The organism is Sinorhizobium psoraleae (assembly GCF_013283645.1).
Taxonomy (GTDB): domain Bacteria; phylum Pseudomonadota; class Alphaproteobacteria; order Rhizobiales; family Rhizobiaceae; genus Sinorhizobium; species Sinorhizobium psoraleae.
Window position 1 is genome coordinate 36,841 of record NZ_JABEKV010000011.1, and the last position, 55,599, is coordinate 92,439.

A 55,599-nucleotide genomic window follows, 5' to 3' on the forward strand; every position below is an offset into this window, starting at 1 on the left:
TGTCGACGACGTAGGTGTCGTTGCCGCCGAGGCCGCGCATGTTGTCGGCGCCGGCGCCGCCGTTCAGCACGTTGGCGCCGCCCGCGTTGCCCGTCAGGACATTGGCTCCGGTGTTTCCGGTGCCGCTGATGTTTCCGCTACCGAGCAGCGTCAGATTTTCGACCGCCCCCAGCACGCGCGCGGTGTTGGCCAGGCTGAAACTGATCAGGGACTGCACCGTGTCGGTGCCAGAGGAGCCGGTCAGGCTCTCGTTGACGATGTCACTGGCATTGTCGACGACGTAGGTGTCGTTGCCGCCGAGGCCGCGCATGTTGTCGGCGCCGGCCCCGCCATTCAGTACGTTGGCGCCGGCATTGCCCGTCAGGACATTGTTTCCGGTGCTTCCGGTGCCGTTGATGTTTCCGCTACCGAGCAGCGCCAGATTCTCGACCGTGCCCAGCACACGCGCGGTGTTGGCCAGGCTGAAGCTGATCAGGGACTGCACTGTGTCGGTGCCGGAGGAGCCGGTCAGGCTCTCGTTGACGATGTCACTGGCATTGTCGACGACGTAGGTGTCGTTGCCGCCGAGGCCGCCCATGTTGTCGGCGCCGGCTCCGCCGTTGAGGTTGTTCGCGGCGCCATTTCCAAAGAGGTAATCGGCCCCGGAGCCGCCTTGCGCGTTCTCAATCACGACGCCATTCGCGATCGTGAAGCCGCCGAATATACCTTCGGCGGCAGAAATGAATCCACCACCTCCGATCTCGTAACGAAGCGTTGCTGCGCGCAGGTCGATCTGAACGCGGTCCGTGCCGGTATACTGGATCTTGTCGGTACCGCCTGTATCCCAGATTGCCTGAAAATAGGTGCCCGGCCCATTAGCCGAGGGAAGAAAATACGTGGTGTCGCCCGAGTTGGTCGATGTATTCGCCCCACACATCTGCTGCAGCACGGCGATATCAAGCGCCATAGGCCCGCCGACACTCCCGTAGTCCAGCGGGGGATTCCCGTATGCGGCATCAAACCCAGGATTATATGACATCATTGTGTAGATGCCTTGGTTGAGAAGGAAATCCCCATAGGCATCAAACGGCGAAGTTACGCCGGCCATAATCGCCGACCCGCCGCCGGCGTCATGCGGGTGCGCCAAACCCATGCCATGGCCAATCTCGTGGATGAGCGTGTGAAATCCGTCGCCGCCGGCAGCAAGCGATGCATCGTTCCACACTTCCCAGTTGAATACTCCGGCCCCGTCGACGGCGTAGTTCACGCCGTCGATCGTTACGATGCCGCCCCCGACGTTCCAATATCCAGCCGCGTTGACCTCAGTGGTGTCGCCTTGCACCATCATGAAGTCGGCCTGGCTTGGGTCATCGACATAGTTGAACTGGACGTTCGTCACGGCTGAGAACGTCGCAAACGCAGCCACAGCAGCATCGATCTCGCTCTGGAACCAGATTTCCGGATCAAACGTGAAGCCGTCTGCGTCGGTGAAGGAGGTGACATCCGTCTGGCCGCCAACGAAATAGACGTTGATCGTGCTTGGCGATGCTTCGTTCCATTCGATCGCGTCCGTTGGCGACGCGACGTCGACCTGCAAGGTGTACTGGCCGGAACTCGTGTTGTATTCGGCGCCGGCGGAGAGGAAGTAGCTCGTGTCTGTCGCCTGGAAAGTATACTGGATGACGCCATCGCTGGAGCCGGCAAAAGCCCAATCGATCAAACCGCCGGCGCTGTCTCTCAGCTCAATCACGAGGTCCGTCAATGGTGTAGCGCCGCTGCCGGACAAGGTGACGGTGTAATACTGGTCGGCAACGGTGTTGACCTGGTACCAGTCGTCATCCCAGTTCGTGTCTGCGACCGTGGTACCCGTGACTTGGCCGCCGATGGCAATCGAGGCCGGCGTAGCAATCGATTCCGGGATGTCATCCTGATACACCGATAACCGATAGTTACCGGTAAGGTTTTCAAAGCCGTCAACGGCCAGGTAGTAGGTTCCCGAATAGCTGGCCGTGAAGGTGATGAACGACGAAAGTGCGGCGTTCGCGTCGCCAATGGCCGAGTTCTCGATCGTTAAAGGGGAGGTATTGTCGCTGTCGCCGACAAATGTCCCTGAGGAATCGTAGACGGCGAGCACAGAGTCGAAAAGCTCCGACGCTATGGTCGAGTCCCCAGTTAGATTGATGCTGTAGGTGACGCCGGCAATCAGTTCGATCGCGAACCAATCAGAATCTTGCGCTGTCTCGATCGTATTTAGAACTTCATCGCCAACCACCATCAAGCCCGCGGTTGCGATGGTCTGCCCCGTAGTGTCCACCATAACGTCCCCATAATGGCGCCAGACGATCAAAAGCCAGGGCCACTACGTGGCGGTTGTACGATCCGAGCGATCGGCTACATTGCTACGCTATGCCCATACGCAACTGTCCGGTAGCATGATTGCTAAACGAATACCAATAGTACTCTCGGTTGTGACGTTTTTTGCCGCGCCGGTCGCTTCAGAGGCTATGGCGGCGTCCCGCCGTCCGCCTGTCCGATGCGACGAAGCTGCACCCGTCGCGGCGTTGCCTCTTGCCGGCAAGCGCACGTTTGAAACACTGGACGAGTATCTGGACTATCGCGAACGGCTTGGGCACACGGACAGGCCATACTATCGGCGGATCGCGCAAGACCGTTTTCAGTACATTGCCGGTCGCGCCGGCCCAGGCAGGGTTTACACACGCGAGCAACTACTGAGAGAGTTCGGGTTTGCCTGTTAAGTCCTCTATGATGAATGTCGTTTAGCGTCACTGGCTCCTTCAACAAAGGCCGGGCCAGCTCTCGCCACTACCGCTATTGCTGTGTGCCCTCCCGCATTTCCGCTCCACCAGCGAGAATTTTACCTTCAAGATGTGGCCGTCTATCCAGCCAACGTTCGACCGCTTACCCGGCAACGGCCGCTTTAAAAGCGTGTCGAAGAAGGTTCCCATTCCGCCTCGTGAGATAAACGAAGAATCTCATGTACCCGAATCGCGGGCAGGATGCGACGATCTCGCCGAGATCGGCGGTGTTGGCGAGCGCGAAGGTCAGGCTGCTGGTGCACAACCGGCATCAAGGATCTTTTCGCAATCCGCGTGGCACCGATCTGAGTGGCAGATATTTATTCTTTAACACGGAGCAGATACGAGAGAGAGCGAGGTTACCCGAATGAACTACGAAAAACTTGCTCTTCTTTTGAAGTCGATCCTGCCCTTGGCAATCGCATTAAGCCTGGTCAGCGGTGTGTACTTGGCACTTCTTTGGTCGGCACAGCAGTCCGACGCGGTGGCTATCGCACGACAGAAACAGCTGATCGAGCTTGTCGTTTCGAAAATGCAAAGCAGCATTGCCCATGATCAGGAGAGTTCAACGGTCTGGGATGATGCCGTCAGAAGAGTAACGAAAGATTGGGATCGTACGTGGGTCGATTCGAACCTCGGCAGCTGGATGCACAGCTATTTCCGGCATGACGGCGCTTTCGTGATCAGCGCAGATCTTAAGCTGATGTACGCGTATCTCGCCGGGGAGGCGGAAGAGGAAAAGGCCTTCAGCCGGGTCGAGCCGCAAGCAATGCCGCTTATACTCAGGCTGCAGAAGAGGCTTTCAGAAGGAGATCAGGAAGGAACAAGCGATCAGGTTCTCTCGATCGGCGAAAGTGATCTTGTTCGCGTTGAGGGCCGCCCCGCCATTGTCAGCGTAAAGCCGATCGTGTCGGATACAGGAGATATAGAACAGGAGCCCGGCAGGGAATTCCTGCACCTAGCGATCCGGTTCCTGGATGGCGATTTCCTGACCGAGATTAGCGACGAGTACCTCTTTGAAGACATGCGGTTTTCCGTCGTGACGGATCTGGGGGAAACGCGTTCGTACGTGCCGTTGGCCTCCGCTTCCGGTGAAGTCATAGGATACTTCTCCTGGCTTCCGTTCAGGCCGGGTTCCAACGTCATGGCGGCGGCAACGCCGGTGCTTCTTGTTTCCGGATTGTGCCTTCTTGTACTCACGACCGTGCTGAGCGCTGTTCTCAGGAGGCGATCAAGACGCCTCCAGGCGAGCCAGGCGGAACTCACCCATCTGGCGCTGCACGATCCTTTGACAGGGCTGGCAAACCGTGCGTCCTTCAATAGTCAGCTGTCGCGGGTGGTCGACACTGCTGCCGCAGATCAGGCGATTGCGCTTCTGTATCTGGACCTCGATCGTTTCAAGCAGGTGAATGACACTCTCGGCCATCCGGTGGGCGACAGGCTCATGGTCGAGGTCGCCCGCAGATTAAAGGATACCGCCGCTCACGCAGCTGTTATCGCGCGGCTTGGTGGCGACGAGTTTACGATCGTACTTCAGCAGATCCCGCAGGACGAAGTGGAGCGACTCTGCGGCGCGCTGATCACGGCGGTGCGGAGACCTTTCGAAATAGATGGGCAGCCCGTCCTCATCGGCCTCACAATCGGCGTGGCACTGGCCACCGGGGATGCCGCCGATCCGGTCGAAATCACGCGTAAGGCTGATATCGCCCTTTATCACGCCAAGTCCGCGGGAAAAAACCGTTACGCGATCTTTGGTCCCCACATGGATGAGCTTGTGCAGATGAGGCGCGATCTCGAACGCGACTTGCGTTCTGCACTGGATGGCGGCCGTCAGCTCGAAGTCTTTTATCAGCCCGTCTACTCCGCGGTGTCGCGCGCGATCGTCTCGCTCGAAGCTTTGCTTCGGTGGCGGCATCCGACGAAGGGTATGATAACTCCAGATGCATTTATTCCTCTTGCAGAGGAAGCCGGGTTGATAGATCGCCTGGGCGCCTTTGTTCTGAGAGAGGCCTGTTCCACGGCCCGCGACTTCCCGGGCTTGAGCGTCGCCGTGAACGTTTCTGCAATTGAATTGAAACAGGAAAGCTACGCCCGGCAAGTGCTCTCGATACTCCGGCAGTACGATATCCAGCCAACGGTATTGGAGCTTGAGATCACAGAGACGACGCTCATGGACGACGCCGGCATTTGTGAGAGGAATATCGCCCAGTTACGGCAAGCCGGTGTTCGCTTCGCGCTCGATGATTTCGGCACGGGGTTTTCTTCCTTCAGCCGATTGCAAAGCCTGGATGTGGATCGCATCAAGATCGATCGCTGTTTCATTGAAGGGTTCGGCAGTGTAGCCGGAAGCGAAGCGATCGTAAGATCGATCATCAGTTTGGCCCATGCGAAGGGACTGCGCACCACTGCTGAAGGTGTTGAAACTGGCGAGCAAAGCCAAACGCTGCAGGAGTTCGGCTGTGATGAGCTGCAAGGCTACCTGCTTTCCAAACCGATGCCCAAGACGTCGCTTATCGAACTGCTCGGTGCTGTAAGGGGGCAAACAAGCACAGGTTGATCCGCAACCAAGCCCAACCGCCATTCAGGCGCCGACGGGTCGCGTTTCACTTCGAATAGCCAGCCATTGGTCGACGCAGAGAATTTAGTTCTTTAAGACGGTGGATCGCGTCGTCCGCGCCGAAGGTCTTCAACATTCCCCGGATCTGATTCCTCACTTCAACTCGCATGGCGACGAGTTCCCCTGTGCACGTCGCAGTCGGGGGGCTTCCTAGTCTCCGTTTCGTTCGTGTCCTTGCTGGCGCTCGAGGTGCGTATTTTTCTCCAGCGGAGTGGAAAGCGGATCTGAAGATGTAGCGCCGTGGAGCATATATAAAGTTCGTTATATCGTGGTCTCCCGACAGACTCTGTCTTGCCCGTCAGCTTCCTCTTCGAGCCGCTCCACTGCCGCCGCAATGTGCTCTGGCTGTTCGTGCTCGAGCCCAACTACCTCGTTCCGGGTCTCACGCATTGACACAATGATCTCGTCGAGCTTGGCATGGATTGCCGCCGTATCGCGATAGTTTTGGATCAACACCACGCTGGTAATGATTATTGCCACTACTGACAGTGCATAGGTGATGACGTTCGTGAAGCCGAAAGGTACCAGGGCGGTGCTGCCAATCATCGCCACGATCACAAAATAGAAGCCGGGAGGGCGAGAAAGAAAATCAGCCATTCGAAAAAGAAAGAGGTTCACTGTCAGTTCTCCGCAAATCGGCGCTCTCATTAACGCGCCAATTCAGATCTTGTTCGAATTAGGTAGCTTTGTTAAATCGCCGACGAAGTTGTTTTCTGACGCAACCGCAATCTGGCCGCTTTGATCGAAAGCTGCGAGAGAAAGGCCGGTCCGGGCGCGTACAGTCAGACGCCGAGCTTCTCCCGCTCCGCCATCCGCCAGGTCCGCGGCGTTGTCCCGACGTGACGGACGAAGAAGCGTGAGAAATATGCCGCGTCTGAAAAGCCTAGGCGGAAGCTAATCTCCTGGACGCTCGCGCGGGTGAAGACAAGCTCACGACGCGCGGCATTCAGGAGCCTTTGTGCGATGACCTCGTGAACGCTCTGCCCGGTTATCGCCCGGACCACGCGGTTTAGATGAGTCGGCGACAGCCCGAGTTCACGCGCATAGAACGCAGCCGGCTGGTGCGTTAGGCAATGCTGCCTCAGCAGGGCGTTGAAGCGCTCCATCCGCCGCTCGTTCTCGCTTTCCACCGCAGACTCGTCGGTTTGCGGCGCTTCCGCCTGCCGTGCCGTGAGTGTCAGCACCGTCGAGAGGTAAGCATCGAGAAGGCCCGTGCGGTGGCTGCGCCGCGCCGCCCATTCGCCTGCCAAGCGCTGCAATGTCTCGGCGATGTAGCGTCCGTCCTCGCTTTCCGCCAGTGGCGTCAGGCAAGCCGTAGACAACCAGGTACCCAGTCTGCTGCGGTCTCCCGGCGCAACCGGCAGGTGGGATGCGAGAACTGTGAAGACAAAACCGTCGATGTCGCGGGAAAAGCGGAAGCCGTGACTGACCGTGGGCGGGATGGTGATGACGACCGGGGGCGAAATCGCCTGCAGCGTCTCGCCGAATATGGCATCGCCCGCGCCCTCGGCGATGTACAGGATCTGAAAGAAGCTCTCATGGCGATGAAGGCCGATTTCCCAATGGTGCAGACGGCTACGCGAAGCGATCGTCTCGCAATGCAGCCAGAAATCCGGGCGTTCCCCGGACTCCTCGCCGTAAAGCTCATATGTCGGGACTGTTCGCCTCATCTTACCCACTCAGCGCCAATGTTCCATAAGTGCAATTTCTTGGCTGAAATGTCCATTGAGACAAGCGCGAGCGGCGCGCAAACTTCCTGACAAAAGACAGTTTTGGTGTGCGCGACGGCCGTCGAAGCGCATTGCCGCGTTGTCCAAGTTGCATCGATCGAGGCGGTCGATGGGAGGAGGTGCATGCGAACCCAGGTCGTTATTATCGGCTCGGGCCCGTCGGGTCTGTTGCTCGGGCAACTGCTAACACACGCGGGCATCGACAATGTTATCCTCGATCGTGCCAGCAAGGATCACATCCTCGCCCGGGTGCGGGCCGGTGTACTGGAAGAAGGGACCACGCGGCTGATGGACCAGGCGCGGTCCGGCACCCGCATGCATGCCGAAGGGCTGCCGCATGATGGGTTCTCGCTTGCCTTCGACGGTCGCGACCATCGCATCGATCTTTTCGGGCTGACGGGCGGCAAGCGTGTGATGATCTACGGCCAGACGGAGCTCACCCGCGATCTGATAGATCGCCGCCAAGGGGGGGGGGCGCTGTCGATCTATCAGGCTGCCAACGTTCTGCCCCATGATTTCGAGCGTGGCGGGCCCTACGTTACCTATGAGGGGAATGGCGTCACGCATCGGATCGACTGTGATTTCATCGCTGGATGCGACGGGTTTCATGGGGTAACCCGAAGGTTCGTGCCCGAAAAGGCCGTCCGCACTTTCGAGAAGATCTACCCTTTTGGCTGGCTCGGCATCCTCGCCGACGTGCCGCCGGTCAGTCATGAACTGGTTTACGCTAACCATCCGCGCGGCTTCGCGCTCTGTTCGATGCGGTCCCTGAGCCGCAGCCGTTATTACATCCAATGCTCGCTCGATCAGCGGCCTGAGGAATGGAGCGACCAGCGCTTCTGGGACGAATTACGCCGTCGCCTGCCGGCCCACCACGCTGAACGAGTGGTGACAGGGCCGTCCTTCGAGAAATCGATCGCACCGCTTCGATCCTTCGTCGCCGAACCGATGCGATTTCATCGTTTGTTTCTTGTGGGCGATGCCGCCCACATCGTACCGCCGACCGGGGCCAAAGGGCTGAACCTTGCCGCAAGCGATGTGCACTATCTGTTCGAGGGTTTGTTAGAGCATTATCAGGACCGCTCCAATGGCGGCATCGACGCCTATTCGGTGCGTGCGCTTTCACGCGTCTGGAAGGCAGTGCGCTTCTCCTGGTGGATGACGACGATCATGCACCGTTTTCCGGACACCAGCGACTTCGACCAAAAGATCCAAGAGGCCGAGCTCGACTATCTAACCCATTCGCGAGCGGCCGCAATGGCGCTCGCGGAAAACTATGTAGGTCTGCCGTTTTGATCACGACTCGTTACCATTTGAGCGGCCAGGCAAATGACCGGCATCGGGATGGAAACTTGCAGCGACGCCTTACCTTTAGCAGGAGATCTCTGCGCGCAAGCCTTGTCACGGCAACATAACCCACCAGTTATGGGAGGAGCGCTGACATTTCATTTTATATCACTGCTGGACATGACAGACTGACGACGACGGAGTTGGACGCAAATAATTGGGCGGTGCCGGACGGATGCGAGCCGGGTATCGCGGGGAGGAAAAAATGAAACGGATCGTTCTCGCCGTACTGGCGGCACTGGCAGTGAGTGGCGCAGCTGAGGCCGACACGATTAAGATCGGGGTAATCGGGCCATTCTCCGGGCCTTTCGCGCTACAGGGCAAGAATTTCAAGGCAGGCATCGACGCCTACATGGCGCTGAACGGCAGCAAGGTCGGCGACGACGACGTCGAGGTCATCTACCGGGATGTGCCGCAGGCAGATCCGGCCCAGTCGAAAGCATTGGGGCAGGAGCTCGTCGTCAAGGAGGGCGTGCAGTATCTCGCCGGCTTCTATTTCACCCCCGACGCGATGGCGGTGACGCCGCTGCTCGAGCAGGGCAACGTGCCGCTGGTGATCATGAATGCCGCGACCTCGGCGATCGTCACCAAGAGCCCGCTGGTCGTGCGCACCTCGTTCACGCTCTGGCAGACCTCCACGCCGATTGCCAAGGTCGCGAAGGATGTCGGCGTCTCGAAGGTCATTTCGGTCGTCAGCGACTATGGCCCTGGCGTCGATGCCGAGAACGCCTTCAAGAAGGGGTACGAAGCGGTGGGCGGCGAGATCGTCGAGGCGATCCGCTTGCCGCTCGCCACCAATGATTTCTCGCCGATCATGCAGCGCATCAAGGATTCGGGCGCTGAAGGCGTCTTCGCCTTCCTGCCGTCCGGCCCGACGACGCTTGGTTTCGTCAAAGCTTACAACGAAAATAGGCTCAAGGATGCAGGCATCAAGCTCTTTGCGCCGGGCGACCTGACGCAGGAGTCCGACCTTCCGGCGCTGGGTGAAGCTGCGCTCGGCCTTCAGACGACCTTCCACTATGCCGTCTCGCACGACTCGCCCGAAAACAAGGCCTTTGTCGAAGCCGCCGGCAAGGCGATCGGTAATCCCGCCGAACTTTCCTTCCCTGCCGTTGGCGCCTACGACGGCATGCACGTCATTTACAAGATGATCGAGGCGACGGGTGGCGAGCAGGACGCGCAAAAGGCGGTCGACGCGATCAAGGGGCTTTCCTGGACGAGCCCACGCGGGCCGGTCTCGATCGACCCGGAATCGCGCCATATCATCCAGAACATCTATCTGCGCGAGGTCGCAAAAGCCGAGGACGGATCCTATTACAACAAGGAGATTCAGACCTTCGAAAAGCAGGGCGATCCCGGTCTTGCGGCGCTGAAATAGCAACGGCCGGCTATTCCGATGCGGGGTGGCGGATAGACCCCGCATCATCGGGAAACAGGATGGGCACATGCAAACCGTCTTCAGCATAGCGGTCGACGCGCTCGCTTACGGCATGGTGCTGTTCGTGATCTCGATCGGTCTCTCCGTCACCATGGGGCTTATGCGGGTGGTCAATCTCGCTCATGGCGCCTTCGCCATGATCGGCGGCTACATCGCTTCCTATGCGGCCCGTGACATGGGTCTCGGCTATGGGATCGCCCTGATGATTGCTGTCTTCGGCACGATCCTCATCGCCATCCCGATCGAGCGGCTGCTTTATCGCCGCATCTACGGGGCGCCGGAACTGACGCAGGTCTTGATGACGATCGGTATCACGTTCTGTATCATCGGCATCGCTAACTATGCCTTCGGCCCGACGCTGAAGACGATTCCTCTGCCGACGGGGCTCCGGGGGTCCGTCGATCTTGGCTTCCGTTCGATCGCCACCCACCGCATTTTCGCGATCCTTTGCGGTCTCGCCGTCGCCGCCGCGCTCTGGTACGCGATCGAGAAGACCGCTTTCGGCGTGAAGCTGAGGGCGGCCGTCGACAACGCGACCATGGCAGCAGCCCTCGGGGTGCGCACCGAAATCATCTATGCGGTGAGCTTTGCCGTTGCCGTGGGGCTTGCTGCCCTGGGCGGCGTGGTGGGTGCCGAATTGCTCCCGGTCGAACCCTATTACGCCCTGCGGTATATGGTGACCTTCCTCGTCGTCGTTTCTGTCGGCGGCGCGGGCTCGATACCGGGCGCCCTTGTTGCCTGCCTGTTGCTCGGCGGCATCGATACGGCGGGCCGTTACCTGGTGCCGGAATTCGGCGAGTTCTTCTTCTATCTCGCCGTCATTGCAATCGTCTGCGTCTTCCCGCGCGGCCTTGCCGGGAGGACGAGATCGTGACTATGGCGACGATGAATGACGCACTGGCGGCAGCACGAGGCAATCGGCGAAAACCCGGTCGCGACCTCGCCGGCCTTTCCGTGATCCTCGCACTCGCCGTCGTCGGCTACCTTTTGTTTCCAAACAACCTGGCGCTGCTCACGCGCATGACGGCGATCGCGCTCCTGGTGCTGTCTCTCGATCTCGTGACCGGCTATTGCGGAGTGGCGACGCTCGGTCATGCGGCTCTGTTCGGAACCGGCGCCTATGCGGCTGGCATCGCCGCCGTCCACTTCGGTATCACGGATCCGCTGCTCATGCTCGCCAGCGGCATTTTCGGCGGCATTGTTGCAGGGCTTCTCAGCGGCGTGGTCATCCTGAGAGCCCACGGCCTTCCCCAGCTCGTTCTATCGATCGCTCTCATCCATCTGTTTCACGAATTCGCCAACAAGGCCTCTTCCTGGACGGGGGGCAGCGACGGGCTAGCCGGCATCGCGCCCGATCCGCTGATCGGACTCTTCGCGTTCGACCTTTGGGGCCGCACCGCCTATGTGTTCGGCATTGTCCTTCTTGCGGTCGTGTTCACGCTGTTGCGCCTTGTCGTGCGCTCGCCCTTCGGCATGCTCTGCCGCGGCATCAAGGAGGATCCGGTCCGCATTCGTGCGATCGGCGCTTCGCCGAAGGTCACCTTGGTCAAGATGTACATGATTTCCGGTGCTGTGGCCGGGGCTGGCGGAGCGCTCAACGCCATCTCGACGCAGGTCGTCGGTCTCGACAGCCTCTCCTTCACGCTCTCCGCGGAGAGCCTGGTCATGCTGGTGCTCGGCGGCACCGGCTCGCTCTTCGGCGCGCTTACCGGCACGATCGTGTTCATGTTCTTCGAGGATATCGTTTCGGCCGCCAATCCCTTCCATTGGCTGACGATGGTCGGTGCCCTGCTGATCGCCGTCGTGCTGTTTACCCCCAAAGGCCTCTACGGCACTATCGCCGCCGTTGCGGTCCGGTGGCGGGAGGCGCGCCGATGAGTGCCATCTTCGAGGTTCGGAATCTGAAGCGATCCTTCGGCGGCCTCGCCGTCACCAACGATGTCAGCCTTGCCATGGCGCAGGGCGACCGCGTGGCACTGATCGGCCCGAACGGTGCGGGAAAGACGACCTTCGTCAATCTCGTCACCGGCAACCTGAAGCCCGATTCCGGCGAGGTCCGCATCGGCGGCGAAGATATCACCCGAGTCGATGCCATCGGACGCGTTCGGAGGGGTCTCGTGCGATCGTTCCAGGTGACGCGTCTCTTCCAGGACATGACCCCAGCGGAACACGTGGCGCTTGCAGTCCTGCAGCGCGACGGCCGGGCAGGGCGCTTCTTCGGGAACTATCTCGCAATGCCCGAGATCATGGCGGAAGTCGGCGATCTTATCGGCAAGCTGGGGTTGCGAGACCAGATGCACCGGCAAGTCCGCGAGATCGCCTATGGCCAGCAGCGGCTTTTGGAGATCGCCGTGGCACTGGCGCTACGGCCCCGGGTGCTGCTCCTCGACGAACCGGCCGCCGGCGTGCCACAAAGCGACACGGGCCGTATCGAACAGGCGCTGGCCGACCTTCCACCCGACCTTGCCGTGCTAATGATCGAGCATGACATGGACCTTGTGTTCCGCTTCGCCAGGCGGGTAATCGTGCTGGCCGCCGGCACGATCATCTTCGACGGTTCCCCGTCGGATGTAATCAAGGATCCGCGGGTCCGCGAAGCCTATCTCGGGAGTTATGCCAATGCCGGCCACGCCGCTTGAGGTCGAGAACCTGTCCGCGGGCTACGGGCCGACGCGGGTGCTTGAAGGCATTTCTTTTTCGGTGCCGGCCGGCGCGCGTCTCGCGGTGCTCGGGCGCAACGGCATGGGGAAGACGACGCTGCTTGCGACGCTCGCCGGCCAGACGCGCCGATACGAAGGACGCATCCGCATCGGCGAGACCGATGTCACCGCGCTGCCGAGCGCGTCGCGGGCCTTGAGTGGTCTCGGCTTCGTGCCGCAGGCGCGCTGCGTCTTTCCGACCCTTACTGTCGAGGAAAACCTCTTCGTCGGGCTCAAGGGCCGAGCGAAGAGTGCGCTCCAGGAAGCCTATGACATGTTTCCGCGCCTCCATGAGCGGCGCAGGAACCTCGGCTCGCAACTCTCCGGCGGAGAGCAACAGATGCTGTCGACAGCCCGCTCGATCCTCGGACGCCCCTCGGTGCTGCTGCTGGATGAGCCGCTTGAAGGCCTTGCACCGGTCATCTGCGAGGAGCTCATGAAGGTCTTTGCCAAGCTTGCCGGAACAGGGGACATGACGATACTGCTCGTCGAACAGCGGATTCAGAGTGCGCTCGATTTTGCCGACCATGTCATCGTGTTGGAGCGCGGGCGGGTCGCTTGGACCGGAACACCAGACGAGCTCGCGAAGGATCACACGGCGGTCGAGCGGCTGCTAGGAGTCGGTAGCTTGTATTAGCGAGCGGCGCTGTGCCCCTCATTCTATCGCGGAATCGCCTTCATGTGGCGCAAGCTGGGCAAAGAGTATCGCCTTAAGTCCATTTTCATCCACGTGTCGAAAACCGCCGAACTGGGGTCAGGCTCTGGCTGGGCTTATGCCACTTTTCTTGTCTCGGTGATCTTCTGGAACTCCGCCAGGATGTCGGGAAACCGGTGCGCGAGATGGCGCACGACGCATGCGTTGCTCAGCAGTCGTGTAATGTACCCGGCGGTCAGAACGAGATCGAGATGATCGGCGCCATAGTCCTGCTCGATCGCTGGAATTCACGGTCTAGACTGGACGCTTCAGTCTCCATTAATGAGATTTGGTGCTCGCTGAGGCGGCGTATCGGCTTTTTCGGTCGGACCAGCATGAATTCAGGCGTGGCCGCAACCAGCGAGCGGGCGTAGGTAACCGTCTATCTATTCATCGCCGTCATCAACTGAGCCGCCTCGATCTGGCGCATCGGCTTCTTCTTCTTCTTCTTCTTCTTCTTCTTCTTCTTCTTCAGCTGACCGATTGTATTCACGAAAAAGACTGCGGAGCCCAGCTCGAAGCGGTTCGAGACTGTCCGGTTCACCTCCCTGTACAACGCCGTACGACCCGCCTCTCTCCAAGCCTTGGCGACATGGCCCTGAAGCTCAAGGGGATGGACCGAGGCTGCTCAACAGGCGGCGGAGCAGGTGAAGGCGATGGTGAGCGACCGTATCGAGGCGTTTCGATATCCATCAGCGCCATGGATCTGGGTGGGAGCCTGACAATCGTGCATGACCATCATCGTCCGTCCATTGCAACATTGCCACCTATATCATTCGTCGGATCGTCGTTGCGGATGAGGCTTTCGGATCCGCCTTCGAGCTTGTTGTCGCGAACGATGTTGTGCTGTGCGAAATCAAGGTTGCTGGCGCCGCTGCCGAAAGGCGAAGTCGGCTCATCGGAGCAGTAGCTGCGGTTGCCATTACGGGAGTTCAGCCAGACAGCCGGCTTGGCCAGGAAAGCCGATCCATACCGAAATGTGTTGCCCGTGAGCTGGTTGAACTGCGGTTTCTGGTGGCGGATGACGCCACCTTCTCCGCAGTTGCGATAGACGAATATTCCGCCATTCTCGGGGCGTTCGAAGGTGTTGTTGGCAATCGTGTTGTTTGCCGAGCCGTCGATGGCGATCAGTTCACGGCTTTCGGTGGAAATCCCGAAGACATTGTTGCTGATTGTGTTGTTGGCGGATTCGGCGTCGAGATAAACCGCGACGGAGGTCGACTTGCCGTTTATCGTCGAGTCGACGAGCGCTGCTCCGGTTACCCCAGGTCCTATGTAAAGGGGAATACCGCCCGGCGCATTGAAAATTACATTTTCCAGGCGGACGTTCTTCGGTGCGGACGCTTGAGCAAACGCCGTGTGATTGGCGTTCAGCGACGATGCTTTCATGATCGCGCCGTTGGCGTTCTCGCCGAGGCCATAAATGCGGACGAACCCGTCGATCCTGCAGTTGCGGACCGTAACGTTGGACGGTGCGGACCAGGCTCCCGAGTTGGCTTTGGCGGAGCGGACGATTACCGCTGTTTTCTGCTGTCGGGATGTGCCGGCACTGACGTCGAGCGTGCCTCCGCCGCAATCGAGCACCGCCCCGGAAGCCGCTGCACCTTCGAAGACGAGTGGACGCGTGATGATATCTGTCGATGACAGGCGGACGCTGCAATCGAGCGAAACAACGTTCGTCCCGGGTGCCTTCAACTTGGCCTGCACGTCGCCGCCGCAGGCAGGATTTGGTGAGACACTATCGACGGGCTCCGCAGGCGGGGGCGTCGGCTGCTCGGTGTTGGGCTGCTGTTCGATCGGAGGCCTAGGTGGCTTTGTGAAAGCAGCGTCCGTAACCATCACCAGGTCGTTTTGGCAACTCGCCAGGAACAGGCTTGCCAGGCCCAAGCTTGCCAAGACCAGGCTTGCGGACTTCGGATACATCATCAGCTCCAGTCGTGGATCCCTGAAATCGGGAAAAGCATGGCGCCTCACCCGTGCGAATCGCTCGAGCGCGCGTGCTCTTTTCTGCCATTTCCGGAAAACAGATGGCAACGATCTGGCGATGGAAGTCTGTTCGATTTTCGCTCGGCGGGCATGCTGGCTCACGCCGGCATCGCCTATGCGGCTCATGGTTCAAGGCGCCGGCCCTCATTCCGCTACTGATAAACTGCTGGAAGTGCCATAATAGCCCTCAGACCTTGGTCCTAAGTGGATCGGACGAACGTCCGGTCGCGCCGGGGTAAAAGTCCGGGACGCCTGGGGTTGCAGGAGTTGAGAGTTGACGGCGGGAATGAACCATGTGCAAAGATTCCTGGTCTTGCCGAGCGAGCTTTTATGCCACTCGCTGGCATGGCGCGTCGACGGTGGTTCCGGGGCCCGGAAATGAGACCGTCATTGCCGCCCGTGCATGGTTCCAAAGGCCGTGGTTGGGCGAGCGCAAGGTGGACGGTTACTGAATGGCTGAAATGATCACGCGTCGAAAGTTTGTTACCGCCTTATGCACCGCGACGATCGGCTTCGCCGCCGCGGGCCAATCCGCCTTGGCCAGAAACGGCAACAACGGCAATGGCAACGGTGGTGGGAATGGCAACCGAGGCGGAAACGGGAACGGCGGCGGAAATGGCAGTGGCGGTGGAAGGGGAGGGGGCTCGGGCAATAGCCGGTCGAACAACAGTTCGACGGGGTTGAGCGGAAAGAGCACCACGGTTCAAGACAGCGGATCGGCGTTGAGGGTTCGCCATACTGACGGAATAAGTGAGGAAGTCAGGAACGGCCGCTACATCATGAAGGACTCGCGCGGGCGCACGATCGTGAACCGGCGAGCAACCTCGGCAGATGAAAAGCGGCTTCAAGCCCTCGTTGACTAAAGCAATTACGGGAATCGTGTAACGGTTTTCCGTCCCGAATTGCGCAGCTCCAAATGATCAGAGGCGACCGTCGAGCGCGTCGCGCAGCACCATCGCCGCCTCGGTGCGGTTGGCGACGCCAAGTTTCGTCATGATCTGCGTCATGTGGTGCTTGACGGTCTTCTCCTGGAGGTCGAGCTTTCTTGCGACCTGCTTGTTGCTCATGCCGGAGGCCACGAGGCGCAGAACCTCATGCTCCCGAGGGGTCAAGTCAGCGATGAGGTCGGATTTGCTCGCAGGAGCGGGCGAATTGCTCGAGAGCAACTTGGCAGAGAGCGTCGGAGCGACATAGCTCTCCCCGGAAGCCACCATCCGTATGACATCCGCCAGCGCCCTCGATCCGATCCCCTTCAGGACATAGCCCTTGGCGCCACCTTTAAGTGCCGCCGTGACGTCGTCGCCGGCTTCGGAAACGGTGAGCATCACGATCTTCTGCAGCGGTACGAGTTCAAGGATAAGCGGAACCGCGTTCAATCCGCCTCCCGGCATGGAGATGTCCAGCAGCATGACATCCGGAGACAGATTCTTTGCGATCCTGAGCGCGTCGTCGCACGAGCTTCCCTCTGCAACGATCTCAAACCCGTCGATCTCAGAAAGGCTTCTCGTCACGCCCTCTCTGAACAGAGGGTGATCGTCGATTACCGCCACACGTATTGCTGCAGTCATGCCTGTTCAACCTCCCCGATGCCGAGTGACATCCTGACAACCGTGCCGGGGGCGGCACCGTCGATTTCGAATGTGCCGCCCAGGCTCTCTATCCGTTCCCTCAGGCCTGCGAGCCCGAGGCTCGTGGGTCGTATGGCTTTGGGATCAAAACCAGCTCCGCCATCCGCGACCGCGATGCAGACCCGATCGCCTTCCGTAGTCTGCCTTACACGTTGCCTGATGCCGCCACCGTGGCGGTAGGCATTGTTGAGCGTTTCTTGCACGAAGCGGTATATACATATCTTCGCAGACGGAGAAAGGTGCTCGGGCGGATCGGACAGCGACAGGTCCACAGTCGATCCGGTTCGCTGTTCATGGGCGCGTACGACACGCTCGAGGAGCTCTGGCAGGCCGGCCGTTTCGATCTGCGGCAGGACCAGGCCGCTGCATATTGTCCTGATCTCGTTCATCGCTTCGTCGAGGCTTGCCTTGATGGCCGCGATTTCCCGTTCGCGTATTTCCGCCGCAGTCGAAGGGCTGACCAATGCGTTGCTGTCCAGCCGCAACGAGGCGAATGCGACAAGCTGCGCCGGGCCGTCATGCAAGTCGGCGCCGATCCGTCGCAACATGTTCTCGTTCAAGGCTGTTGCGCGTTGCGAAGCGTGCTGCAGGCGTCCACGCAGGGCCTCGTTTTGCGCAAGCAGCGCCGAAAGCTCGTCCACGCGCTGCCGAAGGGCATGGCGCTGCTTTTCGATGGTTCTGCTGCCGCGCATGACGATCGCCGAAAGCATGATGAAGAAGGCAAGCGTGAAGCCGGCGACAGCCAGCCAGGTAAGAAAACGGGCCTGAGTCAGGCTGAGCTCGAAATCATGGGCAAATTCATGGAATTCCGAAACGGCGACGACCTGTCCGGACCACGGTTGAAGCACCGGATTGTAGATTTCGAGCAGCGGCTCGCTCGCCGGTTGATTCGTCTCGTCCACGGACTCGTCGACTGGCTTGAACTGGGCCACCATCTTGCCGTCGAATGCCGTTCTCAACTCGTCGCTCAGCTCGAATCGCCTTCCGACCATGTTCTCTTCGTTCGAGTAGAGAATGGTGCCGTCCGAGCGCCACAGGCGAAATGCCAGCAACCGGTCTCCAAGCGCCCCCTGTCCAAGCGTCTCGTTGAGCGCGCGCGCAACGGTGTCGTCAAGAACCTGCGTCGTCTGCATGTCGGGCAGGAGCGGCGCGATCACGCTATCGACGTAGAGTGCAGTCGTTGCCGCCGAGTTTCGTGTAACGGCATCTTCTATCAGGCTGGTGACGAAAGCGCCGACCACCAGCATGGCAGACGTTGCGACGATGCCGCCGATCAGCAGGAACTGTCTTGCCAGCGGCTGCGCGTTCCATCGTTTGATCAGGTCACTGGCACGCAAGAGAAATCTCGGGATTATCCGCTCAACAAAGTAGCCGCACGTCGGTCGACGTGAGCCGGTAAACTAATGCCTTCAGGCGGCCGGTCAATGGCACGTCATCTTTATCGATGTCCATCCGACTTTTGATGGTGGCCGGATCAGACCTAAGTCCTATCCACCAACGCAATGGTCCGAAGATGGTGGTGCCTTCTCGCGACGCAAGTTAACGTTGCATCAATACCAAAGCGGTTCGATCAGCCCCGCCGATAGCGGAGCCGCGAACCTCGAACGACATGGAGGCCTTCATGACCATTTCCAAAATAATCGGGCGAAGCTTCGTCGCACTGGCGATCGCCGTCGCGCCTCTCGCAGTCGCCGTCGTCGGTACACCGAACGTTGCCTTTGCGAAAGGCGGCAATGGCGGTGGAAACGGCGGCGGGGGAGGCGGAAACGGCGGGGGCCACGGCGGCGGGCATTCGAGCTCGGGCAAGTCGGGCAAGTCACAGACGAGCACGAAAGGCAGCAGTAGCCGGGGCACCTCGACGCAGAAGTCGGTCGTCACGCGCAAGAAATCCGGTGCGACGGTCAAGGCAGCGAAGGCGGTGAAAACGGAAAAGCTGGCCACGGCCAAGCTGAAGAGCACCGTTTCCGATACGGCGGGACTTAGTTCGCTGAACCGGAACTATCATGCCTATTTGAACTCCAGCGACCCTCGCATGGCAGCCATTTCCGCCTATGCGATTGCTTATGCCGAGTTCGAGGCTGAGAGCGGCCCCGACGCCATTCCGACGGATCCGGCCTTGAGCGATGAAGCACTCCGCGAAGCACTCGAGAGCTTCACGAAGGGCGAGGTCGTGACCGACGAGACCCTCGCCGAGGCCAAGGACATACTCGGCGTCGGACCGGCGGTCGGCAAAATCGACCAGATTCGCGAGACACTTCCGGAGCCGGAACTGGAACCGGAACCGACCGACCCCGAAACGGACACCGCTAACTGAACCTTAGTGCAGCTGGCAGCGGCGATGACCGACGCTGCCAGCCTTGAATCCGAATGGGGGCAGCTCAATCCATGAATTTGCAGAAATTCAACAATGTTGTTCGTGGTGTCACACAGGCGATGCAACATGGGCGGATCGGGTTTTCCCTGCAGCAAATAAACGCGGTCGACGATTCGAGCGAAGTTCTCTACTCGGAATGCCTGGGAAGGCTCGTGGAGCCTGACGGCACAATCAGGACCAGTGGTGAATTCATAGCCTTTCTCGAAGCATCGGGGCGCGCTCCGGCTTTTGACCGGCATGTCATTGATCTCGCATTCGACTGGTTGGCTCTTAATCCCGCAGGCGCATTGGGCTGCAACATCTCGGTCGAAAATATTGCCGACAAAGAAAGCTGGGCACTACTGTACGATCTGCTTTCCGAACACCGTGCGATGGCTCCGCGGCTGGTTCTCGAAATAACGGAAAGTCTGCCGGTTGCGACGCTCTCGGCCGCGGCCGACCTGCTTCAGGGCGTCCGCGAACTGGGCTATAAGGTCGCGATAGACGATTTCGGCACCGGCTATTCGACCCCCGAAACGCTTCTGGCCATGCCCGCGGACATCGTGAAGATCGACGGGTTTTTCGTGCAACGCCGCGGCCACGAAATGGAGCGGTTCCTTCGGCACATGGTCGGCTTGGCCTCCTGCGCCGCATCGACCGTCATCGTCGAAGGCATCGAGACATATGCCCAGTTCGAGGCTGCAAAAGCGGCTGGAGCGACACATGTCCAGGGCTTTCTCCTGTCCGAGCCAACCTTGCCGCCCGTCCATTGCGGACAGGTGAATTCCGCACAGCACGCGATCGCGTCCAAATGGATGATGTGAGCGGTAGTGCGGACTGAGCGGTTGTCCCCGCTCCCTGCCTGCGGACACACTCTTTCGCCATTGTCCAGGGCGCCGAACGGCCATTTTTCTGGCGTTCTTCGGCCCTTCTCGATTTCCGAACGTATTCGACCGGTGCGCCGAGCTTCCGCGACTGTCGGTGGCGCACGGATAGTAGAGACAGAAGCCGGCGAACGGAGGACAGAAGGGGCCGCATGCAGCGGCGCGAGTTCGCCGCGCACGATTTAGGGCCGGCACGTCTCCATCATCGCCAAAGGCATGCCTTCCCCGGCTCTTGCAATGCGGATCATCAGTCTCATGTCGTTAACCGGAAGATGGTGATGCCAGCGAGATCATCATCCGACCGACGGCGAGCCCGCACTGAACTTTGGTGCCCGACAATCCGCCCACAAGATCATTCTGGCGCGGTCGCGAGGGCCGCGCCATTTGTGGAATTCCCTGGAGATCAGCGACGATGCGGCGAGACTATAACTTCGCCTCACGGCAGGGTCGTCGGAATGTGAACACTCTGGCGCAGCCGCAAAGTCGCCTGTTATGGGCGCACGCCCGCATTGGCGGCATCGTGGAATGAAACGAGTTTGCGGCGTCTGTCGTCCCAAAGGACAAGCTTGACGCATTTCAAGCTCTCCCAAAGAGTGATGCGGCCGATGCCCGCGAGTTGTGGGTGGTCGCGCAGAACTTCCGGCAATCTGTAGTAAGGGATCCTGCTCGACAGGTGGTGGACGTGATGAATGCCGATATTGCCGGTCAACCAACGCAGCACCAGCGGCAGGTCATAGTGGGATGCGCCGTGAAGGGCTGCCTGGGGAAAGTGCCAATCCTCGCCGGCCGACCAGTGCGTTTCTTCAAACTGATGCTGGACATAGAAGAGCCAGATGCCGGCGGCGCCCGACAAAAGCACGATCGGCAGGTGGATCAAGAGGAAAGGCAGGAGACCGATCGTCCAAGCCATCAAGACGGCGCAGATCCCGATCGCAACGTTCGTCGCCATGGTGGAGATCCAAGGCAGCGCACCTCCGTTCATCATCCCGAACGGCACGCGTTGCTTGAAGAGAAAGAGCCAGGCCGGGCCGATGCCGAACATCACCAGCGGGTGCCGGTACAAGCGATAGCCCAGGCGCTTCATCGGAGAAAGTGCGCGGTATTCTGAGATCGTGAGCGTGGTGATATCGCCGACGCCCCGCTCGTCCAGATTGCCAGCCGAGGCATGATGAGCAGCGTGCGCCCGGCGCCAGTAATCGTACGGCGTCAGCGTAAGCACGCCGATGGCGCGTCCAGTCCAATCGTCGAGCCCGCGACGAGCAAAGAACGAGCCGTGGCCGCAATCGTGCTGGATCATGAAAAGCCGCACGAGGAAGGCTGCGGCAGGAATGATTGCGATCAGCCCGTACCAGAACCCGTGAGCGAGTGAAAAATAGGCGATGGCCCAGAAGCCGGCGAACGGAATGACGGTGACAAGAAGCTCGAAGATGCTGCGCCCGATGCGGGGCTGACGGTATTTAGCAAGAGCCTTCAACCATGCTCCCGCATTCTCTTCAACAAGTGAGGCCGGCGGATAGATATGTGCGTTCATTAAACTGGTCCGTATTCCTGGTCCTGCAAATTATCTGCCAGGCCCGTGGTTACCCCTGAGCCTCAGGGGCTATGGTTGAGCGTGTCAGGTTTGGCGAGCTTCGCATGCTGCGTAATGGCGATCTCGCTCGGCTTCAGCTCCGCCAGCAGTCGCTCGTATTCGGCGTTCGTCAACGCTTCGCCTTCGGTTCGACGGCCCCGCATGCAATCGCGGCCGGCAGGCCGCTCCTGCACGTCCGGAACAGCGAATTTAGCCAGAAGCCGACGCTTGGCATTTGCCGCAGCAGTACGGCGTTCGGCAGGGCCATTGTCGCTGGGCTGTCTCAATAGAATTCTCTCTCGTGGGTCACGAGCTTTCCAGTCGTCCGCGTTCTCGGGAAGGAGACGCGGATGTCGTGCCGGCAAATGGAGCCTCAGAACAGAAAAAGGCCAGACATCCGTCTAGCCTTCTCAAACTTCCTGCCGCCATGCCAGTACATCCGTGGTCATCGGCGGCCAAAAGCCTTAGGCAGCGCGGAGCTGGCCTGCGGACATTTTGCCCGACTTTTTGTCTCGCTCGAGCTCGAAGCCGAGCTTCTGGCCTTCTACGATCGAATTCAGTCCTGCGCGCTCGACAGCCGAGATGTGAACGAACACATCGGCACTGCCGTCGTCAGGCTGGATGAAGCCGAAACCTTTGGTGGAATTGAACCATTTAACTGTGCCAGTGGTCATAACGAACCCTTTCTTAGCAACATTGATCACCGCTGAGCGACGCGCAGCAGGTTTTTTCGACTTTTGAAAGAGGGAAGTTCGTCAAGAGGCGCGAGGCGCAGCAAAAACAAATATCGGCAAACAAAGTATCGATGTTTCCAAGTACAGGACATTGACGGCAGCGTCAACTTTTTGTTCTCGCATTCCTTACCGCTACCTATGGTGGTTCTTGGCGAACGAAGTCGCCCAATCACACTGCCGTTCTGATCGTTCTAATTCTCGGTTTGGCCATTCAAGCCGCGCCGCGTCAAGCTTGAGTCCTCAAAGGCCGGCTTCAGCTTTCGAACAGTCCATTTTTCTCGCCGTGCGCTAGGTGATTGCGTCTGGATCAGAAGCGAGCGCTTCCGCGTGCCCTGAAGACTCTTATCCAACGCTTGGTCCTACGGGCGTCTCTTCGATGTCGGTGCCTTTCCCCTTGCGAGAGGGCGAGCGGCGAGCGATCTTCGGGTGCGGCAACGTGATCGGTCGGGGTATTTCGTCCGACAGAGCTTCCCGAACCGCCTCAACGATCGCAGATACTGCGAAGTCCGCCTGCAACTCGTCGACGAGGACTTTTGCATCGGTTCGCCATTGACCATTCTCTTGCCAAAGCACAATGCCGACCCGGGTCGCAGGGGCGAGGCGTTTTAGACGGCGCACGATGAATTTGGCGTGTCGCAGGGAATCCTGGTCGAGGAAGCTCACGACAATGGCGTTGCGTCCTTCGAAGGCAAGAGTTCTGATCTTGCCCGGCTTGAGGTCTTCGTGGCTCGCGGGAGCGACCTCCGCACCCTGAATCCGGATGATCTGGGACAGCATGGAAGCCGACACATCATCAAGTTCACCGCGCCCTCCAATGCAAAGGACGGATTTCCCGTCGCCCAGCGGCAGATCATATTCGCCGGCCTGATCGTCGTCTTCCGCATTTTGCGCGCTGACATCCTCCTCCTCGCCTTCCTCCTCGCCCGCAATTTCCTCGAGATTGGCAACGAGCGTGCGCGCGCTCTCGGCAAGCTGTGCGACCTGCGCATCCGTCAACGCTCCCCGCGCCCGGTCACGCTCGGCAAGGAGCAGGGCCGGAATCGCGACGGTGTCATAGAACTCGACCAGATATTTCTCCTCGAGCATTTCCTCTGCATTGTCCGTTGCCTCATCCGGATCACCGGCAAGCAGACGCTGGTAGAGGCGCTCCTTCGGGTCTAGAACGGGCTCGTTCCCCAAAAGTATCTCCAGGAACTCGAACTGCGGGACATGGCGCCCGAGAACGACGAGACAAACGGTCAGCGGCGTCGACAACACCAATCCGACCGGACCCCAGAGCCAGGCCCAGAAAATCGCGGCAACGATGATCGCAAGCGGCGACAGGCCAGTGCGCGAACCATAGAGCCAAGGCTCGACAACATTGTTGCTGAGGAGCTCCAGGGCTATGAACAGGGCTGCCGTCCAAGCCAACAGGCTCCAGCCGGGGGTCGCCGCAAAAGCGAGGAACAGTGGCAGAGCGGCTGCAATGACCGGACCGATATAGGGAACGAAACGCAACACGATCGCGAGCATGCCCCACAGGATCGCGTTGGGTATGCCGAGCAACCAGAGACCGACGGCGAGCGGAATGCCGTAGGTAATGTTCACCACGAGCTGCATGAGCAGATATTGGCCGACCCGTGCGCCGGCATCCTGCAGGGCCTCGGTCGTGCGGTGCAGATCGCCGTAGCCGACCAGCCGGATGAAGCGATCGCGCACGTCCTCCCTTTCGAAAAGCATGAAAATGACGACCACAATGACGAGACCGGTTGTGGCCAACGGGCCGATCAGCGGATTTACGATGTTCCTCAGCATTTCGAGCGGGCGCTGTGGAGAAAATATCTCCACAAGAAGCGGTGTGCGCTCGGGTTCCGGTTCGGGCGAGACGCGGGTTTCGGGTCCGGGTCGGCTGATTTCCGTCCCGATCCGCTCCACGGCGCGACTGAGCCGGTCGAGGATCTGGTTCTCCGATCCCGCCTCTTTCAAGGTCCTGATCTTTTCGACGATGTTGTATTGATAGGTCGGCAGATTCTGCGCCACTTCGCTGACCTGCATGGCAACGACGATGCTGAAGGCGGACAGGAGCAGAAAGGCTGCAGTCACGCTGCCGATGACGGCAACTGAACGCGGGCAGCCGGCCCTGCGCAACTTCGAAATCACGGGCGCGAGCGCGAAAGTGAGTAGAATGGCAATAGCCAACGGCAGGAAAACCTCGCTGGCGAAATAGAGAACAGCCACCGCGGCAGCCGTTGCCGCGAGCGTCGGAAGCCTGGACGGCTGTGCTCTGGCCGGCGTCTGCATGAACGCGGCTCGCGGCGATGGACCTGCAGCTGCCCGACCCTGGTCGAGTCTCTGAGAAAACCTCAGCATCGTGCCTCCCACCCGTGATGCCTTAGGCCCGCCGCAGGAGCTCGGTCCACGCAGACCAGCCGGCTGTGAACGGTCCGGCACTCGTGGTCGCCAGGGCAAGGGCTGGGAAAATCAGCAGCGGGGCCGCGGCCGAACAGAATAGGACCACGGCGATGACCGTCGTCGTCGGCAGGAATGCCCGAGAGGGCGAGAAACGCCGAAATCGGTGAAATCATCAGAAAATGAGATCCCACTTGAGCACAGTCCTGCTTTTCTTGCGGAGGTATTGTTAAGCAAGTAGGGCAGTTTCCGGAGAAGCCCAGAGGCGGACGCGCTTGCGAGAGTCCGCGGCTCTTTCTCGGGCGATTTGCGGCCGATTTGTCACTTTTGAACGCGAAATGCGGCGGGTGCAGTATCGCGGCCGCCCGCACTCGCCATTGCCTGGCTTGGAAATCTATGCGACAAAATGCCTCGCGCCGTGCTGGGGAGAGCATGGCTGCATGGGAGCAGAGAGATTTCAGTGATGTTCAGAGTCGGTTGAGGCTGCTCCCTTAGCTAGGAAGTATTTAGGGAGGAAGCCATGCCGCGGACCGCTTTGTCCGTCCCTTCGCTTTCGATAAAATCGGCCCTGGTGATCGATGATCATCCGCTCTATTGCGACGCTCTGGCCGCAACGATGGAAAGCACCTTCAACACGCGCCGAATTCGAACAGCGACTTCGCTGGGTGAAGCGTTGCAGCAATTGCGGATGCGGTTTTCACCCGACCTGATCATGCTCGATTTGAACCTGCCCGATGCGTCGGGACTGAGCGGTTTTCTTAAGATCAAGGAAAAGACGCCTGATATCCCGGTGATCGTGATCTCGGCGATCACGTCCAAAGGTGTCGTCCAGTCGGTCATTGCTGCCGGTGCGGCGGGTTTCATTCCCAAGGATATCGGCCGTCAGAATTTCCAGGAGGCGATGCAGGACATCTGGAACGGGAAGACGTATTTGCCACCCGGCTACGCGATGCCGGCCCGCACCCCCGCCACGGATGGGTCGGTGGAAACGATTTCGCGCAAGATCGCCCATTTGTCGCAGCAGCAAACGCGCATTCTGGGGCTGATTTGCGAAGGGATGCCGAACAAGCTGATCGCCTACGAGATGCAGCTGGCCGAGGCGACCGTCAAAGCGCATATCACCGCGCTTCTGCGGCGGCTCGGCGTTCATAATCGCACCCAGGCGGCAATGCTGGTGCGCGAAGTCTCGATCCGCCATAGCCTGCAGTAAGGTGCCGCACGAGGCAGCGGGCTTGGAAGGGGAGGATGACGGCGCATGACAGCTGTCGACGATCTTGATCGCAAACCTGCGGAGGCGGTGCGGATCGCCATATCGCGTGCCGATGATGCGGCCGTTGCCCTGGCCGAGATCAGGCAGCAACTCGCCACGGCAAGACCAAGCTTCGTCCTTCTGTTCTTGCCGAGCAGGCTGCAGCCGGACGAGCTTGCCAATGCCCTTCGAAAGTCGTTACCGAACACTGTTGTCTTCGGCTGTACGACGGCCGGCCAGATCACCTCTCGGGGGTATGAAGACAGCGCCTTGCTCGCGATCGCATTCGAGCGGCGTCACTTTCGGGTGGCCTCCACCCTGTTCAAACCAATCTCGCCGGTTTCGATTGCCGATGTCGTGTCGCAGACCGAGCGGCTCGTCTCGCAGTTTCGCGCAACGCCGGGCCGAAAGCGGCTTGCCCTGATTTTTGCCGACGGATTGTCCAAACAGGAGGATATCCTGGTCGCAGCCCTGGAGACCGGGCTGAAGGACATTCCCGTGTTTGGCGGGTCGGCGGGCGACGGGTTGCGGTTCGAGCGCACGCAGGTGCTGCACAATGGAGAGTTCCACAGCAATGCCGCGCTTCTTCTTCTGCTGGAAACCGATCTGACCTTTAGCGGTCTGGGCTTCGACCATTTCCAGCCCACGGAAGAGCGCATGGTGGTCACCCGCGCCGTCCCGGAAGAGCGGCTCGTTCTGGAGATAAACGGCTCACCGGCAGCGCAGGAATATGCTCGCCTCGTCAAGGTGCCGGTTGCCGAGTTGTCGCCGGCGATTTTCGCCGAGAACCCCGTTCTGGTGCGCAATCGGAATCTCTATCATGTGCGGGCGATCCAGCAGATCCAGGGCGAACATGGCCTCACTTTCCTTTCGGCGATCGACGATGGTCTGCTGTTGACGCTCGGTCGCGGCAAGGAAATCATCCGCACCCTCGATACCGGACTTGCCGTCAGCGACAAGGACGGTAAGGCGCCGGATTTCATCCTGGGTTTCGACTGCTACCTGCGCAAGCTCGAGATCGAGCGCAAGGGCCTGGACGGGGAGGCGTCGGAGCATTTCCGCCAACGCCGGGTCGTCGGCTTCAGCACCTATGGCGAACAGCATCTTGGCGTACATGTGAACCAGACCTTTGTCGGCGTCGCCTTTTTCCGGCCAGAGGGGGGCGCGCCGCTGTGATCAATCCCGACGAACCATACGAGATCCAGATCGCCAAGCAGGCCAAGATCATTGAGGCCCTGATCAACCGGGCCGAGCGCGGTCATGAAGTCGGCAGCTCCGCCTATTCGCTCTTCGAATCGGCCATCGCCCTGCAGGCCGAGGTCTGGGAGAAGACCAAGGATCTCGAAAAGGCCCTCGACACGCTCGGCAAGGCGTCGAGCGAGCTGGAGATCGCCTATCAGGCGCAGGAGCGCATCCAGAGAAACCTTGCCGATGCCATGGTGGCCATGGAAGGTGGCTTCGCACTCTTCTCCGAAGAGCGGTTGCAGGTCTGCAACGCCCAGTTCCGCCACTTGCTTCCCGACATCGAGCCGCTGATCAAGCCGGGCCTGGGTTTTGACGATTATCTCGCAGCCGTCAGCGCCAGCAAGTATCTGAACCGAAGCGACAGCGGAGGTATCGGCCGCCCGCAACCGATGGCGAAGGAGCAGAGGCCCGGTCAGCGCTTTTCGTCCTTCGTGATGGTGCTCAGGAACGACCGCTGGTTCCAGATTTCCTACCGGCAGACCAGTTCCGGCAACATCGCCGTCTTGCAGACCGAAATCACCGACATCGTGCGGGAGAACCGACGCGAGAAGAACCGGCTGATCGACCAGCAGGCCCATTTCCTGCAGGCCGCTTTCGATCACATGTCGCTCGGCATCTGTACCTTTTCGTCGCGCGGCGAATTGCTGGTTCGCAACGAACGCTTCGGCGAGCTTCTCGGCGTGCCGCTTTTGCTTCTGAAGAAGGGGAGTCGCTTCCAGCGTATTGTCGAACATGTCGAGCGCCATGAGATTCTCGACCGCAAAGGCCGCCACTCCCAATTTGCCGGCTGGTTCAAGGCCATGCGCCGCGGCGAGTCGGTGCAGGAGCGGTTCAGGCGGAGCGATGGGATGATCCTCGACGTTCGCATCCGTTCGTTGCCTGACGACGGGTTCATCGTATCGATCATGGACGTGACGATGGAGACCCAAGCAGCCGCGCTTCTGGAGCAACGGGTCCAGGAGCGGACAGCCGAACTGATCGAGGCCAATCGCCTGCTCAAGATTCACGCCGATGAGCAAACCAAGATCGAAGGCGCGCTTCGGCAGGCCAAGGAGGCGGCCGAAGCGGCCCACACGTCCAAGACCCGCTTTCTGGCGGCAGCCAGCCATGACCTTCTTCAGCCGATCAACGCCGCGAAGCTCTATCTCTCGATGTTGACGGAGACGGCGGGACAACCGGGCGCGAAGGACGTGGTCAGTCGGCTCAATCGGTCCTTCACCTCGATCGAATCGCTTCTGCAGGCGCTTCTCGATATTTCGCGCCTCGACAGTTCGGGGGCCGAGTTCAACATCACGTCATTCGATCTCGGAAGCCTGCTGCAGGGCCTGGCCGAGGATCTGGCACCCTTGGCGACAGAGAAGGGGATAGGTCTCCGGATCGTCCCTTCGACGCGCTGGGTGACCAGCGATCAGCGCTACCTGATGCGCTGCATCCAGAACCTGGTGGTCAACGCTATCCAGTACACAGAGCGTGGCCGTGTGCTGGTTGGTTGCCGCCCGCGCGGCGATCGGCTGCGGATCGAAGTGTGGGATACCGGTATCGGCATCTCGGAGGAGGACCAGACGCGGATCTTCAACGAATTCACGCGAGCGAGCGGTGCGGAAAGGGGCACCGGCATGGGACTTGGCTTGTCGATCGTCGAGCGCGCCTGCCGGCATCTCGATCATCCCGTTCGACTGGTGTCGCAGCCCGGCCGTGGCTCCGTCTTTTCGATCACGGTGCCGCTAGCCGCGCCTGGCCGTGCCAGCGCCTGCGAAAATCCCATGATCGAGCCGATGCTCGATGGCAGTCTCGATCTCATCGTCATGGTTGTCGAGAACGATGCCGACGAGCTTCACGCGATGACGCAAATATTGGAGAGCTGGGGGGCGAGCGTTCTGGCGGCCGGCTCGACCGCCGATGCGGCGGCGCTGATGCAGGAAATCGGCACGGCGCCCGACATTCTGCTGGCCGATTATCAGCTGGACGACGGCGACAATGGCGTCGAAACGATCCGTACGCTGCGCGCGCTGGCCGGAGTCGAAATCCCTGCGGTCATCGTGTCGGCCAACCGGCAGCGGGAACTGCTGCGGCTCGGCAATGAAATGTCGTTCGCCGTTCTCGCCAAGCCGGTGCAACTGGTGCGGCTGCGGGCACTGATCGACTGGAAGACCCGGGCGCGCGTGGCGTGAACACAGACAAAGGTCTCCGGTGACATTGCCGCAGCCACTGCTAGGCTTGTGGCCAACAAACGGGAGCCTGAAAACGGGCCCCAACACGGGAGGCCCGCGATGCGTGTTCTGCTTCTGCTTTCTCTGTTCCTGCTCGGGCTCGGCCATGGGCCGCTGACGGCTGCCGAAACTTACGAGCTTCTCTTCCGGTCGACGGCACTGAAGGGCCTCGAGGCGGTACCGGGCGGTAGCGAAGGCGGCCAGCGCACTCTCGTCTACGACAGGGTCATATCTGGTGTCGGCGAAGGGCCGGCAGCCGGCAGCTTCAGCATCGGTCTGAAGATTAAGCCCGACGACAAGGTCGCCCTGACGCTCCATCAGGGCACACGGTCCCGCGGGCTTGGCAATTATCCGGCCTCGGTCGGCAACCCCGTGATCATGTATTTCCTCGAAAGCGTGCTTGCCGACATCGCCGCTCAATCGGGCGGCAGCCCATTCTATATGCGTAACCGGATCAAGGAGGCCCTGCTGCGGGATGCGCAAATCGTGCCCAAATCACTGCACTTTCAGAGCCGTGAAATCGCTGCGCGGGAAGTGACGATCCGGCCGTTCGTCAATGACAAGGCGCGCGAGCGGATGGGCCGGTTTTCCGAACTGGCGCTTGCCGTCACTGTGTCGGAAGACATGCCTGGCTGGTACTATTCGCTCGTTGCGACCGTTCCGGCGCCCGCTGGCGGGACAGCCGCCGGCTATTCAAATGCAATAACCCTGAAAGCGAGCGAGGAGGGCCGGCCATGATGCGGACTGTCATGACGGCGCTGGCCATCGCTGCGGCGGCCGTGCCGGCAAGCGGGCAGAGCATGTCGGAGCGCCTGAACGATTATCCGACGGAAGCGCGGGCCGACTATGTGTTCGGTTGCATGGCGGTCAACGGCCAGAGCCGGACGGTGTTGAGCCAGTGTGCCTGCTCGATCGATGTGGTCGCTTCCATCCTGCCCTATGAAAAATATGTCGAAGCCGAAGCGGTGCTGTCGCTCCAGCAGGTGGGCGGCGAACAGGTGGCCATGTTCAAGTCGGCGGTCGCACCCCGCACGATGGTGGCCGACCTGAGACGCGCCCAGGCGGAGGCGGAGATGCTGTGCTTCTAGGGGAATGCCACGAAAAGCGCGTAGGTCTTCCGTCCGGAATTGCGTTGTTTCGAGGCGTTCAGGCGGGCGGCGTCTTCGGCAAAACGCGGTCGAAGACATTACCATCCGTATCGACCGCATGGACGGTGATGTCCGGTGCGCCATTGTCGGTATAGCTGAAGCGAAACACCGGATTTTCGCTCACCGAAATCCCGCCGTTGACCGCAAACAGCAGGTCGTCGCCCTGCTTCACCTCAAGCTGGGCGATGAAATTCGCACCGATGAACAATTGGGTTATCTGGTCGCGCTGAAGGCCGGAATAGTTCGGATGGCGGATCATGATCTGCGCCTCACGGCGATTGTTCGGTGAAGATTCCTTGCGATCGAAAAGCTTCAGCCGCATCTCTCCCATACCGTTGAGGGCCGCGACCGGATCCTTCGTTGCTGGCGCCGAGCAGCCACCGGAGGCTTTGACGAAACGGCCGGTCATGAAGGTTCCTTTCGGCGTCTCGGCAATGGCGCGGATGTTGGAATACTGATTAACACGGACGCGGGTTTCGAATTTGAGTGGCGCCATGGACGGGCCGAAGCGAATTTCCGCCGCCACCGGCGCGGGGTTCTCATCGATCACCAGTTTGATGGAATCGATCGACTCGGCGGCCGGTTCCCTTTGCTCGATGGTGACGGGCACCGTTGCGGCGTCGTTGGCACGATAGGGGGCCGTGACGGAGAACAGGGCGGCGCCGTCGAGAAGAGCCGTCTTGCCGACGATATCGTCCTTAAGTTCGTTCCAGGTGGGGCCTTCAACAAGCGGATTGTCGGGTGCCGCCTGCTGGGCGGATGCAACGCTTGCCGTCAGCATGACGGAAAAAGCCGTGAGCATGAGCTTCATGGTTCAAGGTCCTCTTTTCACGGACAGGCACGACGCCGCGTCGGACACTCGTCAGCATAGGACGAAATGCCAACGATCATAACCGAGCCTTTCGGATGTGTTGCGGACCAATGCACGCCACCCAAAAGTGTGTAGCGGTTTTCCGACAACGACATGCGCAAAAACAAAGATGTAAAGCGCATTGCGTGAATTCGCTTGAACGCGACGCGTTTAACCGCCGGAAGCAGACATTTGAGATCGCTGGCAACGGGAGGTTGGACAGTGTTCGAAGCGTTGGTGACAATGTGCATGCTTGCGGCCGCCGCCCCTGAAGCACCGCTGCCAGATGAGACCTGCCGGGCCGCACTGCTGCCCGGCTTCGCGGCGGAGACCAAAGCTGCCTGCGAGCGTGCATCGCGAAGAGTTCCGCGCCAGCCGGTCGCAGGCGCCAAGGAGGAGGGCTTGCCATTCTGTGCGCCGAGGCCTGCCTCGGTCCTCACCTTCAGCGAGGTGGCCTCGGGCGTCTTCGTGCATCGCGGCGCGGTGGCGGAGCCGGACCCGGCCAATGTCGGCGACGTTTCCAACATTGCCTTCATTGTCGGATCGCGCAGCATCGCCGTGATCGATGCCGGCGGCTCGCGCAAGGTGGGCGAGGAGGTCTATCTGGCAATCCGCGAACGAAGCGCCCTGCCGATTACCCACCTGATCCTCACGCATATGCATCCGGATCACGTTTTCGGCGCCGAGCCGCTTCAAGAGGCCGGGGCGACGATCCTCGGCCAAGCCAACCTGCCGCGGGCGCTTGCCGATCGTGCCGAAACGTACCGGGCAAATTTTGCCCGGCTGATCGGCGGGCCGGCGTTTCTCGGTACCAGGGCACCCGTGCCCGATCGTGTGATCGCAAAACAGGAAGTGGTCGACCTGGGCGACAGGCTGCTGGAGCTGCGCGCGTGGCCGTCAGCCCATACGGCCACCGATCTGACGGTCTTCGACCGGACCTCCGGTATCCTCTTCGCCGGCGATCTGCTGTTCGACACGCATACGCCCGCTCTCGACGGCACGCTGCGCGGCTGGCTTGCCGTGCTTTCGCAGATGAAGGGGCTTCCTGCACGCGGGGTCGTGCCCGGTCATGGCGGGCCGCTCCTCGACTGGCCGCAGGCGGCTGAGCCGCTCGAGCGTTACCTCGGCGTGCTGGAGGCCGATACGAAGAGGGCGCTTGAGGATGGACTGGGGCTCGGGCTGGCGAGCGAGGCAATAGGCCGGAGCGAAGCGGGCCGATGGCATCTGTTCGATCTCTTCAACCCGCGCAATGCGACGGCGGCCTACACGGAGTTGGAGTGGGACCCGTAGCGGTATGGGTCAATCCGGCATGTGCTTGAGCAGGATCTGGGCAATGGCATAGGCGCGCTTTTCAAGGAGCACCGGCGTTTCGCAGACATAGGTGAGGGCCTGCGATCGATCGCGATAGATGCGCTCATCCCAGTCGATCTGTTCCTCCAGCTTGTCGATACGGTCGAAATCCGGCTTTCCCTCGCCCGAGAGTTTCGCCACCTCGACCCGACTGCCGTCGATCCGGGAGGCCAGCGCGATCTGGCTGCGGGAATATCGGGCAATCCCCGCCATCAGCCGTTGCCGGGTATCGGCGAGATTATCAAACACGCCGTAGAAGATATTGCCGAGCAGCTGGCCGTCGACCGGAGCATTCTCCTCGACGAAGGCCTGAACATGGGCCCCTGCCTCTTCCAGGGTCACCCGGCGAAGCGACAGAATCGCCACCAGGTCGGTTGCCGCAGGCGTAAGTGGCGCTCGGGTTACCGGCGCCGGCCACATCAAGCTCGCCGAGAGGTTCTCGACCTTGCGCTGAATGCAGGGCCAGTCGGGATCGGAAAAATCCGCCGCACCTGCAATGCCGGGAGCTTGCGCCAGGCAGAATGCCAGACCAAGCGCGTGACATGCGGCTCTCATCTTACGTGTCTCCGTGGTCGAACGAGCGTCAGTATAGGCGCACCCAGAGAGAAGCCAAAGGTCGCGATTTACACACTAAGGTCGCAATTGTCATTGCGCTTGGCCCGTCGGTAATCTGCAGACAAGGCCCCATAAGGCGACCCCTACATAACGCTGTTACCGGGAGGCATTTCATGCGCACTCGCGCTGCTCTGGCTGTCGAAGCCGGAAAACCCCTTGTTGTGACCGAAGTCGAGCTCGAAGGTCCACGGGCCGGCGAGGTGCTGGTCGAGGTCAAGGCGACCGGCATCTGCCACACCGACGATTTCACCCTGTCGGGCGCCGATCCGGAAGGGCTGTTCCCGGCGATCCTCGGCCATGAGGGCGCCGGCATCGTCGTCGATGTCGGCCCCGGCGTCACCTCGGTGAAGAAGGGCGACCACGTCATCCCGCTCTATACCCCGGAATGCCGCGCCTGCCCCTCCTGCCTGTCGCGCAAGACCAATCTCTGCACCGCCATCCGCGCCACCCAGGGGCAAGGGCTGATGCCCGACGGCACCTCGCGGTTTTCGATCAACGGCGAGAAGCTGCACCACTACATGGGCTGCTCGACCTTTGCGAACTTCACCGTGCTGCCGGAGATCGCCGTCGCCAAGGTCAACCCCGACGCGCCGTTCGACAAGATCTGCTACATCGGCTGTGGCGTGACCACCGGCATCGGCGCGGTGATCAACACCGCCAAGGTCGAGATCGGTGCGACGGCGATCGTCTTCGGGCTTGGCGGCATCGGCTTGAACGTCATCCAGGGGCTTCGCCTTGCCGGTGCCGACATGATCATCGGCGTCGATTTGAACAACGACAAGAAGCCCTGGGGCGAGAAGTTCGGCATGACCCACTTCGTCAATCCGAAGGAGGTCGGCGACGACATCGTGCCCCATCTTGTCAACCTGACGAAACGCGGCGCCGACCAGATCGGCGGCGCCGACTACACCTTCGACTGCACCGGCAATGTCAAGGTGATGCGCCAGGCGCTCGAGGCCTCGCATCGCGGCTGGGGCAAGTCGGTGATCATCGGCGTTGCCGGGGCCGGCCAGGAGATTGCGACGAGGCCGTTCCAGCTGGTCACCGGCCGCACCTGGATGGGCACCGCCTTTGGCGGCGCGCGCGGCCGCACCGACGTGCCGAAGATCGTCGACTGGTACCTGGAAGGCAAGATCGAAATCGACCCGATGATCACCCACACGATGCCGCTCGACGACATCAACAAGGGCTTCGAACTGATGCATTCCGGCGAAAGCATCCGCAGCGTCGTGATCTACTGAGCGCGCGAAGATGGAACTTGTAACGCAAAACCAATGTTTCGGCGGGACGCAGTCGGTTTACCGGCACGCGTCCGGGGTTTGCGGCGTCGAGATGACATTCGGCCTTTTTATGCCGCCGCAGGCGCGGACGCGTCCGGTCCCGCTGCTGTGGTATCTCTCGGGGCTGACCTGCACGCATGAGAACGCCATGATCAAGGCCGGCCTGCAGCGGTCCGCGGCGGAGCATGGGCTGGGACTGGTTTTCCCCGACACATCGCCGCGCGGCGAAGGCGTCGCCGACGATGAGGCCTACGATCTCGGCCAGGGCGCGGGGTTCTACGTCAATGCGACACAGAAGCCCTGGGCACGACACTACCGGATGTACGATTACATCGTCACGGAATTGCCCGCACTGCTGCAGGACCAATTGCCGATCAATGGTGTCAACGGCATTACCGGGCACTCCATGGGCGGCCATGGCGCGCTGACGATCGCCTTTCGCAACCCGGAAATGTACCGCTCGGTTTCGGCCTTTGCGCCGATTGTCAATCCGACCCGGTCCGACTGGGGCCGCAAGCAGTTTTCGGCTTATCTCGGCGACGACGAGGCCCACTGGGGCAACTACGACGCCTGCCTGTTGCTCAGCGAACACGGCTGGCACGGCGATATCCTGATCGATCAAGGTGCGGCGGACCAGTTTCTGGAACAGCTACAGCCCGAGGCGATGGCGCGGCTGCTGGCGGAGCGGCGGCAGCCCGGCGTCCTCAGGATGCAGGCGGGATACGATCATAGCTATTTTTTCGTGGCGAGCTTTGGCGAGGACCACGTGCGCTGGCATGCAGAGCGGCTGAACGCCGCGTAAGGGAGAGGAAGGCATGGCTTCAAGACTTGGCATCGTACTGGCGGCAACAGTCCTGTTCGGCGGAATTATCGGAGGCGCTGTTGCGCCGGCGCTTGCCCTGGATCCCTCAGCCGGCGATCCAGCGGCGGGCGAGAAAGTCTTTCGCAAGTGTCAGGCCTGCCACGCGGTCGGTGCAGATGCCAAATCGAAAACCGGCCCTGCGCTGACGGGCGTAATCGGCCGGCCGGCCGGCAAGGTCGAAGGCTTCAGCTATTCCCCCGCGCTGACCAAAGAGGCCGAGGCCGGGTTGGTGTGGACGCCGGACAAGATCGGTGAGTTTTTGACCAACCCGAAAGGGTTCCTACCCGGCACCAAGATGAGCTTTGCGGGATTGCGCAAGGATCAGGAGCGCGCCGATCTGATCGCATACTTGGCGACCTTTCCTTGATGCAAGCAGGAAGGGCCGAACACCAGCAGGAGGAATGTAGCCCCGGCAACGGGGATTAGTATCGCAAGCCGATACCGGGAAAGAGGAGACCGCAAGGTTTTCCCGGGGCGAGCGGGGTGAATTGCCCTGATCGGCAGCACTCAAGAGGAGGATGAAATGAAACGACTTCTTACAATGCTTGCCTTGATGTCGATAGGCGGCGCGCAAGTCGCCCTCGCCAATCCAGAGTTGCAGAAACAGATCGACGACCCCAACCAGTGGGCGATCCAAACCGGCGACTATGCCAACCAGCGCTACTCCAAGCTCGATCAGATCAACAAGGATAACGTTGGCAAACTGCAGGTGGCGTGGACTTTCTCGACCGGCGTTCTGCGCGGTCATGAAGGCTCGCCCCTGGTTATCGGCGACATGATGTATGTCCATACGCCGTTCCCGAATACGGTCTATGCGCTGGATCTCAGCAAGGAAGGTCAGATCGTCTGGAAATACGAGCCGAAACAGGATCCGGAAGTCATTCCCGTGATGTGTTGCGACACGGTCAACCGTGGCGTCGCCTATGCCGATAACAAGATCTTCCTGCATCAGGCCGATACGACGGTCGTGGCGCTGGACGCCAAGACCGGCAAGGTGATCTGGAGCGTCAAGAACGGCGATCCTTCGAAGGGCGAGACCAATACCGCCACCGTTTTGCCGGTGAAGGACAAGGTTATCGTCGGCATCTCCGGCGGGGAGTTCGGGGTTCGAGGTTCGGTGACGGCCTATTCGATGGCAGATGGGAAGCTGCTGTGGCGCGGTTATTCCATGGGCCCGGACAGCGATACGCTGATGGATCCTGAAAAAACCACCCACCTGGGCAAGCCCGTCGGCAAGGACTCCGGTACGGCCACCTGGGAAGGCGATCAGTGGAAGATCGGCGGCGGCACGACCTGGGGCTGGTATTCCTATGATCCCGACGAGAACCTGGTGTATTACGGATCGGGTAACCCTTCGACCTGGAACCCGACCCAACGACCCGGCGACAACCGCTGGTCGATGACCATCTGGGCCCGTGATGTCGACACCGGCATGGCCAAATGGGTCTACCAGATGACGCCGCATGACGAATGGGACTATGACGGCATCAACGAGATGATCCTGACGGAGCAGCAGGTTGACGGCAAGGATCGCAAGCTGCTGACCCATTTCGATCGTAACGGCTTCGGCTACACACTCGATCGCGTGACCGGCGAACTGCTGGTGGCGGAGAAATACGATCCGACCGTCAACTGGGCGACCGAAGTGGTCATGGATCCGAAGTCCGACCAGTACGGCCGGCCGCAGGTCGTGGCGCAGTATTCGACTGAAAAGAACGGCGAGGACACCAACTCCACGGGCATCTGCCCAGCGGCGCTCGGCACGAAGGACCAGCAACCCGCCGCCTTCTCGCCGAAGACCGAGCTTTTCTATGTTCCCACCAACCACGTCTGCATGGATTACGAGCCGTTCCGGGTAACCTACACCGCGGGTCAGCCCTATGTCGGCGCCACTCTGTCGATGTATCCGCCGAAGGACAGCCACGGAGGCATGGGTAACTTCATTGCCTGGGACAATAAGGAAGGCAAGATCAAGTGGTCCCTGCCGGAAGCGTTCTCCGTCTGGTCGGGCGCGCTGGCAACAGCGGGTGATGTGGTCTTCTACGGAACGCTCGAGGGCTATCTGAAGGCCGTCGACGCCGCGACAGGCAAGGAGCTCTATCGCTTCAAGACGCCTTCCGGGGTGATCGGCAACGTGATGACCTATTCCCATGGCGGCAAGCAGTACGTGGCCGTGCTCTCGGGTGTCGGGGGCTGGGCGGGTATCGGCCTGGCAGCCGGGCTTACCAACCCGAATGACGGTCTCGGAGCGGTCGGCGGCTATTCCGCCCTCAGCAACTACACCGCGCTGGGCGGCACGCTCACCGTGTTCTCGCTGCCGAACTAAAGGCAATCTTCGCCCACTGAATTGGCGCGGGTGGTGGAAGCCCGCGCCGGTTCGCTCTCTGCCTAAAAGGACGCAAGATGACTAGAACAAGACCAGCCCTGCCGATGATCCTCGCCGCGTGGACGCTTATGGCCGGCGCCGCAGGCGCACAGGACGCCCCGGCGGCAAAGGACAATATCACGGCTGCCCGCCACGAAAATGGACGCTACTACACTGCCGACGACGTTCCGACCTTCAATATCGCCAAGGATGGTACGGTCGACTGGATGACCTATTCGGGCTTCCGCCGCTATCACTCGGAATGCCATGTCTGCCATGGTCCCGAAGGCGAAGGTTCGAGCTATGCGCCTGCCTTGAAGAAGTCCGCCATAACGATGGATTACTACGATTTCGTCGAAGTCGTCACGAACGGGCGCAAGAAGGTGAACGTTGCCGAAAACTCGGTAATGCCCGCCTTTGGTCAGAACGCCAATGTGATGTGCTATCTCGACGACATCTACACCTATCTGAAGGCGCGCGGAGCCGATGCGCTGCCGCGGGGTCGCCCGGCCAAGAAGGAGCCGAAATCGGATGCGATCCGGGATACTGAAAGCGACTGTCTTGGCCATTAGCCGCTTTGCGGCAGCCGGCGTTCTGCTCGTAGCGGTTGCCGGCGCCGCACCGGCGGCGGCTCAGACTTCGGACCTGGTGTCGAAGAAGGCGTTTCGGGTCTGCGCCGATCCGGCCAATCTGCCGATGTCGGATCGCTCAGGTGCGGGGTTCGAGAACCGGATCGCCGAGCTGATGGCGGCGAAGCTCGGGCTGCCGCTGGAATACACCTGGTTTCCCATGGCGACCGGCTTTATTCGCAAGACCCTGCAAGCCAACGCCTGTGATGTGGTCATTGGCTTCGCCCAGGGCGACGAAATGGTGTTGAACACCAACCATTACTATACCTCGGCCTATGTGCTGATCGTCGCGTCGAGCGGTCCGCTGGCCGAAGTCAAGACACTGACGGACCCCCTTCTCAAGGACAAGCGGATCGGCATCGTCGCGGGAACCCCGCCGGCGACGCATATGGCAAGAAACGGGCTTCTGCCAAAAGCGAAGGGATACCATCTGATGGTCGATCGGCGCTATGAGGATCCAGCCGACGACATGCTCGCCGACCTGAAATCCGGTGCCATCGACGCAGCCATCCTCTGGGGGCCGATCGGCGCACCACTGGTCAAGGCAAGCCATCCGGATCTGAAGGCGACGCCGCTTTTGTCGGAGCCGACGCCGCCGAAGCTCTTCTACCGCATCACCATGGGCGTGCGGCAAGGCGAGAAGGTCTGGGAGCGCAAGTTGAATTCCCTGATCCGCCGAAACCAGTCCGAGATCAACGCCATTCTCGCAAAGACGGGTGTGCCGCTCCTGAACGATATGGGGACAGGTCCGCTCGAGCTGCCAAAATGACCCGCCTGCGGCTCCTTTCCCTGTTTTTGCTTGTCGCTTTTCCAGTCGGGGCCACCGAGGAGCCGACCGGCTATCGCGAGAGCGAATACCGCGCCGAGGTGCCGGCAACGCTTTCCGGTGCGACCGTGGTCTCGACCGAAACCGCCTATACGTTGTGGAAGGCGGGCCGGGTTGCCTTCATCGACGTCCTGCCGCGGGCGCCGAAGCCGGAGAACCTGCCGGCGGGAACGGTCTGGAACGAAAAGCCGCGACTATCCGTTCCTGCCGCCCTGTGGCTGCCGAACGTCGGCTATGGCCGTCTGGCGGACACCATGCAGAGTTATTTTCGCGTCGGGCTGGAAAAGGCGACGGGCGGCGACAAGGAACGGCCGGTGCTGTTCTTCTGCCTCGACGGCTGCTGGATGTCCTGGAACGCCGCCAAGCGTGCCCTGGAATATGGCTATACGCATGTCTTCTGGTATCCCGAGGGCACCGACGGCTGGACATCGGCCGGTTATCCGACTGACCGCCTCACACCGGAGCCGGGTGGGCATTGATGATCACTGCCGTGCGGTAGGCTCCCGGAGCTGACCGGGCGCCGGCGCCGCGGAGAGAAACCGTCCGAAAGCACGCGGCCCGTCACCGGTTGCGATCTCGCCGATAATCTCCAGGCTTTCGGCGTCGATGACGGTGAGGCTGTTTGAAAACCAGTTCGCCACGACGACCTGTCGGCCATCCGTCGTTGTGTCGATGCCCTCCGGATATTCGCCGGTGTCGATGACGGTGACCGTGGCCAGGCTTTGCGCGTCGAAGACGCTGACACTGTCATCATACTGGTTGGTGACGAACCCCCGGCCTGAGGCAAAGGTCACCGCATAGGGTCGTTCGCGGGTTGCTGCATGGCCGAGAACCCGACCGCTGAGCGGATCGACGGCCGTCACCGTGTTGCTGCCGACATCTGCGGAGAACAGCCGGCCGTCCGGCGAAAACGTGACGCCGAACGGACGCAAACCGACGGTCACGCGATGGCGCAGCGTCAGCGTCTCGGCGTCAAAAATGGAGACCTGGTTGGCGTCCCGGTCGGCGGTCGCCAGCCACTGCCCGTCGGGGGAAACGGCAAGGCCGGCTGGTGCACTGCCGGTTGAAAGCACGTTCAAGGTGGCGAGGTCGTCAGCGGCGACGACCCAGATCCGCGCATTGTACCAGTCCGACACAAAAAGCCGGCCGCGCCGCTCATCGACCGCAATCCCGATCGGCCCGCCGTCAAGGCTGCGCTCCGCTTCCGGCGTAGAGGCCGGCATGCCGTAGCGGCGCAGCATCTTGCTTTCCGGGCTGACGGTGAAGACCGCACCAAGCTCAGGGGCGACTGCGATGCCTGCCGGCTGGCCCGGCACTGGAACCCGTTCGACCTCGGCCATCCGGTCGAGATCGATCACGCTCAGATCGCTGGACGACTGATTGGTGACATAGGCATAGTCCGCGAAAGCGCTTCCTGGGGTCGTCAGGCCGACGAGCACCGCGGCGAGGAGGAGGCGCCTATTTGCCAAACTTCTTTTCGAGCGCATCGAGGCCGGCCTTATATACCGCGCCAACCGCGGCGAGGGCTGCCTCGTCGTTCAGGTTGGCGGGGGGATCATTGTTCGGATAGCCGCGATAGAAAGCGCCCTTCCATTCGATATGCGAGCCGCCGCCAGTGTTCGGGGTCACTGTCAGATGTCCGGAATAATTGGTGACGGGCAGCACCTCCACGGCGACTTCGGTGATGCGGTAGGAGTAGGACATTTTCGCTGCATCATACTTATAAAGGACTTCGGAGATTGTCGGGCCGCCGGCCGCTTTCAACGTCAGCACGCGCGTGGCGTCGAGTGCATTCCCACCCTGGCCGGTGGTCGAAGAAACGGCCGGGTGCCAGCTCATATCCTGGAAATTGCCGATCACTGCCCAAACTGCTTCCGGTGCCGCTGCGACATCGACCGAGAGCGCCAGCTTCTGCCGTGTCGGGCCGTGGGCCAGGGCCAAGCTTGGCAACATCAGCAAGAATGTCAGCAGGAAGTGACCGAAATATCGCATGATAGGCCTCACGATTTGAAGAAGTGATTTTTCAGGATGTAACGGATGCCGCGCATCCAGCTTTCGTCAGTGTTCGACCGGATATCGACTGCAAGGCCGCGCAGCGTCTCGCCGGAGCGCACGTCGCGCAGCACGAGGTTCATCGACAGGATGAGGTTGGATATCTTCTGTACCTCACCGACCAGCGCATAGTCGGCGCCGAGTCGGGCGGCCATGCGCACGTCGCAGCCGTAGCAGTCGGCCGGGTTGACCGTACTGGCGAGTTCGGTCGCCACGGGATCATTCGAGAGGATGACGAAACCTTCCTCGACGAAGCGGTCGCGTGTAGCGCCCTCCAGCAGCTTAATCCGCGCTGTTTCGTCGGGACGCACACCGTTGTAGGCGCCCTCCGTCGACCAATCTGTGAAGGTCATGCCGAGGAACGCCACCTTGGCGCCCGGCTTCAGCGGCTTGTCCAGAGCCGCCAAGGCAACCGTGGTCGAAAAGGCCAGTATAAGCGCGATCAAAATGCGTTGCATGGGCTAAGCGTAGCACACACATTTTGATAAACCACGCTCCTTAAGTATCGGTTTTGCAACACAAACTGCGCTGTTAATCTTCCGAAGGCATGAAGATTGGGAGGTCGTTCCGGCAATGTCTAGCCTTTCGCTTACGCTTGCCGTTTTTTGCGCGACGGTGCTCGTCGCGCTCCCTTTGCGGGCGATGGAGGTGAAGACGGCCGTGCTGCGGGTTGACCGTGTGGCCGGCCCGCCGATCTCGCGGCTCGATGCGCCGCCTGCCGACCTGGGTTTTGCCGGCGGGATGCTGGGGAACGAAGACAATCGGACGACCGGCCAATTCACGGGCATGGACTACACGCTGAAAACGCGAGCAGTTTCGCCGGAGCAGGCGGCCGCCGCGCTCGATGCGTTGAAAGCCGAAGGCATCGGCCTCATCGCGGTGATCGCCGAGGGCGATATCCTCAAAGCGCTGTCTGACAAGGCCGGGCCCGAGGTGCTGCTTTTGAACGCCGGCGCTCGCGACGAGACGCTGCGCGACGGCGACTGCCGAGCCAATGTGCTGCACGTCTCGCCGAGCCGCTCCATGCTCAGCGACAGTGTCGTCCAGTTCCTCATGTGGAAGAAATGGTCGCGCGTCCTGCTGATCCACGGTTCGCATCCCGAAGACAAGCTGCTCGCCGACAGCTATCGCAAATCGGCCGCTAAATTCGGTGCGGAGATCGTCGAAGAGCGCGAGTTCGTCGACACCGGCGGCGCTCGGCGCACCGATACCGGCCATGTCATGGTGCAAAGACAGATCCCGGTATTTACTCAGGATGCCGAGGATTATGACGTGATCGTCGCAGCCGACGAAGCCGGCGTCTTCGCGCCCTACCTGCCTTATCATACCTGGGACCCGAAGCCTGTTGTAGGCTCTGCGGGCCTGCGTGCGGCGTCCTGGCATGCCGCGCATGAAGCTTGGGGCGCCACGCAGTTCCAGCGCCGCTTCGAGAAACTGACCGGCCGCAATATGCGTGAGGAGGACTACCAGACCTGGCTTGCCATGCGTGTGATCGGCGAGGCGGTGACACAGTCGGGCAAGGCCGACCCCGCGACCATCAGGGCCTATGCCCTTTCGCCGGACTTCGAATTGGCGGCGTTCAAGGGCCGGAAGCTGACCTTCCGCACCTGGAACGGGCAAATGCGCCAGCCGGTCCTTCTGACCGATGGCCGAGTGACGGTGTCCGTTTCGCCGCAGGACGGCTATCTGCATCAGCATTCGCCGCTCGACACGCTGGGCATCGATGCACCCGAAACCGCCTGCCAAGCCTTTGGAGGATAGAATGCTGAGATCCGTACTGGTGCTCCTGCCGGCCGTTCTGATGTTTGCCGGTCCTGCCGAGGCCAACAAGGTGTTCGTCACCAATGAACGCAGCAACAACGTGACCGTGCTCGACAGCCAAAGCTGGGAGGTGATCGCCACTTTTCCGGCCGGCAACAGGCCGCGCGGCATCACGATCAGCCCGGATGGCAAGGAACTCTATGTCTGCGCCTCGGACGACGACACCGTCCGGGTCTTCGATCCCGAGACCTACAAGGAATTGCATACGCTGCCGTCGGGTCCGGATCCGGAACTCTTCGCTCTCGATCCTTCAGGTAATCCTCTCTACGTCGCCAACGAGGACGACAATCTGGTAACCGTCGTGGACGTCAAGACGCGCCAGGTTCTGGCCGAGGTGCCCGTCGGCGTCGAACCGGAAGGTGTTGCAGTCAGTCCGGACGCCAAGACGATCATCAATACCTCCGAAACCACCAATATGGCGCATTTCATCAATGCCTCCACCTACGAGATCGTGCACAACGTGCGGGTGGACCAGCGCCCGCGCTATGCCGAATTCACGGCCGACGGCAAGAAGCTTTACGTGAGCTCTGAAATCGGCGGCACGGTTTCGGTGATCGACCTGATGGCGCCCGAACCGGCGATCGCCAAGAAGATCAGCTTTGCCGTGCCGGGCATTCAACCGGAATGGTTGCAGCCGGTGGGCGTCAAGGCGACCAAGGACGGCTCGCGTGTTTTCGTGGCGCTCGGCCCGGCCAACCGTGTCGCGGTGATCGACGCTGTGCGCGACGAAGTTATCGATTACCTGCTCGTCGGACAGCGTGTCTGGCAAATGGCATTCACCCCGGGCGAGGAATTCCTGATCACCACGAATGGAAACTCTAATGACGTTAGTATCATTGACGTCAAGGAGGAAACGGTGATCCGCTCGGTTCAGGTCGGCGAGCAGCCTTGGGGGGTTGTGGTCGCCCCGAATTAAGCGAGAGCCATGGATTAAGAGATATTGGGAGGATTTTCATCGTGCATAGATTGATTTTCGCGGTGCTTGCGGCGCTCTTTCTGGCAGGTCCGGCCGGTGCCGCGCCGCTTTGCGGCGAGCTCGGCTTTTCCGGATTGCTTGCCAAATGCAACCGGGGCGAGCCGATCGAGATCACGCTCAGTTCCGGCAAGCCGCTGGGCAAGGGTGCCATTGCGCTGCAGTCCGGCGCCTATTACGAAATGCGTATCACGGCGGACGGGTCGGCGGAACTGGCACTCACCGGTGCGCCGTTCTTTCGCGCGATCTGGATGAACGAGATCGTCATCAACGGCATAGAAGTACGTCCCATGGCGATTGACAGCCTCGAATTCGACGAGGCGGGCACAGCGACGCTGTCGTTTATCGCGATAAAGCCGGGCAGCTACGAGGTGAAGATTCCGGACACCTCAAGCGACAGTCAGAAGGTGCAGATTTCTATTCAGTGAGCAGACTGCACGAGGAGGCCGCTGGACGGCGAGTCCAAAGGCTTGGGGGAGAGCAATGAACCTTTTCAAACGATTTCTGGCCGGATGTCTATTTGCGTTCGGAGCGACAGCTGCCATGGCCGAGGATCTCCCGCAGTTACGGGCAGCGATGCTGGCGTCGGGTACCGTCAACTGGGAAATCTCCACCATCAAGGGCCATGAGTTCGACCGAAAGAACGGCTTCGAACTCAAGGTCCAGGATTATGCGGACAATGGCGCGACGCGCGTGGCCTTCGAGGGCGGCGAGGCCGACACCATGGTGGCCGACTGGATATGGGTGGCCAACCAGCGTGCGTCTGGCAAGGATTACGTCTTCATTCCCTATTCACTGGCCGTCGGCGGGCTGGTGGTCAAGGATGACAGCGGCATCAAGGCGCTGCCCGATCTTGCCGGCAAGAAGATCGGCATCGCCGGCGGGCCGCTCGACAAGAGCTGGTTGATCCTGCGCGCCTATGCCAAGCAGCAATACGGCATGGACCTGGCCGCCGAGACCGAGCAGGTGTTCGGAGCGCCGCCGCTGATCTTCAAGTCGGCCCTTTCCGGCGAGACGGCAGGCACCATCAATTTCTGGCACTTCATTGCGAAGATGAAGGCCAAGGGCATGCACGAGCTGATCTCCGTCTCCGATGCCGCAGCGGCGCTCAAGCTCGATCCCGACACGCCGCTGCTTGGCTATGTGTTGAAGGGCGAGTATGCGGCGGCCCATCCAGACATCGTAAAGGCTCTTTATGCGGCATCGCGCGCGGCCAAGGATCTGCTTAGCAACGACGACGAGGTATGGGAGGGCTTGCGGGACAAGATGAATGCGGGAGACGACGCTGAATTCATTGCGCTGCGCGACGGCTATCGCGCCGGCATTCCGAGCGGCAGACCGATCGACGAGGCGGCCGCCGACCGGTTCTTGCGGCTGATGGCGGACCTCGGCGGGGCGGAGCTCGTCGGCAAGGCAACAAGCCTGCCCAATGGATTGTTCCTGCACCTTGACTAAGACGCTGCAAAGCCCTGCGCTGGTGCGCGCATTTTCTCTCGGGCTCCTTCTGCTTCTCTGGATCGTCGCGGCCGAACTGACCGCAGACACGTCCGTCCTGCCTCAGCCATGGGCGCTGTGGCCGTCTTTTGCCGAAGCCGCTGCTTCCGGCGCTTTGCCCTATCATCTCGGCATGACGCTGTGGCGTGTGGTTTGCGCCTTCGTGCCGGCGATGGCCATCGGCGTAGCGCTCGGCTACCTGATGGGGCGCGTTCCTGCCGTCGACCAATGGCTCGATCCGTGGCTGGTCGTGTTCCTCAACCTGCCGGCTCTCGTGCTCATCGTGCTCTGCTATCTCTGGATCGGGCTCAACGAGACCGCGGCGATCATCGCCGTGGTGCTCAACAAGATTCCGAATGTCGCCACGATCCTGCGCGAGGGCGCGCGTGCGCTCGATCCGAACCTTGGCGCGATGGCCCAGGTCTATCGCATGCGGCCGCTGGCGCGACTGCGCCACGTCGTCATGCCGCAGCTTGCACCTTTCATTGCCGCTGCCGCCCGCTCGGGCATCGCGGTGATATGGAAGATCGTGCTGGTGGTCGAGTTTCTTGGGCGCTCCAGCGGTATCGGCTTCCAGATCCATTTCTATTTTCAGCTTTTCGACGTTGCCATGGTGCTCGTCTACGCGCTTTCTTTCATCGGCGTGATGCTGCTGGTGGAGGCGCTGATCCTGCAGCCGTCCGAACGCCGCGTACGGCGCTGGAGGACGGCATGATCAAGGTTGATGTCAGGCAAAAGGCGTTCGGGGAGGAGGAGATCCTGCACGATATCCGTTTCGCGATGGAGATCGGCGAGACCGTCGCCATCCTCGGGACGTCAGGGATCGGCAAATCGACCCTGCTTCGGCTGATCGCCGGCATCGACCCGGCTTTCGAGGGTAGGATCACCCGGCCGGAAAAGATCGCCATGGTGTTTCAGGAGCCTGTTCTGCTGCCTTGGCGCAGTGTCCTTGAAAATCTGACGCTGGTGCACCCGGAGCTTGGGACGGAAGCGGCGCATTCGGCGCTGGAGCGGATCGGCATCCTTGACAAGGCCCAGCTCTTTCCCGGCCAGCTATCGCTCGGTCAGCAGCGACGGCTGGCGCTGGCGCGCGCTTTTGCCGGACGGCCCGAGCTTCTCGTGTTGGACGAGCCCTATGTGTCGCTCGATGCGGCGACCGCCGAGGAAATGTTGGCGCTGACCGAGGCGCTGATCGCGGAAACCGGCCCTGCCGTCATTCTCGTGACCCACTCGCAGGTCGAGGCGCACCGGCTGGCCCGGAGGTGCCTGCGCCTTACCGGGAGACCGGCGACGATTGCGAGCGATTTGGCGACGGGATCGGCATTGCTCTCCAGGGACGTACATCATGACCGGGCTTGAGATCAGCCACATCAGCTACAGCGACGGATCGCGCAAGGCGCGCGATGGTGTCAGGCGGCCGACGCCGAAAACCGACACTTTCCGCTATATTGCCGCCGACGGCATTTGCCTTGATCCTGCTTTCTCAGGAAGGACCTGAAGACGTTCAAGAGAGAGGAGGAACAAATGCTTAAGCTACATCCGTCCATCGACAACGGTTTTCCGCCTGCAAGTCCGGACTTTCAGGGTGGCACGCTCAAATGCAAATGCGCTACCAATCCGGTGACCGTTAGGATCGGCGCACAGACGGCACACAACCATGCCTGCGGCTGCACCAAATGTTGGAAGCCGGACGGCGCTACCTTCGCGCAGATCGCGGTTGTCAGCCGCGACAAGGTGAATGTCGCCTCAGGTTCAGAAAAGCTGCAGATCGTTGATCCAAGCGCGACAATCCAGCGTTACGCCTGCAAGGATTGCGGCACGCATATGTATGGCCGGATCGAGAACACCAAGCATCCCTTCTATGGCCTCGATTTCGTGCATACAGAGCTCAGCGACGAAACCGGCTGGTCGCCGCCGGCCTTCGCGGCCTTCGTTTCTTCGGTGATCGAAAGCGGGGTCAACCCCGACAGGATGTCGGATATACGCGCTCGCCTGACAGAACTCGGGCTGCCGCCCTATGATTGCTTGTCGCCGGCGCTGATGGATGCAATCGCCACGCACATCGCCAAACAGTCCGGCGCGCTGCCGGCCTGACATTCTGCGCTCGCCATGGCGCCCCGCAACATCAGCGGGGCCGAACGCCTCCTCCCTCGGACCCCGCCCGTTGCCTCCTGTCGGGAGGCGCCAAAACGGGCGGGGGCTGAGGCGTTCACGGCCAAGTCGGTTGAGCGCAGCCCTTGATATTCCCCCTCCGTCCTGCCGGGCATATCCCCCACAAGGGGAGAGGTCGGCGACGTCCCGCTCAATCAGTCCGGTGACCTCGACGTTTGCAAGCTCACTCTCGGGCAGGGCTTAGCTTGTGCCAATCTCCCTCCTCGTGGGGGAGATGCCCGGCAGGGCAGAGACGAGTGCCGGGTACCGGCCGGCGGAACAAACGAAATAGCTATTCAGACCTGATAGGGCGAAACTTTCCATTTGATAGAGCAGCCCATTGAAGGCTGTTGTTCCGACGGACCTTTGCCAAACAGCGCGACCATGACCATCGCCTCGTAAAGGTCGCGCCTCAGATCGCCAGGGCCGATCTCCTTGCGCGAGGCGTCCAGTCGCCCGCGATATTGCAGATTCATGTCCTTGTTAAAGCCGAAGAAGTCTGGCGTGCAGACGGCGCCGTAGGCGTTGGCGACGGATTGGTCCTCGTCGTATAGATAGCGAAAGGGCAGGGCGTTTTGCGAAGCGAAGCGCTTCATGTTGTCGAACGAATCCTGTGGATAGGCCTCGGCATCATTGGCGCTGATCGCCACGAAACCGACGCCGTGATCTTTGAGGTCGATCGCGTCCCGCACGATGCGGGCGATGACCGCTTTCACATAGGGGCAGTGATTGCAGATGAAGGTGACGACCAGCCCCTTCGGGCCGGCCTGATCGAATATGGAGTGGGTGAGACCATCTACTCCGGGAAGCCTCGCGTCGACCGCCGGCCAGCCGAACTCACAGACAGGAGGGGTAGCGGCCATGGTTCACGCGGCTTTCTTCATGGCGCCATCGGACGCCGCGCGGATGGCCGCAATGTTTTTCGCGTAGGCCTCCTCGTTGCCGCCTTTGAACACCGCGGAGCCGGCAACCAGCACATCCGCACCGGCCGCGGCAGCGGCGCCGTTTCCGGCGTCACGCCACCGTCGATCTCGATGTGGATCGGACGGCTGCCGATCATGGACTTCACGCGGCGCACCTTCTCGACGACGGATGGAATAAAGGCCTGGCCGCCGAAGCCGGGATTGACAGTCATCAGCAGGATCAGGTCGAGCCGCTCCAGCACATATTCGACGACGGTTTCCGGCGTCGAGGGATTGAGCGAGACGCCGGCCTTGCAGCCGAGGTCGCGGATCGCCTGCAGCGATCTGTCGAGGTGGGTGGTTGCTTCGGCATGCACGGTGATGATGCCGCAGCCGGCGTCGACGAAGGCGGCGAGAAAGGGGTCGGCCGGTGCGATCATCAAATGGCAGTCGAACATCTTGTCCGTTCGGTTCCGGATCGCTTTGATGACCGGTGGACCGAAGGTGATGTTCGGCACGAAATGGCCATCCATCACGTCAAGGTGGATCCAGTCGGCACCGGCCTGGCAGACGGCCTCGACCTCTTCGCCGAGCCGCGAGAAATCTGCCGACAGAACCGAGGGGGCTATGATGGTCTTGTGGCTCATGACGAGATCTCCGAAGGATTGGCCTGGTCTATGGCAAACACGCGACTCGCGGAAATATCTCGAGCCGTGATGGTCGACAGTTGCTCCGCATCGACGGGTCCGACGCTTTCCTCGAACAGGCGGTTCGCCTGCCGCAGCCGGGCGCGGTCGAGCGCGTTGCGGATCGAGCGCGCATTGGCGAAATGAGGCTGGCGCCGACGACGGGCGATGTAGTCGCTCATCACGGCCGCGGCCTTGGCATCGAAATGATAGCCCTGGCGGCTCAGCATGCTCTCGGCGATCGATAGCAGCTCCCCGTCGTCGTAGTCGGGGAAATCGATGTGGTGAGCAATGCGCGAGCGGAAGCCTGGATTGCTCTCGAAAAATCGGTCCATCCGGTCGGCGTAACCGGCGAGAATGACCACCAGGTCGTCGCGGTTGTTCTCCATCACCTGGAGCAGGATCTCGATCGCTTCCTGGCCGTAGTCGCGCTCGTTGTCTGGCCGGTAGAGATAATAGGCTTCGTCGATGAACAGCACGCCGCCCATTGCCTTCTTCAGGATCTCCTTGGTCTTGGGCGCGGTGTGGCCGATATATTGACCGACCAGATCGTCACGCGTGACCGACACCAGATGCCCCTTGCGAATATAGCCGAGCCTGTGCAGCAGATTGGCCATGCGCAAGGCGACCGTCGTCTTGCCGGTGCCGGGATTGCCGGTGAAGCTCATGTGCAGCGACGGCGCCTCGTGGGTGAGACCCATGGCGCGGCGAGCCCGCTCGACGAGCAGCAGGGCTGCCGTCTCGCGGATCCGCTGCTTCACGGGTTTTAGCCCGACGAGTTCCCGATCCAGTTCGTCGAGGATTTCGGCGACACCGGAGGCTTGATACTCCTCGGCGAGATCGATCGATGTCGGCAGGCTTTCCGTGCTTGATAGAGCTTCCGGCATCATTTGCTCCTTCTAGCGCCGCGTTTCCCAGGCATAGTGCTGGCTGCGACCGCGGCTTTCCGTCCGGGTCATCCGCAGCTTCGGTTCGATGTCGGGACGGTTGACGATGAAGGACATCGTAACCGTCTCCAGGCCGCGGCTGGAATCGAAGGCATTGAGGCGGATGTAATCTTGCGGATGGGCGTTGCGGCAGTCCTCCAGCTCCATCATGACGCCCTTGGCGTCCTTCAGGTCGAACATCGGATTGGCCCACATTTCCCAGTAGGTGTTGCGGGGGTGGGGGTCGTCGGTATACTCGACGCCGATCGCCCAACCCTTGCCGAGGCAATACTCCACCTGTGCCGTTATCTGCTCGTCCGTCAGGTCCGGCAGGAACGAGAAGCATCCTTGGGTGATACGCATATCGTCTCTCCTCTCATGTCCGTCAGGCGACGCTCACGCTCGGTACGAAGTCCGAGGTGTCCGTCGGGGTGTAGTTGAAGCTGATGTTGCCCCAGGTATCGAGGGCCGCTTCGAGCGGCTTGCACCACTTGGCCGCCGCCCTGAGGATCTCGGGACCTTCACGGGCGATGTCGCGGCCTTCGTTGCGGGCAAGCACCATGGCTTCCAGCGCGACGCGGTTGGCGGTGGCTCCAGCCTGGATGCCCATGGGATGACCGATAGTGCCGCCACCGAACTGCAGCACGACGTCGTCGCCGAAAAGATCGAGCAACTGGTGCATCTGCCCGGCATGGATGCCGCCTGATGCCACCGGCATGACCTTCTTGATGTCGGCCCAATCCTGCTCGAAGAACAGCCCGCGCTGCAGGTCTACCTCGTTCTTCGTTTCGCGGCACACGTTGTAGTAACCCTGCACGGTCATCGGGTCGCCTTCGAGCTTGCCGACGGCGGTGCCCGCATGCAGGTGGTCGACGCCGGCAAGCCGCAGCCATTTGGCGATGACGCGGAAGGAGATGCCGTGGTTCTTCTGCCGTGTGTAGGTGCCGTGACCGGCGCGGTGCATGTGCAGGATCATGTCATTCTGCCGGCACCATTCCGAGATCGACTGGATTGCCGTCCAGCCGATGATGAGATCCACCATGACAATGACCGAGCCGAGTTCCTTGGCGAATTCTGCGCGGCGGTACATCTCCTCCATCGTGCCGGCGGTGATGTTGAGATAATGCCCCTTGACCTCGCCGGTGACCGCCGAGGCGTGGTTGACGGCTTCCATGCAGTAGAGGTAGCGGTCGCGCCAGTGCATGAAGGGCTGCGAATTGATGTTCTCGTCGTCCTTCATGAAGTCGAGACCGCCCTTCAGGCCTTCATAGACGACCCGGCCATAGTTTTTTCCCGAAAGGCCGAGCTTCGGTTTGGTGGTGGCGCCAAGCAGCGGCTTGCCGAACTTGTCGAGCCGTTCGCGCTCGACGACAATGCCGGTCGGCGGACCCTTGAAGGTCTTCACATAGGCGACGGGCAGGCGCATGTCCTCGAGCCTTGCCGCCTTCAGCGGCTTGAACGAGAAAACGTTGCCGATGATCGACGCCGTCAGGTTGGCGATCGATCCTTCCTCGAAGAGGATCAGGTCGTAGGCGACATAGCAGAAATACTGCCCAGGCGTTCCGGGTACCGGATCGACCCGATAGGCCTTGGCGCGGTATTGGTCGCACGCCGTCAGGCGGTCGGTCCAGACGACCGTCCATGTGGCGGTCGAGCTTTCGCCGGCAACGGCGGCGGCGGCTTCGATCGGGTCGACTCCTTCCTGCGGCGTGATCCGGAAGAGCGCGATCAGATCAGTGTCCTTCGGCTCGTAGTCGCCGTTCCAATAGCCCATCTGCGCGTATTTGAGGACGCCGGCCTTGTAGCGTTCCTTGCCCTTGATCTCTGTCTTTGCGTCGGCGTTCATGACACAGTCCCTTTCTCTGGATGATGGGTCAGGCGGCTTGCGACCGCGCCGTCTGGGGTTTGAGCGAGCCGCTCGCGTAGCGTTTGGCCATCTCCGCCATCGGCACGACCTTGATGCGGGATGCGTTGCCGGCGGTGCCGAAGGCCTCGAAACGGGCCTTGCAGACCGCCGACATGGCGTCCATGGCGGGTTTCAAGAACTTGCGCGGGTCGAATTCGGTGCGGCTCGTGTCGGCAACGCGGCGAAAGGCGGCGGCTGCCGCCAGGCGCAGATCGGTATCGATATTGACCTTGCGTACGCCGAAGCGGATGCCCCGGACGATCTCCTCGACGGGCACGCCGTAAGTTTCCCGCATTTCGCCACCATGGGCGTTGAAGACATCCTGCCACTCCTGCGGCACCGAGGAGGAGCCATGCATGACGATATGGGTGTCCGGCAGCCGGTGATGGATCTTCTCGATCACGTCCATGGCGAGCACGTCGCCGGTGGGCTTGCGGGTGAATTTGTAGGCGCCATGCGACGTGCCGATCGCCACAGCCAGCGCATCGACTCCGGTCTCGGCCACTAAGCGGGCGGCTTCGTCCGGATCGGTCAAAAGCTGCGAACGATCGAGCGCGCCTTCGAAGCCGTGCCCGTCCTCCGCTTCACCATGGCCGGTTTCGAGCGATCCGAGGCAGCCGAGTTCCCCCTCGACCGAAGCGCCGACCATATGGGCGAGGCGGCTCACTTCCGCAGTGATCGCGACGTTATAGGCGTAGTCGGCGGGGGTCTTTGCATCCTCCTTGAGCGAGCCGTCCATCATCACCGAGGTGAAGCCGTGCTGTATCGCAGTAAGGCAGGTCGCGACATTGTTGCCGTGATCCTGGTGAATGCAGAGCGGGATGTCGGGATACATCTGCTCGAGCGCTTCCATCATCTTGGCGAGCATGATGTCGTTGGCATAGGAGCGGGCGCCGCGTGAAACCTGCAGGATCACAGGAGCGTCGCAGGCGCGCGCCGCCTCCATGATCGCCAGCCCCTGTTCCATGTTGTTGATGTTGAATGCCGGCACGCCGTAAGTGTGCTCGGCGGCGTGATCGAGCAGCTGGCGGAGCGTGATGCGGGCCATGGTGTCAAGCCTCCTTCGATGAACTGATGACGTCTTTGCTCGCCAAAGGACCGGTGCTCATGAGCGGCGCCTCCCGGAAGTCCCGGCGGATAAGCTCCAAGGCTTCGGCGACGACATGATCGGCGGTGATGCCGAAATGGCGGTAGAGGTCTCCGGCCGGTGCCGAGGCTCCGAAGCCGATCATGCCGACGAAGGCGCCGTCCGGTCCCATCCAGCGATCCCAACCGAGGCGGCCGGCTGCTTCGACGGCGATGCGCGGGGCATCTCCGAGAACCTGCTTCCGGTACGATGCATCCTGGATCTCGAACTTCTCCCAGCAAGGCATGGACACCACCGCCGCTTCGACACCCTCGTCGGCCTGCAGGCGTTCCGCTGCGGCAAGGGCGATCTCGACTTCGGATCCAGTGGCAAGCAGCGTGATGTCGCGGGGCCTGCGTGCTTCCTTCAGGACGTAGGCTCCGAGCGCCGACAAATTCTCGTCCCCGTCCGTCTGGCGCAGCATCGGCAAGGCCTGCCGCGAAAGGGCAAGGACGCTCGGCCGGTTCTTCTCACCAAGCGCGATCTCCCAGCATTCGGCCGTCTCGATGATGTCGGCGGGCCGGAAGACATTGAGGTTGGGGGTGGCACGCAACATGGCCAGATGTTCGACCGGCTGGTGGGTCGGTCCGTCCTCGCCGAGCCCGATGGAATCATGGGTCAGCACATAGATGACGGGGAGGCCCATCAGCGCCGAGAGACGCATCGCACCGCGCGCATAGTCGGAAAATACCAGGAAGGTCCCGCCGTACGGAATGAAGCCGCCATGCAAGGCGATGCCGTTCATGGCGGCCGCCATGCCGTGCTCGCGGATGCCGTAATGCAGATAGCGGCCTTTGAAATTGCCCGGCGAGATGGGCTGGGTCTGCGACGTCATCGTCAGATTCGAGCCGGTCAGGTCGGCGGAGCCGCCAATCGTCAGTGCTGTCGCCCCATTGATGACCTCCAGCGCCATCTGCGACGCCTGACGTGTGGCGACCTTGGACGCTCTCTTGCGATGTGCGGCTCGGAATTTTGCCAGAAGATGGGCGACATCACCGTCTAGCTGCCGGCTGACAGTCTGCTCGTAGCGCTTCTTCGAGCGCGAGGCGTCGAGCCGGATTTCCCATGCCTCGCGGGCCAAGCGACCCCGCACGGCCACGCTTTCCCAGGCCGACTTGATCTGAGGCGGCACGAAGAAAGGCGGATGCGTCCAGGCGAGCTTTTCGCGTGTCGCGGCAATTTCCTTGTCGCCGAGCGCCGCCCCATGGGTCTTGTGCGAGCCCTCCATGCTGGCCGCCCCCTTGCCGATCCGGGTGCGGCAGGCAATCAGCGACGGTTTGCGGCTCCGGCGCGCCCGCTCGATCGCCTTCGCCACGGCCTCGGGGTCGTGGCCATCGACGCGTTGCGCATCCCAGCCGGCTGCACGAAAACGGGCAAGCTGGTTCATCGAGGTGGAGAGGTCGGTCGATCCGTCGATCGATATCCGGTTGTCGTCCCAGAGCACGACCAGCTTGCGCAGCTTCAGATGTCCGGCAAGGTCGATCGCCTCGTGGCTGATGCCCTCCTGCAGGCAGCCGTCGCCGGCCACCACATAGGTGAAGTGGTTGCAGAGCGAACCCGAGAAGCGGGCAGCCATCATCTGTTCGGCTATCGCCATGCCGACGGCGGTGGCTATGCCCTGGCCGAGCGGGCCGGTGGTGGTCTCGATCCCCAGGGCATGGCCGTATTCGGGATGTCCGGCCGTTTTCGAGCCAAGTTGGCGGAAGGCTGAGAGCTCGGCCATCGGCATGTCGGCAAAGCCCATCAGGTGGTGGATGGAATAGAGCAGCATCGAACCGTGGCCAGCCGAAAGCACGAAGCGGTCGCGATCCGGCCAGTCGGGCAGGGAAGGGTCGATCTTGATGAAGCGGTTGAAGAGGACGGTGACTGCGTCGGCCATGCCCATCGGCATGCCGGGGTGGCCGGAATTTGCCTTCTCAACGGCATCCATGGCGAGAAACCGGATGGCGTCGGCCATGTTGCGTTCCGATGCGGCGGCACGGGGTTCGATCTGCTGCGAAACATTCATGGTGGTCTCCTCACGACATGCGGTGTTTGCGTTCGAGCAGTTTGTGGATGAGCGGTGTGAAA

General features: G+C 61.1%; 53 protein-coding genes and 1 pseudogene (1 of these 54 only partly in view). 31 read left to right on the forward strand and 23 right to left on the reverse strand.

What is annotated here, in order from left to right; genetic code table 11:
* A partial coding sequence (locus ILFOPFJJ_RS31175) for a M10 family metallopeptidase (RefSeq protein ID WP_173514345.1) occupies window positions 1-2,326 on the reverse strand: 2,326 nt, incomplete at its 3' end.
* A gap of 836 nt (window positions 2,327-3,162) precedes the next feature.
* Between ILFOPFJJ_RS31175 and ILFOPFJJ_RS31180 the strand changes: the two genes are divergently transcribed.
* Entirely contained in the window at window positions 3,163-5,352 is a 2,190-nt protein-coding gene (locus tag ILFOPFJJ_RS31180) for a putative bifunctional diguanylate cyclase/phosphodiesterase (protein ID WP_173514346.1), read from the forward strand.
* Window positions 5,353-5,673: 321 nt separating this feature from the next.
* On the opposite strand, the gene ILFOPFJJ_RS31185 is transcribed toward ILFOPFJJ_RS31180, so the two are convergent.
* On the reverse strand, window positions 5,674-6,030 hold the full coding sequence (locus ILFOPFJJ_RS31185; RefSeq protein WP_173514347.1) for a low affinity iron permease family protein: 357 nt from the start codon (window positions 6,028-6,030) through the stop codon (window positions 5,674-5,676).
* Between the two features lie 164 nt (window positions 6,031-6,194).
* Window positions 6,195-7,082, reverse strand: a complete 888-nt coding sequence (locus tag ILFOPFJJ_RS31190; RefSeq protein WP_173514348.1) for a helix-turn-helix domain-containing protein — start codon at window positions 7,080-7,082, stop codon at window positions 6,195-6,197.
* 183 nt (window positions 7,083-7,265) lie between these two features.
* Between ILFOPFJJ_RS31190 and pobA the strand changes: the two genes are divergently transcribed.
* From pobA to ILFOPFJJ_RS31220, 6 genes are all read left to right on the forward strand, one after another.
* Window positions 7,266-8,438, forward strand: coding sequence for a 4-hydroxybenzoate 3-monooxygenase (pobA, locus tag ILFOPFJJ_RS31195; RefSeq protein WP_173514349.1), 1,173 nt, complete (start codon window positions 7,266-7,268; stop codon window positions 8,436-8,438).
* A 256-nt stretch (window positions 8,439-8,694) separates the two neighbouring features.
* Complete coding sequence (locus ILFOPFJJ_RS31200) at window positions 8,695-9,867, forward strand: ABC transporter substrate-binding protein (protein WP_173514350.1); 1,173 nt, start codon at window positions 8,695-8,697, stop codon at window positions 9,865-9,867.
* A gap of 67 nt (window positions 9,868-9,934) precedes the next feature.
* On the forward strand, window positions 9,935-10,801 hold the full coding sequence (locus tag ILFOPFJJ_RS31205) for a branched-chain amino acid ABC transporter permease (protein WP_173514351.1): 867 nt from the start codon (window positions 9,935-9,937) through the stop codon (window positions 10,799-10,801).
* 2 nt (window positions 10,802-10,803) lie between these two features.
* Window positions 10,804-11,805 (forward strand): branched-chain amino acid ABC transporter permease, encoded by a 1,002-nt coding sequence (locus ILFOPFJJ_RS31210; RefSeq protein WP_173514352.1) that lies wholly within the window; start codon window positions 10,804-10,806, stop codon window positions 11,803-11,805.
* Window positions 11,802-12,566, forward strand: a complete 765-nt coding sequence (locus tag ILFOPFJJ_RS31215) for an ABC transporter ATP-binding protein (RefSeq protein WP_173514353.1) — start codon at window positions 11,802-11,804, stop codon at window positions 12,564-12,566. Before ILFOPFJJ_RS31210 ends, ILFOPFJJ_RS31215 begins: the two co-directional genes overlap by 4 nt.
* The gene (locus tag ILFOPFJJ_RS31220; protein ID WP_173514354.1) at window positions 12,547-13,263 is read left to right on the forward strand and encodes an ABC transporter ATP-binding protein; all 717 of its coding nucleotides are present in this window, start codon (window positions 12,547-12,549) and stop codon (window positions 13,261-13,263) included. The genes ILFOPFJJ_RS31215 and ILFOPFJJ_RS31220 overlap by 20 nt, the downstream gene beginning before the upstream one ends.
* Before the next feature lie 795 nt (window positions 13,264-14,058).
* Here the strand turns inward: ILFOPFJJ_RS31220 and ILFOPFJJ_RS31225 are convergent.
* On the reverse strand, window positions 14,059-15,243 hold the full coding sequence (locus ILFOPFJJ_RS31225; protein ID WP_246299938.1) for a NosD domain-containing protein: 1,185 nt from the start codon (window positions 15,241-15,243) through the stop codon (window positions 14,059-14,061).
* 524 nt (window positions 15,244-15,767) lie between these two features.
* Here ILFOPFJJ_RS31225 and ILFOPFJJ_RS31230 point away from each other — a divergent pair.
* A complete protein-coding gene (locus tag ILFOPFJJ_RS31230) occupies window positions 15,768-16,169 on the forward strand; it encodes a hypothetical protein (RefSeq protein WP_173514408.1) in 402 nt (133 codons plus the stop codon).
* 57 nt (window positions 16,170-16,226) lie between these two features.
* On the opposite strand, the gene ILFOPFJJ_RS31235 is transcribed toward ILFOPFJJ_RS31230, so the two are convergent.
* Together ILFOPFJJ_RS31235 and ILFOPFJJ_RS31240 are read right to left on the reverse strand one after the other, a co-directional pair.
* Entirely contained in the window at window positions 16,227-16,874 is a 648-nt protein-coding gene (locus ILFOPFJJ_RS31235) for a LuxR C-terminal-related transcriptional regulator (protein WP_173514355.1), read from the reverse strand.
* Complete coding sequence (locus tag ILFOPFJJ_RS31240) at window positions 16,871-18,271, reverse strand: sensor histidine kinase (protein ID WP_173514356.1); 1,401 nt, start codon at window positions 18,269-18,271, stop codon at window positions 16,871-16,873. Before ILFOPFJJ_RS31240 ends, ILFOPFJJ_RS31235 begins: the two co-directional genes overlap by 4 nt.
* Window positions 18,272-18,555: 284 nt before the next feature.
* Between ILFOPFJJ_RS31240 and ILFOPFJJ_RS31245 the strand changes: the two genes are divergently transcribed.
* Window positions 18,556-19,248, forward strand: a complete 693-nt coding sequence (locus tag ILFOPFJJ_RS31245) for a hypothetical protein (RefSeq protein WP_173514357.1) — start codon at window positions 18,556-18,558, stop codon at window positions 19,246-19,248.
* A gap of 71 nt (window positions 19,249-19,319) precedes the next feature.
* The gene (locus ILFOPFJJ_RS31250) at window positions 19,320-20,111 is read left to right on the forward strand and encodes an EAL domain-containing protein (RefSeq protein WP_173514358.1); all 792 of its coding nucleotides are present in this window, start codon (window positions 19,320-19,322) and stop codon (window positions 20,109-20,111) included.
* A 550-nt stretch (window positions 20,112-20,661) separates the two neighbouring features.
* Here the strand turns inward: ILFOPFJJ_RS31250 and ILFOPFJJ_RS31255 are convergent.
* From ILFOPFJJ_RS31255 to ILFOPFJJ_RS31270, 4 genes are all read right to left on the reverse strand, one after another.
* Window positions 20,662-21,702, reverse strand: coding sequence for a fatty acid desaturase (locus tag ILFOPFJJ_RS31255; protein WP_173514359.1), 1,041 nt, complete (start codon window positions 21,700-21,702; stop codon window positions 20,662-20,664).
* A gap of 62 nt (window positions 21,703-21,764) precedes the next feature.
* Window positions 21,765-22,028: a hypothetical protein gene (locus tag ILFOPFJJ_RS31260; RefSeq protein ID WP_246299940.1), complete on the reverse strand. Its 264-nt coding sequence runs from the start codon at window positions 22,026-22,028 to the stop codon at window positions 21,765-21,767.
* Window positions 22,029-22,205: 177 nt separating this feature from the next.
* Window positions 22,206-22,415 carry a cold-shock protein gene (locus ILFOPFJJ_RS31265; protein ID WP_173514360.1) on the reverse strand — a complete coding sequence of 70 codons (210 nt, stop codon included), beginning with the start codon at window positions 22,413-22,415 and terminating at the stop codon, window positions 22,206-22,208.
* Between the two features lie 402 nt (window positions 22,416-22,817).
* Complete coding sequence (locus ILFOPFJJ_RS31270; protein WP_173514361.1) at window positions 22,818-24,824, reverse strand: AI-2E family transporter; 2,007 nt, start codon at window positions 24,822-24,824, stop codon at window positions 22,818-22,820.
* A 559-nt stretch (window positions 24,825-25,383) separates the two neighbouring features.
* Here ILFOPFJJ_RS31270 and ILFOPFJJ_RS31275 point away from each other — a divergent pair.
* The 5 genes from ILFOPFJJ_RS31275 to ILFOPFJJ_RS31295 all read left to right on the forward strand — a co-directional run bounded on the left by ILFOPFJJ_RS31275 (window position 25,384) and on the right by ILFOPFJJ_RS31295 (window position 30,655).
* Window positions 25,384-26,073, forward strand: coding sequence for a response regulator (locus ILFOPFJJ_RS31275; RefSeq protein WP_173514362.1), 690 nt, complete (start codon window positions 25,384-25,386; stop codon window positions 26,071-26,073).
* Window positions 26,074-26,118: 45 nt separating this feature from the next.
* Window positions 26,119-27,288 carry an FIST signal transduction protein gene (locus ILFOPFJJ_RS31280; protein WP_173514363.1) on the forward strand — a complete coding sequence of 390 codons (1,170 nt, stop codon included), beginning with the start codon at window positions 26,119-26,121 and terminating at the stop codon, window positions 27,286-27,288.
* On the forward strand, window positions 27,285-29,528 hold the full coding sequence (locus ILFOPFJJ_RS31285) for a hybrid sensor histidine kinase/response regulator (protein WP_173514364.1): 2,244 nt from the start codon (window positions 27,285-27,287) through the stop codon (window positions 29,526-29,528). The genes ILFOPFJJ_RS31280 and ILFOPFJJ_RS31285 overlap by 4 nt, the downstream gene beginning before the upstream one ends.
* Window positions 29,529-29,627: 99 nt before the next feature.
* Window positions 29,628-30,305 carry a hypothetical protein gene (locus ILFOPFJJ_RS31290; protein ID WP_173514365.1) on the forward strand — a complete coding sequence of 226 codons (678 nt, stop codon included), beginning with the start codon at window positions 29,628-29,630 and terminating at the stop codon, window positions 30,303-30,305.
* The gene (locus tag ILFOPFJJ_RS31295) at window positions 30,302-30,655 is read left to right on the forward strand and encodes a hypothetical protein (protein ID WP_173514366.1); all 354 of its coding nucleotides are present in this window, start codon (window positions 30,302-30,304) and stop codon (window positions 30,653-30,655) included. Before ILFOPFJJ_RS31290 ends, ILFOPFJJ_RS31295 begins: the two co-directional genes overlap by 4 nt.
* Before the next feature lie 58 nt (window positions 30,656-30,713).
* Here ILFOPFJJ_RS31295 and ILFOPFJJ_RS31300 read toward each other — a convergent pair whose 3' ends face one another.
* The gene (locus tag ILFOPFJJ_RS31300) at window positions 30,714-31,526 is read right to left on the reverse strand and encodes a quinoprotein dehydrogenase-associated SoxYZ-like carrier (RefSeq protein ID WP_173514367.1); all 813 of its coding nucleotides are present in this window, start codon (window positions 31,524-31,526) and stop codon (window positions 30,714-30,716) included.
* A gap of 261 nt (window positions 31,527-31,787) precedes the next feature.
* Here ILFOPFJJ_RS31300 and ILFOPFJJ_RS31305 point away from each other — a divergent pair, with 261 nt between their 5' ends.
* Window positions 31,788-32,855, forward strand: a complete 1,068-nt coding sequence (locus ILFOPFJJ_RS31305) for a quinoprotein relay system zinc metallohydrolase 2 (protein ID WP_173514368.1) — start codon at window positions 31,788-31,790, stop codon at window positions 32,853-32,855.
* A gap of 9 nt (window positions 32,856-32,864) precedes the next feature.
* On the opposite strand, the gene ILFOPFJJ_RS31310 is transcribed toward ILFOPFJJ_RS31305, so the two are convergent.
* The gene (locus ILFOPFJJ_RS31310) at window positions 32,865-33,470 is read right to left on the reverse strand and encodes a hypothetical protein (protein ID WP_173514369.1); all 606 of its coding nucleotides are present in this window, start codon (window positions 33,468-33,470) and stop codon (window positions 32,865-32,867) included.
* Between the two features lie 173 nt (window positions 33,471-33,643).
* On the opposite strand from ILFOPFJJ_RS31310, the gene ILFOPFJJ_RS31315 reads away from it, so the two are divergent.
* The 7 genes from ILFOPFJJ_RS31315 to ILFOPFJJ_RS31345 all read left to right on the forward strand — a co-directional run bounded on the left by ILFOPFJJ_RS31315 (window position 33,644) and on the right by ILFOPFJJ_RS31345 (window position 39,971).
* Window positions 33,644-34,771, forward strand: a complete 1,128-nt coding sequence (locus tag ILFOPFJJ_RS31315; RefSeq protein WP_173514370.1) for an S-(hydroxymethyl)glutathione dehydrogenase/class III alcohol dehydrogenase — start codon at window positions 33,644-33,646, stop codon at window positions 34,769-34,771.
* A 10-nt stretch (window positions 34,772-34,781) separates the two neighbouring features.
* Window positions 34,782-35,612, forward strand: coding sequence for an S-formylglutathione hydrolase (fghA, locus tag ILFOPFJJ_RS31320; RefSeq protein ID WP_173514371.1), 831 nt, complete (start codon window positions 34,782-34,784; stop codon window positions 35,610-35,612).
* 13 nt (window positions 35,613-35,625) lie between these two features.
* Window positions 35,626-36,039, forward strand: a complete 414-nt coding sequence (locus ILFOPFJJ_RS31325) for a c-type cytochrome (protein ID WP_173514372.1) — start codon at window positions 35,626-35,628, stop codon at window positions 36,037-36,039.
* Between the two features lie 156 nt (window positions 36,040-36,195).
* Window positions 36,196-37,998 carry a lanthanide-dependent methanol dehydrogenase XoxF5 gene (xoxF5, locus tag ILFOPFJJ_RS31330; protein ID WP_173514373.1) on the forward strand — a complete coding sequence of 601 codons (1,803 nt, stop codon included), beginning with the start codon at window positions 36,196-36,198 and terminating at the stop codon, window positions 37,996-37,998.
* Between the two features lie 77 nt (window positions 37,999-38,075).
* Complete coding sequence (locus ILFOPFJJ_RS31335; protein ID WP_173514374.1) at window positions 38,076-38,609, forward strand: c-type cytochrome, methanol metabolism-related; 534 nt, start codon at window positions 38,076-38,078, stop codon at window positions 38,607-38,609.
* The gene (locus ILFOPFJJ_RS31340) at window positions 38,569-39,435 is read left to right on the forward strand and encodes a substrate-binding domain-containing protein (RefSeq protein WP_173514375.1); all 867 of its coding nucleotides are present in this window, start codon (window positions 38,569-38,571) and stop codon (window positions 39,433-39,435) included. Before ILFOPFJJ_RS31335 ends, ILFOPFJJ_RS31340 begins: the two co-directional genes overlap by 41 nt.
* The gene (locus tag ILFOPFJJ_RS31345) at window positions 39,432-39,971 is read left to right on the forward strand and encodes a PQQ-dependent catabolism-associated CXXCW motif protein (RefSeq protein WP_173514376.1); all 540 of its coding nucleotides are present in this window, start codon (window positions 39,432-39,434) and stop codon (window positions 39,969-39,971) included. Before ILFOPFJJ_RS31340 ends, ILFOPFJJ_RS31345 begins: the two co-directional genes overlap by 4 nt.
* 3 nt (window positions 39,972-39,974) lie before the next feature.
* Here the strand turns inward: ILFOPFJJ_RS31345 and ILFOPFJJ_RS31350 are convergent, their stop codons facing one another.
* The 3 genes from ILFOPFJJ_RS31350 to ILFOPFJJ_RS31360 are packed head-to-tail and all read right to left on the reverse strand — an operon-like array spanning window position 39,975 to window position 42,002.
* A complete protein-coding gene (locus ILFOPFJJ_RS31350; RefSeq protein WP_246299942.1) occupies window positions 39,975-40,961 on the reverse strand; it encodes a YVTN family beta-propeller repeat protein in 987 nt (328 codons plus the stop codon).
* Window positions 40,951-41,484: an SRPBCC family protein gene (locus tag ILFOPFJJ_RS31355; protein ID WP_173514378.1), complete on the reverse strand. Its 534-nt coding sequence runs from the start codon at window positions 41,482-41,484 to the stop codon at window positions 40,951-40,953. The genes ILFOPFJJ_RS31350 and ILFOPFJJ_RS31355 overlap by 11 nt, the downstream gene beginning before the upstream one ends.
* Before the next feature lie 8 nt (window positions 41,485-41,492).
* On the reverse strand, window positions 41,493-42,002 hold the full coding sequence (locus tag ILFOPFJJ_RS31360; protein WP_173514379.1) for a DUF3280 domain-containing protein: 510 nt from the start codon (window positions 42,000-42,002) through the stop codon (window positions 41,493-41,495).
* A gap of 115 nt (window positions 42,003-42,117) precedes the next feature.
* Here ILFOPFJJ_RS31360 and pedA1 point away from each other — a divergent pair, with 115 nt between their 5' ends.
* From pedA1 to gfa, 8 genes are read left to right on the forward strand one after another with little or no spacing between them, the layout of a single operon-like run.
* A complete protein-coding gene (gene pedA1 / locus ILFOPFJJ_RS31365) occupies window positions 42,118-43,305 on the forward strand; it encodes a lanthanide ABC transporter ABC transporter substrate-binding protein PedA1 (RefSeq protein WP_173514380.1) in 1,188 nt (395 codons plus the stop codon).
* Window position 43,306: 1 nt separating this feature from the next.
* The gene (locus tag ILFOPFJJ_RS31370; protein ID WP_173514381.1) at window positions 43,307-44,281 is read left to right on the forward strand and encodes a YVTN family beta-propeller repeat protein; all 975 of its coding nucleotides are present in this window, start codon (window positions 43,307-43,309) and stop codon (window positions 44,279-44,281) included.
* Between the two features lie 32 nt (window positions 44,282-44,313).
* Complete coding sequence (locus tag ILFOPFJJ_RS31375; RefSeq protein ID WP_376741484.1) at window positions 44,314-44,766, forward strand: cupredoxin domain-containing protein; 453 nt, start codon at window positions 44,314-44,316, stop codon at window positions 44,764-44,766.
* Between the two features lie 55 nt (window positions 44,767-44,821).
* Window positions 44,822-45,793: an ABC transporter substrate-binding protein gene (locus ILFOPFJJ_RS31380; RefSeq protein WP_173514383.1), complete on the forward strand. Its 972-nt coding sequence runs from the start codon at window positions 44,822-44,824 to the stop codon at window positions 45,791-45,793.
* The gene (locus ILFOPFJJ_RS31385; protein WP_173514384.1) at window positions 45,768-46,547 is read left to right on the forward strand and encodes an ABC transporter permease; all 780 of its coding nucleotides are present in this window, start codon (window positions 45,768-45,770) and stop codon (window positions 46,545-46,547) included. The genes ILFOPFJJ_RS31380 and ILFOPFJJ_RS31385 overlap by 26 nt, the downstream gene beginning before the upstream one ends.
* Window positions 46,544-47,191 (forward strand): ABC transporter ATP-binding protein, encoded by a 648-nt coding sequence (locus ILFOPFJJ_RS31390; protein ID WP_173514385.1) that lies wholly within the window; start codon window positions 46,544-46,546, stop codon window positions 47,189-47,191. Before ILFOPFJJ_RS31385 ends, ILFOPFJJ_RS31390 begins: the two co-directional genes overlap by 4 nt.
* A complete protein-coding gene (locus ILFOPFJJ_RS31395; protein WP_173514386.1) occupies window positions 47,178-47,330 on the forward strand; it encodes a hypothetical protein in 153 nt (50 codons plus the stop codon). Before ILFOPFJJ_RS31390 ends, ILFOPFJJ_RS31395 begins: the two co-directional genes overlap by 14 nt.
* A 26-nt stretch (window positions 47,331-47,356) precedes the next feature.
* Entirely contained in the window at window positions 47,357-47,926 is a 570-nt protein-coding gene (gfa, locus tag ILFOPFJJ_RS31400) for an S-(hydroxymethyl)glutathione synthase (RefSeq protein ID WP_173514387.1), read from the forward strand.
* Window positions 47,927-48,279: 353 nt separating this feature from the next.
* On the opposite strand, the gene ILFOPFJJ_RS31405 is transcribed toward gfa, so the two are convergent.
* The 8 genes and pseudogenes from ILFOPFJJ_RS31405 to ILFOPFJJ_RS31440 form a co-directional block, all read right to left on the reverse strand.
* A complete protein-coding gene (locus ILFOPFJJ_RS31405) occupies window positions 48,280-48,846 on the reverse strand; it encodes a thioredoxin family protein (RefSeq protein WP_173514388.1) in 567 nt (188 codons plus the stop codon).
* Between the two features lie 3 nt (window positions 48,847-48,849).
* Window positions 48,850-49,532, reverse strand: a pseudogene (gene rpe / locus ILFOPFJJ_RS31410) (ribulose-phosphate 3-epimerase).
* Entirely contained in the window at window positions 49,529-50,461 is a 933-nt protein-coding gene (gene cbbX, locus ILFOPFJJ_RS31415; RefSeq protein WP_173514389.1) for a CbbX protein, read from the reverse strand. Before cbbX ends, rpe begins: the two are co-directional and overlap by 4 nt.
* A gap of 9 nt (window positions 50,462-50,470) precedes the next feature.
* A complete protein-coding gene (locus tag ILFOPFJJ_RS31420; protein ID WP_173514390.1) occupies window positions 50,471-50,860 on the reverse strand; it encodes a ribulose bisphosphate carboxylase small subunit in 390 nt (129 codons plus the stop codon).
* A 22-nt stretch (window positions 50,861-50,882) separates the two neighbouring features.
* The gene (locus tag ILFOPFJJ_RS31425) at window positions 50,883-52,343 is read right to left on the reverse strand and encodes a form I ribulose bisphosphate carboxylase large subunit (protein ID WP_173514391.1); all 1,461 of its coding nucleotides are present in this window, start codon (window positions 52,341-52,343) and stop codon (window positions 50,883-50,885) included.
* Window positions 52,344-52,371: 28 nt separating this feature from the next.
* Window positions 52,372-53,451 (reverse strand): class II fructose-bisphosphate aldolase, encoded by a 1,080-nt coding sequence (fba, locus tag ILFOPFJJ_RS31430; RefSeq protein ID WP_173514392.1) that lies wholly within the window; start codon window positions 53,449-53,451, stop codon window positions 52,372-52,374.
* A gap of 4 nt (window positions 53,452-53,455) precedes the next feature.
* Window positions 53,456-55,537 carry a transketolase gene (gene tkt, locus ILFOPFJJ_RS31435; RefSeq protein WP_173514393.1) on the reverse strand — a complete coding sequence of 694 codons (2,082 nt, stop codon included), beginning with the start codon at window positions 55,535-55,537 and terminating at the stop codon, window positions 53,456-53,458.
* A gap of 10 nt (window positions 55,538-55,547) precedes the next feature.
* Window positions 55,548-55,599, reverse strand: the 3' end of a protein-coding gene (locus ILFOPFJJ_RS31440) for a phosphoribulokinase (protein WP_173514394.1). Its footprint extends 818 nt past the window's final position; only the last 52 of its 870 coding nucleotides appear in the window; its start codon lies beyond the right edge, outside the window — the gene reads right to left on this strand; its stop codon occupies window positions 55,548-55,550.

Excerpts from the sequence above, each read along its gene's own strand:
- ILFOPFJJ_RS31180 (WP_173514346.1), top strand. The coding sequence starts at position 3,163 with ATGAACTACGAAAAACTTGCTCTTCTTTTGAAGTCGATCCTGCCCTTG.
- ILFOPFJJ_RS31190 (WP_173514348.1), bottom strand. The coding sequence starts at position 7,082 with ATGAGGCGAACAGTCCCGACATATGAGCTTTACGGCGAGGAGTCCGGG.
- pobA (WP_173514349.1), top strand. The coding sequence starts at position 7,266 with ATGCGAACCCAGGTCGTTATTATCGGCTCGGGCCCGTCGGGTCTGTTG.
- ILFOPFJJ_RS31200 (WP_173514350.1), top strand. The coding sequence starts at position 8,695 with ATGAAACGGATCGTTCTCGCCGTACTGGCGGCACTGGCAGTGAGTGGC.
- ILFOPFJJ_RS31205 (WP_173514351.1), top strand. The coding sequence starts at position 9,935 with ATGCAAACCGTCTTCAGCATAGCGGTCGACGCGCTCGCTTACGGCATG.
- ILFOPFJJ_RS31210 (WP_173514352.1), top strand. The coding sequence starts at position 10,804 with ATGGCGACGATGAATGACGCACTGGCGGCAGCACGAGGCAATCGGCGA.
- ILFOPFJJ_RS31215 (WP_173514353.1), top strand. The coding sequence starts at position 11,802 with ATGAGTGCCATCTTCGAGGTTCGGAATCTGAAGCGATCCTTCGGCGGC.
- ILFOPFJJ_RS31220 (WP_173514354.1), top strand. The coding sequence starts at position 12,547 with ATGCCGGCCACGCCGCTTGAGGTCGAGAACCTGTCCGCGGGCTACGGG.
- ILFOPFJJ_RS31225 (WP_246299938.1), bottom strand. The coding sequence starts at position 15,243 with ATGTATCCGAAGTCCGCAAGCCTGGTCTTGGCAAGCTTGGGCCTGGCA.
- ILFOPFJJ_RS31230 (WP_173514408.1), top strand. The coding sequence starts at position 15,768 with ATGATCACGCGTCGAAAGTTTGTTACCGCCTTATGCACCGCGACGATC.
- ILFOPFJJ_RS31235 (WP_173514355.1), bottom strand. The coding sequence starts at position 16,874 with ATGACTGCAGCAATACGTGTGGCGGTAATCGACGATCACCCTCTGTTC.
- ILFOPFJJ_RS31245 (WP_173514357.1), top strand. The coding sequence starts at position 18,556 with ATGACCATTTCCAAAATAATCGGGCGAAGCTTCGTCGCACTGGCGATC.
- ILFOPFJJ_RS31250 (WP_173514358.1), top strand. The coding sequence starts at position 19,320 with ATGAATTTGCAGAAATTCAACAATGTTGTTCGTGGTGTCACACAGGCG.
- ILFOPFJJ_RS31255 (WP_173514359.1), bottom strand. The coding sequence starts at position 21,702 with ATGAACGCACATATCTATCCGCCGGCCTCACTTGTTGAAGAGAATGCG.
- ILFOPFJJ_RS31265 (WP_173514360.1), bottom strand. The coding sequence starts at position 22,415 with ATGACCACTGGCACAGTTAAATGGTTCAATTCCACCAAAGGTTTCGGC.
- ILFOPFJJ_RS31270 (WP_173514361.1), bottom strand. The coding sequence starts at position 24,824 with ATGCTGAGGTTTTCTCAGAGACTCGACCAGGGTCGGGCAGCTGCAGGT.
- ILFOPFJJ_RS31275 (WP_173514362.1), top strand. The coding sequence starts at position 25,384 with ATGCCGCGGACCGCTTTGTCCGTCCCTTCGCTTTCGATAAAATCGGCC.
- ILFOPFJJ_RS31280 (WP_173514363.1), top strand. The coding sequence starts at position 26,119 with ATGACAGCTGTCGACGATCTTGATCGCAAACCTGCGGAGGCGGTGCGG.
- ILFOPFJJ_RS31290 (WP_173514365.1), top strand. The coding sequence starts at position 29,628 with ATGCGTGTTCTGCTTCTGCTTTCTCTGTTCCTGCTCGGGCTCGGCCAT.
- ILFOPFJJ_RS31295 (WP_173514366.1), top strand. The coding sequence starts at position 30,302 with ATGATGCGGACTGTCATGACGGCGCTGGCCATCGCTGCGGCGGCCGTG.
- ILFOPFJJ_RS31300 (WP_173514367.1), bottom strand. The coding sequence starts at position 31,526 with ATGAAGCTCATGCTCACGGCTTTTTCCGTCATGCTGACGGCAAGCGTT.
- ILFOPFJJ_RS31310 (WP_173514369.1), bottom strand. The coding sequence starts at position 33,470 with ATGAGAGCCGCATGTCACGCGCTTGGTCTGGCATTCTGCCTGGCGCAA.
- ILFOPFJJ_RS31315 (WP_173514370.1), top strand. The coding sequence starts at position 33,644 with ATGCGCACTCGCGCTGCTCTGGCTGTCGAAGCCGGAAAACCCCTTGTT.
- fghA (WP_173514371.1), top strand. The coding sequence starts at position 34,782 with ATGGAACTTGTAACGCAAAACCAATGTTTCGGCGGGACGCAGTCGGTT.
- ILFOPFJJ_RS31325 (WP_173514372.1), top strand. The coding sequence starts at position 35,626 with ATGGCTTCAAGACTTGGCATCGTACTGGCGGCAACAGTCCTGTTCGGC.
- xoxF5 (WP_173514373.1), top strand. The coding sequence starts at position 36,196 with ATGAAACGACTTCTTACAATGCTTGCCTTGATGTCGATAGGCGGCGCG.
- ILFOPFJJ_RS31335 (WP_173514374.1), top strand. The coding sequence starts at position 38,076 with ATGACTAGAACAAGACCAGCCCTGCCGATGATCCTCGCCGCGTGGACG.
- ILFOPFJJ_RS31340 (WP_173514375.1), top strand. The coding sequence starts at position 38,569 with ATGCGATCCGGGATACTGAAAGCGACTGTCTTGGCCATTAGCCGCTTT.
- ILFOPFJJ_RS31345 (WP_173514376.1), top strand. The coding sequence starts at position 39,432 with ATGACCCGCCTGCGGCTCCTTTCCCTGTTTTTGCTTGTCGCTTTTCCA.
- ILFOPFJJ_RS31355 (WP_173514378.1), bottom strand. The coding sequence starts at position 41,484 with ATGCGATATTTCGGTCACTTCCTGCTGACATTCTTGCTGATGTTGCCA.
- ILFOPFJJ_RS31360 (WP_173514379.1), bottom strand. The coding sequence starts at position 42,002 with ATGCAACGCATTTTGATCGCGCTTATACTGGCCTTTTCGACCACGGTT.
- pedA1 (WP_173514380.1), top strand. The coding sequence starts at position 42,118 with ATGTCTAGCCTTTCGCTTACGCTTGCCGTTTTTTGCGCGACGGTGCTC.
- ILFOPFJJ_RS31370 (WP_173514381.1), top strand. The coding sequence starts at position 43,307 with ATGCTGAGATCCGTACTGGTGCTCCTGCCGGCCGTTCTGATGTTTGCC.
- ILFOPFJJ_RS31380 (WP_173514383.1), top strand. The coding sequence starts at position 44,822 with ATGAACCTTTTCAAACGATTTCTGGCCGGATGTCTATTTGCGTTCGGA.
- ILFOPFJJ_RS31385 (WP_173514384.1), top strand. The coding sequence starts at position 45,768 with ATGGATTGTTCCTGCACCTTGACTAAGACGCTGCAAAGCCCTGCGCTG.
- ILFOPFJJ_RS31390 (WP_173514385.1), top strand. The coding sequence starts at position 46,544 with ATGATCAAGGTTGATGTCAGGCAAAAGGCGTTCGGGGAGGAGGAGATC.
- ILFOPFJJ_RS31395 (WP_173514386.1), top strand. The coding sequence starts at position 47,178 with ATGACCGGGCTTGAGATCAGCCACATCAGCTACAGCGACGGATCGCGC.
- gfa (WP_173514387.1), top strand. The coding sequence starts at position 47,357 with ATGCTTAAGCTACATCCGTCCATCGACAACGGTTTTCCGCCTGCAAGT.
- ILFOPFJJ_RS31405 (WP_173514388.1), bottom strand. The coding sequence starts at position 48,846 with ATGGCCGCTACCCCTCCTGTCTGTGAGTTCGGCTGGCCGGCGGTCGAC.
- cbbX (WP_173514389.1), bottom strand. The coding sequence starts at position 50,461 with ATGATGCCGGAAGCTCTATCAAGCACGGAAAGCCTGCCGACATCGATC.
- ILFOPFJJ_RS31420 (WP_173514390.1), bottom strand. The coding sequence starts at position 50,860 with ATGCGTATCACCCAAGGATGCTTCTCGTTCCTGCCGGACCTGACGGAC.
- ILFOPFJJ_RS31425 (WP_173514391.1), bottom strand. The coding sequence starts at position 52,343 with ATGAACGCCGACGCAAAGACAGAGATCAAGGGCAAGGAACGCTACAAG.
- fba (WP_173514392.1), bottom strand. The coding sequence starts at position 53,451 with ATGGCCCGCATCACGCTCCGCCAGCTGCTCGATCACGCCGCCGAGCAC.
- tkt (WP_173514393.1), bottom strand. The coding sequence starts at position 55,537 with ATGAATGTTTCGCAGCAGATCGAACCCCGTGCCGCCGCATCGGAACGC.